55 protein-coding genes and 2 tRNA genes (2 of these 57 only partly in view) are annotated in these 55,761 nt (G+C 70.8%); 30 read left to right on the forward strand and 27 right to left on the reverse strand.

What is annotated here, in order from left to right:
• The 3 genes in view from ACIBI5_RS07795 to ACIBI5_RS07805 are tightly spaced (at most 1 nt apart) and all read left to right on the forward strand, a layout consistent with a single transcriptional unit that may run on beyond the window.
• Positions 1–469 carry the 3' portion of an ABC transporter ATP-binding protein gene (locus ACIBI5_RS07795; RefSeq protein WP_397244325.1) on the forward strand. Its footprint begins 224 nt before the window's first position, so 469 of the gene's 693 nt are visible here — the last part of the coding sequence; its start codon lies off the left edge, out of view; the stop codon is at positions 467–469.
• A gap of 1 nt (position 470) precedes the next feature.
• On the forward strand, positions 471–1,451 hold the full coding sequence (locus ACIBI5_RS07800; protein ID WP_397244327.1) for an ABC transporter permease: 981 nt from the start codon (positions 471–473) through the stop codon (positions 1,449–1,451).
• Positions 1,448–2,512 carry an ABC transporter permease gene (locus ACIBI5_RS07805; RefSeq protein WP_397244329.1) on the forward strand — a complete coding sequence of 355 codons (1,065 nt, stop codon included), beginning with the start codon at positions 1,448–1,450 and terminating at the stop codon, positions 2,510–2,512. Before ACIBI5_RS07800 ends, ACIBI5_RS07805 begins: the two co-directional genes overlap by 4 nt.
• Here the strand turns inward: ACIBI5_RS07805 and ACIBI5_RS07810 are convergent.
• Positions 2,502–3,128, reverse strand: coding sequence for a hypothetical protein (locus ACIBI5_RS07810; protein WP_379610463.1), 627 nt, complete (start codon positions 3,126–3,128; stop codon positions 2,502–2,504). The genes ACIBI5_RS07805 and ACIBI5_RS07810 overlap by 11 nt on opposite strands.
• Before the next feature lie 20 nt (positions 3,129–3,148).
• Between ACIBI5_RS07810 and ACIBI5_RS07815 the strand changes: the two genes are divergently transcribed.
• Entirely contained in the window at positions 3,149–3,322 is a 174-nt protein-coding gene (locus tag ACIBI5_RS07815) for a hypothetical protein (protein WP_184959985.1), read from the forward strand.
• On the opposite strand, the gene ACIBI5_RS07820 is transcribed toward ACIBI5_RS07815, so the two are convergent.
• The gene (locus ACIBI5_RS07820; RefSeq protein ID WP_397244331.1) at positions 3,298–4,851 is read right to left on the reverse strand and encodes an ABC transporter substrate-binding protein; all 1,554 of its coding nucleotides are present in this window, start codon (positions 4,849–4,851) and stop codon (positions 3,298–3,300) included. The genes ACIBI5_RS07815 and ACIBI5_RS07820 overlap by 25 nt on opposite strands.
• 162 nt (positions 4,852–5,013) lie before the next feature.
• On the opposite strand from ACIBI5_RS07820, the gene ACIBI5_RS07825 reads away from it, so the two are divergent.
• Together ACIBI5_RS07825 and ACIBI5_RS07830 are read left to right on the forward strand one after the other, a co-directional pair.
• Positions 5,014–6,903 carry a nitrate- and nitrite sensing domain-containing protein gene (locus ACIBI5_RS07825; RefSeq protein ID WP_397244333.1) on the forward strand — a complete coding sequence of 630 codons (1,890 nt, stop codon included), beginning with the start codon at positions 5,014–5,016 and terminating at the stop codon, positions 6,901–6,903.
• Positions 6,896–7,252: a DUF742 domain-containing protein gene (locus tag ACIBI5_RS07830; protein ID WP_184959987.1), complete on the forward strand. Its 357-nt coding sequence runs from the start codon at positions 6,896–6,898 to the stop codon at positions 7,250–7,252. Before ACIBI5_RS07825 ends, ACIBI5_RS07830 begins: the two co-directional genes overlap by 8 nt.
• 26 nt (positions 7,253–7,278) lie before the next feature.
• On the opposite strand, the gene ACIBI5_RS07835 is transcribed toward ACIBI5_RS07830, so the two are convergent.
• The 7 genes from ACIBI5_RS07835 to ACIBI5_RS07865 form a co-directional block, all read right to left on the reverse strand.
• Positions 7,279–8,127, reverse strand: a complete 849-nt coding sequence (locus ACIBI5_RS07835; protein ID WP_397244335.1) for an ABC transporter ATP-binding protein — start codon at positions 8,125–8,127, stop codon at positions 7,279–7,281.
• A 41-nt stretch (positions 8,128–8,168) separates the two neighbouring features.
• Positions 8,169–8,897, reverse strand: a complete 729-nt coding sequence (locus tag ACIBI5_RS07840) for an ATP-binding cassette domain-containing protein (protein ID WP_397244337.1) — start codon at positions 8,895–8,897, stop codon at positions 8,169–8,171.
• Complete coding sequence (locus ACIBI5_RS07845) at positions 8,894–9,739, reverse strand: ABC transporter permease (protein ID WP_397244339.1); 846 nt, start codon at positions 9,737–9,739, stop codon at positions 8,894–8,896. Before ACIBI5_RS07845 ends, ACIBI5_RS07840 begins: the two co-directional genes overlap by 4 nt.
• Positions 9,736–10,752: an ABC transporter permease gene (locus ACIBI5_RS07850; protein ID WP_397244341.1), complete on the reverse strand. Its 1,017-nt coding sequence runs from the start codon at positions 10,750–10,752 to the stop codon at positions 9,736–9,738. Before ACIBI5_RS07850 ends, ACIBI5_RS07845 begins: the two co-directional genes overlap by 4 nt.
• Complete coding sequence (locus tag ACIBI5_RS07855) at positions 10,752–12,359, reverse strand: ABC transporter substrate-binding protein (protein ID WP_397244343.1); 1,608 nt, start codon at positions 12,357–12,359, stop codon at positions 10,752–10,754. Before ACIBI5_RS07855 ends, ACIBI5_RS07850 begins: the two co-directional genes overlap by 1 nt.
• Positions 12,360–12,436: 77 nt before the next feature.
• Positions 12,437–13,984, reverse strand: coding sequence for a hydantoinase/oxoprolinase N-terminal domain-containing protein (locus ACIBI5_RS07860; protein ID WP_397244345.1), 1,548 nt, complete (start codon positions 13,982–13,984; stop codon positions 12,437–12,439).
• Positions 13,981–15,042 (reverse strand): DUF917 domain-containing protein, encoded by a 1,062-nt coding sequence (locus ACIBI5_RS07865; RefSeq protein WP_397244347.1) that lies wholly within the window; start codon positions 15,040–15,042, stop codon positions 13,981–13,983. Before ACIBI5_RS07865 ends, ACIBI5_RS07860 begins: the two co-directional genes overlap by 4 nt.
• A 264-nt stretch (positions 15,043–15,306) precedes the next feature.
• Between ACIBI5_RS07865 and ACIBI5_RS07870 the strand changes: the two genes are divergently transcribed.
• The 7 genes from ACIBI5_RS07870 to ACIBI5_RS07900 all read left to right on the forward strand — a co-directional run bounded on the left by ACIBI5_RS07870 (position 15,307) and on the right by ACIBI5_RS07900 (position 21,853).
• Positions 15,307–15,379: transfer RNA gene (locus ACIBI5_RS07870), tRNA-Met, on the forward strand.
• Position 15,380: 1 nt separating this feature from the next.
• A tRNA-Arg gene (locus tag ACIBI5_RS07875) sits at positions 15,381–15,453 on the forward strand.
• Between the two features lie 15 nt (positions 15,454–15,468).
• Complete coding sequence (locus ACIBI5_RS07880) at positions 15,469–15,906, forward strand: RpiB/LacA/LacB family sugar-phosphate isomerase (RefSeq protein ID WP_397244349.1); 438 nt, start codon at positions 15,469–15,471, stop codon at positions 15,904–15,906.
• Positions 15,903–16,397 (forward strand): hypothetical protein, encoded by a 495-nt coding sequence (locus tag ACIBI5_RS07885; protein ID WP_397244351.1) that lies wholly within the window; start codon positions 15,903–15,905, stop codon positions 16,395–16,397. Before ACIBI5_RS07880 ends, ACIBI5_RS07885 begins: the two co-directional genes overlap by 4 nt.
• Before the next feature lie 32 nt (positions 16,398–16,429).
• Positions 16,430–17,593, forward strand: a complete 1,164-nt coding sequence (locus ACIBI5_RS07890) for an amidohydrolase (protein ID WP_397244353.1) — start codon at positions 16,430–16,432, stop codon at positions 17,591–17,593.
• Between the two features lie 28 nt (positions 17,594–17,621).
• Positions 17,622–20,264 carry a Tex family protein gene (locus ACIBI5_RS07895; RefSeq protein ID WP_397244355.1) on the forward strand — a complete coding sequence of 881 codons (2,643 nt, stop codon included), beginning with the start codon at positions 17,622–17,624 and terminating at the stop codon, positions 20,262–20,264.
• A gap of 311 nt (positions 20,265–20,575) precedes the next feature.
• Positions 20,576–21,853: a hypothetical protein gene (locus tag ACIBI5_RS07900; protein WP_397244357.1), complete on the forward strand. Its 1,278-nt coding sequence runs from the start codon at positions 20,576–20,578 to the stop codon at positions 21,851–21,853.
• 273 nt (positions 21,854–22,126) lie between these two features.
• On the opposite strand, the gene ACIBI5_RS07905 is transcribed toward ACIBI5_RS07900, so the two are convergent.
• From ACIBI5_RS07905 to ACIBI5_RS07930, 6 genes are all read right to left on the reverse strand, one after another.
• A complete protein-coding gene (locus tag ACIBI5_RS07905) occupies positions 22,127–22,558 on the reverse strand; it encodes a hypothetical protein (protein ID WP_397244359.1) in 432 nt (143 codons plus the stop codon).
• A 110-nt stretch (positions 22,559–22,668) separates the two neighbouring features.
• Positions 22,669–23,562, reverse strand: coding sequence for an RNA polymerase sigma factor RpoD/SigA (locus tag ACIBI5_RS07910; RefSeq protein WP_397244361.1), 894 nt, complete (start codon positions 23,560–23,562; stop codon positions 22,669–22,671).
• Between the two features lie 10 nt (positions 23,563–23,572).
• Positions 23,573–23,959 carry an STAS domain-containing protein gene (locus ACIBI5_RS07915; RefSeq protein WP_379610321.1) on the reverse strand — a complete coding sequence of 129 codons (387 nt, stop codon included), beginning with the start codon at positions 23,957–23,959 and terminating at the stop codon, positions 23,573–23,575.
• Positions 23,960–24,000: 41 nt separating this feature from the next.
• Positions 24,001–24,978 (reverse strand): phosphotriesterase, encoded by a 978-nt coding sequence (locus ACIBI5_RS07920; protein ID WP_397244363.1) that lies wholly within the window; start codon positions 24,976–24,978, stop codon positions 24,001–24,003.
• A gap of 59 nt (positions 24,979–25,037) precedes the next feature.
• Positions 25,038–26,393 (reverse strand): APC family permease, encoded by a 1,356-nt coding sequence (locus ACIBI5_RS07925; protein ID WP_397244365.1) that lies wholly within the window; start codon positions 26,391–26,393, stop codon positions 25,038–25,040.
• 81 nt (positions 26,394–26,474) lie between these two features.
• Positions 26,475–26,933, reverse strand: coding sequence for a universal stress protein (locus ACIBI5_RS07930; protein ID WP_397244367.1), 459 nt, complete (start codon positions 26,931–26,933; stop codon positions 26,475–26,477).
• Positions 26,934–27,033: 100 nt separating this feature from the next.
• On the opposite strand from ACIBI5_RS07930, the gene ACIBI5_RS07935 reads away from it, so the two are divergent.
• Positions 27,034–27,183 (forward strand): hypothetical protein, encoded by a 150-nt coding sequence (locus ACIBI5_RS07935; protein WP_397244369.1) that lies wholly within the window; start codon positions 27,034–27,036, stop codon positions 27,181–27,183.
• On the opposite strand, the gene ACIBI5_RS07940 is transcribed toward ACIBI5_RS07935, so the two are convergent.
• The 3 genes from ACIBI5_RS07940 to ACIBI5_RS07950 form a co-directional block, all read right to left on the reverse strand.
• Positions 27,144–27,779 (reverse strand): DUF998 domain-containing protein, encoded by a 636-nt coding sequence (locus ACIBI5_RS07940; protein ID WP_397244371.1) that lies wholly within the window; start codon positions 27,777–27,779, stop codon positions 27,144–27,146. The genes ACIBI5_RS07935 and ACIBI5_RS07940 overlap by 40 nt on opposite strands.
• A gap of 147 nt (positions 27,780–27,926) precedes the next feature.
• Positions 27,927–29,078 carry a low temperature requirement protein A gene (locus ACIBI5_RS07945; protein ID WP_397244373.1) on the reverse strand — a complete coding sequence of 384 codons (1,152 nt, stop codon included), beginning with the start codon at positions 29,076–29,078 and terminating at the stop codon, positions 27,927–27,929.
• 29 nt (positions 29,079–29,107) lie between these two features.
• Positions 29,108–30,028: an anti-sigma factor RsbA family regulatory protein gene (locus ACIBI5_RS07950; RefSeq protein WP_397244375.1), complete on the reverse strand. Its 921-nt coding sequence runs from the start codon at positions 30,026–30,028 to the stop codon at positions 29,108–29,110.
• 180 nt (positions 30,029–30,208) lie between these two features.
• On the opposite strand from ACIBI5_RS07950, the gene ACIBI5_RS07955 reads away from it, so the two are divergent.
• Positions 30,209–30,757, forward strand: a complete 549-nt coding sequence (locus ACIBI5_RS07955; RefSeq protein ID WP_397244377.1) for a DUF1707 domain-containing protein — start codon at positions 30,209–30,211, stop codon at positions 30,755–30,757.
• Here ACIBI5_RS07955 and ACIBI5_RS07960 read toward each other — a convergent pair.
• The 4 genes from ACIBI5_RS07960 to ACIBI5_RS07975 all read right to left on the reverse strand — a co-directional run bounded on the left by ACIBI5_RS07960 (position 30,727) and on the right by ACIBI5_RS07975 (position 34,269).
• Positions 30,727–31,830 carry an aromatic ring-hydroxylating dioxygenase subunit alpha gene (locus tag ACIBI5_RS07960; RefSeq protein ID WP_397244379.1) on the reverse strand — a complete coding sequence of 368 codons (1,104 nt, stop codon included), beginning with the start codon at positions 31,828–31,830 and terminating at the stop codon, positions 30,727–30,729. The genes ACIBI5_RS07955 and ACIBI5_RS07960 overlap by 31 nt on opposite strands.
• Before the next feature lie 74 nt (positions 31,831–31,904).
• Positions 31,905–32,315, reverse strand: a complete 411-nt coding sequence (locus ACIBI5_RS07965) for a hypothetical protein (RefSeq protein WP_397244381.1) — start codon at positions 32,313–32,315, stop codon at positions 31,905–31,907.
• A complete protein-coding gene (locus ACIBI5_RS07970) occupies positions 32,312–32,860 on the reverse strand; it encodes a hypothetical protein (RefSeq protein ID WP_397244383.1) in 549 nt (182 codons plus the stop codon). The genes ACIBI5_RS07965 and ACIBI5_RS07970 overlap by 4 nt, the downstream gene beginning before the upstream one ends.
• A 56-nt stretch (positions 32,861–32,916) precedes the next feature.
• Positions 32,917–34,269 (reverse strand): APC family permease, encoded by a 1,353-nt coding sequence (locus tag ACIBI5_RS07975; protein ID WP_397244385.1) that lies wholly within the window; start codon positions 34,267–34,269, stop codon positions 32,917–32,919.
• 109 nt (positions 34,270–34,378) lie between these two features.
• Between ACIBI5_RS07975 and ACIBI5_RS07980 the strand changes: the two genes are divergently transcribed.
• From ACIBI5_RS07980 to ACIBI5_RS07990, 3 genes are all read left to right on the forward strand, one after another.
• Positions 34,379–34,759, forward strand: a complete 381-nt coding sequence (locus ACIBI5_RS07980) for a hypothetical protein (protein WP_397244387.1) — start codon at positions 34,379–34,381, stop codon at positions 34,757–34,759.
• Positions 34,760–34,843: 84 nt separating this feature from the next.
• Positions 34,844–36,292 (forward strand): DUF2079 domain-containing protein, encoded by a 1,449-nt coding sequence (locus ACIBI5_RS07985; RefSeq protein ID WP_397244389.1) that lies wholly within the window; start codon positions 34,844–34,846, stop codon positions 36,290–36,292.
• Positions 36,293–36,532: 240 nt separating this feature from the next.
• Positions 36,533–37,321, forward strand: coding sequence for an NAD-dependent epimerase/dehydratase family protein (locus ACIBI5_RS07990; protein ID WP_397244391.1), 789 nt, complete (start codon positions 36,533–36,535; stop codon positions 37,319–37,321).
• A gap of 10 nt (positions 37,322–37,331) precedes the next feature.
• Here ACIBI5_RS07990 and ACIBI5_RS07995 read toward each other — a convergent pair whose 3' ends face one another.
• Positions 37,332–38,417 (reverse strand): glycosyltransferase family 4 protein, encoded by a 1,086-nt coding sequence (locus tag ACIBI5_RS07995; protein ID WP_397244393.1) that lies wholly within the window; start codon positions 38,415–38,417, stop codon positions 37,332–37,334.
• 39 nt (positions 38,418–38,456) lie between these two features.
• Between ACIBI5_RS07995 and ACIBI5_RS08000 the strand changes: the two genes are divergently transcribed.
• The 3 genes from ACIBI5_RS08000 to ACIBI5_RS08010 all read left to right on the forward strand — a co-directional run bounded on the left by ACIBI5_RS08000 (position 38,457) and on the right by ACIBI5_RS08010 (position 43,759).
• Complete coding sequence (locus ACIBI5_RS08000; protein WP_397244395.1) at positions 38,457–39,275, forward strand: PIG-L deacetylase family protein; 819 nt, start codon at positions 38,457–38,459, stop codon at positions 39,273–39,275.
• Positions 39,275–40,327: a YbhN family protein gene (locus ACIBI5_RS08005; protein WP_397244397.1), complete on the forward strand. Its 1,053-nt coding sequence runs from the start codon at positions 39,275–39,277 to the stop codon at positions 40,325–40,327. The genes ACIBI5_RS08000 and ACIBI5_RS08005 overlap by 1 nt, the downstream gene beginning before the upstream one ends.
• Before the next feature lie 63 nt (positions 40,328–40,390).
• Entirely contained in the window at positions 40,391–43,759 is a 3,369-nt protein-coding gene (locus ACIBI5_RS08010) for a BTAD domain-containing putative transcriptional regulator (protein ID WP_397244399.1), read from the forward strand.
• Here the strand turns inward: ACIBI5_RS08010 and ACIBI5_RS08015 are convergent.
• Positions 43,728–44,231 carry a hypothetical protein gene (locus ACIBI5_RS08015; RefSeq protein ID WP_397244401.1) on the reverse strand — a complete coding sequence of 168 codons (504 nt, stop codon included), beginning with the start codon at positions 44,229–44,231 and terminating at the stop codon, positions 43,728–43,730. The two genes, ACIBI5_RS08010 and ACIBI5_RS08015, sit on opposite strands and share 32 nt — an antisense overlap.
• A 161-nt stretch (positions 44,232–44,392) precedes the next feature.
• Between ACIBI5_RS08015 and ACIBI5_RS08020 the strand changes: the two genes are divergently transcribed.
• Positions 44,393–44,908 carry a DedA family protein gene (locus ACIBI5_RS08020; protein WP_397244403.1) on the forward strand — a complete coding sequence of 172 codons (516 nt, stop codon included), beginning with the start codon at positions 44,393–44,395 and terminating at the stop codon, positions 44,906–44,908.
• A 72-nt stretch (positions 44,909–44,980) separates the two neighbouring features.
• Here ACIBI5_RS08020 and ACIBI5_RS08025 read toward each other — a convergent pair whose 3' ends face one another.
• Positions 44,981–45,172 (reverse strand): YegP family protein, encoded by a 192-nt coding sequence (locus tag ACIBI5_RS08025; RefSeq protein ID WP_397244405.1) that lies wholly within the window; start codon positions 45,170–45,172, stop codon positions 44,981–44,983.
• A gap of 117 nt (positions 45,173–45,289) precedes the next feature.
• Here ACIBI5_RS08025 and ACIBI5_RS08030 point away from each other — a divergent pair, with 117 nt between their 5' ends.
• Entirely contained in the window at positions 45,290–46,135 is an 846-nt protein-coding gene (locus ACIBI5_RS08030) for a D-alanyl-D-alanine carboxypeptidase family protein (protein ID WP_397244407.1), read from the forward strand.
• Here the strand turns inward: ACIBI5_RS08030 and ACIBI5_RS08035 are convergent.
• Positions 46,132–46,947 (reverse strand): TrmH family RNA methyltransferase, encoded by an 816-nt coding sequence (locus tag ACIBI5_RS08035; RefSeq protein WP_397245288.1) that lies wholly within the window; start codon positions 46,945–46,947, stop codon positions 46,132–46,134. The genes ACIBI5_RS08030 and ACIBI5_RS08035 overlap by 4 nt on opposite strands.
• Positions 46,944–47,705: a DUF4184 family protein gene (locus tag ACIBI5_RS08040; protein WP_397244409.1), complete on the reverse strand. Its 762-nt coding sequence runs from the start codon at positions 47,703–47,705 to the stop codon at positions 46,944–46,946. The genes ACIBI5_RS08035 and ACIBI5_RS08040 overlap by 4 nt, the downstream gene beginning before the upstream one ends.
• Before the next feature lie 120 nt (positions 47,706–47,825).
• Here ACIBI5_RS08040 and ACIBI5_RS08045 point away from each other — a divergent pair, with 120 nt between their 5' ends.
• From ACIBI5_RS08045 to ACIBI5_RS08075, 7 genes are all read left to right on the forward strand, one after another.
• Positions 47,826–48,461, forward strand: a complete 636-nt coding sequence (locus tag ACIBI5_RS08045; protein WP_397244411.1) for a cation transporter — start codon at positions 47,826–47,828, stop codon at positions 48,459–48,461.
• A 252-nt stretch (positions 48,462–48,713) separates the two neighbouring features.
• Positions 48,714–50,372 (forward strand): substrate-binding and VWA domain-containing protein, encoded by a 1,659-nt coding sequence (locus ACIBI5_RS08050; protein WP_397244413.1) that lies wholly within the window; start codon positions 48,714–48,716, stop codon positions 50,370–50,372.
• 108 nt (positions 50,373–50,480) lie between these two features.
• Positions 50,481–52,022, forward strand: a complete 1,542-nt coding sequence (locus tag ACIBI5_RS08055) for an RNA polymerase sigma factor (protein ID WP_397244415.1) — start codon at positions 50,481–50,483, stop codon at positions 52,020–52,022.
• Positions 52,023–52,437: 415 nt separating this feature from the next.
• Positions 52,438–53,556 carry a GNAT family N-acetyltransferase gene (locus tag ACIBI5_RS08060; protein WP_397244417.1) on the forward strand — a complete coding sequence of 373 codons (1,119 nt, stop codon included), beginning with the start codon at positions 52,438–52,440 and terminating at the stop codon, positions 53,554–53,556.
• Positions 53,557–53,708: 152 nt separating this feature from the next.
• On the forward strand, positions 53,709–54,542 hold the full coding sequence (locus ACIBI5_RS08065; protein WP_397244419.1) for a glycosyltransferase family 2 protein: 834 nt from the start codon (positions 53,709–53,711) through the stop codon (positions 54,540–54,542).
• A 16-nt stretch (positions 54,543–54,558) separates the two neighbouring features.
• Entirely contained in the window at positions 54,559–55,488 is a 930-nt protein-coding gene (locus ACIBI5_RS08070) for a glycosyltransferase family 2 protein (protein WP_397244421.1), read from the forward strand.
• Positions 55,485–55,761 carry the 5' end (the start) of a polysaccharide deacetylase family protein gene (locus ACIBI5_RS08075; protein WP_397244423.1) on the forward strand. 518 nt of this gene lie beyond the right edge of the window, so the window shows 277 of its 795 coding nt (coding positions 1–277); its start codon is at positions 55,485–55,487; its stop codon lies beyond the right edge, outside the window. Before ACIBI5_RS08070 ends, ACIBI5_RS08075 begins: the two co-directional genes overlap by 4 nt.

The following is a 55,761-nucleotide window of genomic DNA, read 5'->3' on the forward strand; positions in this document are numbered from 1 at the left end:
GGCCGTCTATCCGGACCTGACCGCGCGGGAGAACCTCCGCTTCTTCAGCGGCATGTACGGCATGCGCCGCGCCGAAGCCAAGTCCAGAACCGCCGAGATCCTGCGGCTGGTCGGCCTGTCCGACCGGGCGGACGAGGCGGTCGCCAAGTACTCGGGCGGCATGCAGCGCCGCCTCAACATCGCCGTCGGCCTGCTCAACCGCCCCAGCCTGCTCGTCCTCGACGAGCCCACGGCCGGCGTCGACCCGCAGAGCCGCAACGCCATCCTCGACAGCGTCCAGCGGATGACCGGCGAGGGCCTCGCGGTCCTGTACACCACGCACTACATGGAGGAGGCCCAGCGCCTCTGCGACCGCGTCGGCATCATCGACCACGGCCGCCTGCTGGCCGAGGGCACCCCCGCCGAGCTGGGCGAACCCGACCTGGAAGCGGCCTTCCTGCGCCTGACCGGCCGCGAGCTGAGGGACTGACATGCTGCGTATCCTGCTCAAGGACCTGCGCCGCCGCTCGCGCGACAGCATGCTGCTGGTCTTCGGGGTGGTGCTCCCGCTGGGCATGGCGTTCGTGTTCGGCGTGGCCCTGTCCGGCGGCTCCCAGCCCTCCGGCCGGTACGGCGTGGCGGGCCCGTCGGCCGCCGAGTTCACCCAGCGCACCGGCCTGCCGGACCTCGAACCGGTCGCCGGCGTCGCGCAGGCCAGACAGCTGGCCGAGTCGAACGAGCTCGACGCCGTCTTCGTGGTCTCCCCCGCCGGGATCGAGGTCGTCGGCAGCGTGGACGCGCCGCTGGCCGTGCAGGTGGCCAGGGAGGTGGCCGAGTCGTACGCGCTGCCGGGCGGCCAGAACGTCCAGGTGACGCAGGACGCGACGCTCGGCACCCGCGAGCTCGACACCCGCACCTACCACGCGGCGGGCGCGGCGATGTTCTTCGCGTTCTTCGCGGTGATGCTCAGCGTCACCGGCCTGTTCGAGGAGCGCCGCAACGGCACGCTGGCGCGCCTGCTGTCGATGCCGGTGCCGCGCGCCTCGATCCTGACGGCCAAGCTGCTGGTCGGCGTCATCGTCGGCCTGGCCGGAATGGCGCTGCTGGTCGCCGCGACGACCCTGCTGCTCGGCGTGCGCTGGGGACCGCCCGCCGGGGTCGCCGCGCTGATCGCGGCGGGGGTGCTGGCCGCGACCGGCCTGATGACCGCCCTGGCCTCCTTCGCCCGTACGGCCGAGCAGGCCGCAAACTGGCAGTCCGCGACGGCCACGGTGCTCGGGCTGCTCGGTGGCTCGTTCTTCCCCGTGGCGCCGGAGCTGAGCATGTTCACCCCCCACCACTGGTTCCTGGAAGGGCTGGCCGAGCTGCGGGGCGGCGCCTCGATCCTGCCCGCGCTGGCCGTTCTGCTCGCCGTGGCCGCGCTCAGCTTCCCCGTGGCGGCCGTCCGTGTCGGAAGGATGGTGGCGCCGTGAAGGTCGTGTTGATGGCCGGGCTCAACCTGCGCCGGATGTTCAAGGACCGCACCAACATCTTCTTCGTGCTCGTCGCCCCCTTCCTGCTCATCCTGGTGCTCGGCCAGCTCTACGGCGGCGGCCAGCAGCTCAAGCTCGGCGTCGTGGCCGGGCCGGGAGCCCCGTCGGAGCGGCTGGCGAGCGCCTTGGCCTCGGGCAGCCGGGTCACGGTCGAGCGGCTGGGCGACGAGGGCACGCTGCGCGAGGCGGTCGAACGCGGGCGGCTGCACGCCGGCCTGGTCATCCCCGCCTCCTACGACGACGGCGGCGGGGCGGTTCACCACCTGGTCCGGGCGACCGACATCAAGAGCCACGACACCGGCACCTGGATCCGCTCGATCGTCCGCCAGGAGGCCGCGCGCGGCCAGCCGTCGCTGCCGGTCCGGGTCACGACGGCAGGCACGACGCCGTTCCCCGAAGGGCTGAACGCCTACGCCATCGCGGCGCCCGGCCTGCTGCTCATGTTCACGTTCCTGACCTCGCTGACCGCGGCGCTGGGGCTGGTGGAGTCGCGGGCGATCGGGGTGACCGCGAGGCTGTCGGCCGGGCCCACGCGGCTGCGCACGATCATCGCCGGCGAGGCGGCGGGGCGGATCGCGATCGCGCTGTTCCAGGCAGTACTGATCATGCTGGGGTCGATGGCGCTGTTCGGGGTCTCGTGGGGCGACCCGGCGGGGGCGCTGGCGGTGCTGCTGGTCTTCTCGCTGGTCGGCGGCGGGGCGGGCATGCTGCTGGGCGCAGCGTTCCGCACACCGGGGCCGCCGATCTCGCTGGCCATGGTGTTCGGGCTCGGGCTGCCGACGCTGGGCGGCGCGACGATCCCGCTGGAGTCGTTCTCCGAGCCGATGCGGACGCTCGCCTACCTCACCCCGCACGCGTGGGGCTATGACGCCTTCGCCCGCCTCGTCCGGCACGGCGACGGTCTCACGGGCGTGCTGCCGCAGCTCGCCGTGCTCGGCGCCCTTGCCGTCGTCCTGTTCGTCCTGGGCACGTGGCGGCTGCGCCGGGCGCTCAGCGGGTGAGCTCGACGCCGACGGTGATCTCGTTGCCGAGTTTGTGCCCGAGCATGAGGTCGAGCTCGTCGCCGCTCCAGAAGCGGCCCGGGTCGTACCAGTTGGGCCGCTTGCCGCCCGGCAGCAGGCCCATCTCCTCGTAGGTCACCGCCACCACCTCGGCGCAGTAGGCGCTTTCGAGCGTGCGGTCCTTGACCCGGCCGCGCAACTGGGGGACGCGGCCACGGGCCCAGCGTCCGGCCAGGCGGGCGGTGGAGGGGAACGGCGTGCCGTCCAGCCTGGCCACCGCGCGCAGGGCGGCGTCCTCCATCTCGGGCGTGGCCTGCGGTTCCAGCTGGCGCAGCCAGGCCCGCTGGCCGTAGCGGTCGGCCCAGACCGTCACCGCGTCACGCAGGTCGTGCAGCTGCACGCCGCGGTGATGGGTGCCCGACCACAGGTCGAGCAGCGACTTGCCCAGCTCCGCGTGCCACATCATCGGCGGCATGTCCTCGGCCACGATCGCCATCCCGACATGGTTGACCGGGCTGTTGGTCATCGTCTGGATGGCGCGGTCGGGGACCGAGCGCCCGCGGAAGATCCACAGATCTCCCGTCCTGGTGACGTTCACAGCCTCATCGAGAGTCAGCACCTTGTTAGCCTAAGCACATGCGCTGGTGGAAATGGCTCGGACTTGCCGGAATCGCGGGAGTCGCGGCGACCGGAGTGGTGATCGCGCGGGACGAGCGGCGCCGCCGCGCCTACACGCCCGACGAGATCAGGACGCGCCTGCGCGAGCGCGTGGAGACCGAGTCCGCTCAGGCCGACGGCCGCAGGTCGTAGACGAAGACCACGTCCGGATAGGCCGGGTTGTCGTCGTACCCGGCGACGGCGCCCAGGTAGGCCCGCTGGTAGTTGACCACCCAGGGGAAGGCCGCCACCGCCCGCTCGTCCAGCAGCCTGCCGGTGAGCTGCCTGAAGCTCTTCTGGGCGGCCGGCCGGTCGCTCACGTTGAGCACCGGCAACATGTCGATCATGCTGTCGGCCACGGGGTCCTTGAGGTAGGTCAGGTTGAAGACCGGCGGAGTGCCGCTGCGGAAGACGTTGCCGAACCACGAGTAGCCGTCGGCGTAGTCGGGCCACCAGTACATGACGAAGATGTCCTGGCCCCGCTTCTTGCCCCGGTCCCACTGGGCGATCCAGGGCATCGGCCGGGCGTCGAGCGTGACGTTGAGCGTGCGCAGCGTCTCGGTCAGCCGCCGCGCGAGCGTGGCCTGGTCGGCGTCGCCCTCGGCGTAGGTGAGCGTGAGCTTGAGCGGCCTGCCTCCCGGGCCGTGGCCGGCCCGCTGCAGCAACTGCGCGCTCATGGCGAGGTCCTGACGGGATATCCGCCCGCGCTGGTGTCCCGGCAGCCCTTCCGGCACGATCCCGCTCGCCGGTACGGCGGAGCCGTCCAGCGCCCTGATCAGCCCCCGGTAGTCGACCGCCTTCTGCACCGCCTTGCGGAGCCGGACGTCGCGCAGCGGCCCGTGGGCGGTGTTGAACAGCAGCATCGCGGTCTGCAGTGACGGCATGGACGCGGTCCGCACGCCGGGTGTCCTGGTGGCCCGCGCATACAGCCGGGGGCTGAGCCGGTTGACGAAGCTGACCTCGCCGCTCTGGAGCAGCTCCCAGCGGCGGCGCGGGTCGGGCACGACGCGGTACTTGACGGTCCGGTAGTGCGGGCGGTCCCATCCGCCCCAGTAGCCGGCGAAGGCCTTGAGCGTGAGCTCGTTCTCCTCGCCCTTGCGCCAGCTCGCGATCGTGTAGGGGCCGGAGCCGGCGTCGGTCTTGCCGTCCTTCACCTGCTCGACGACGGCGGTGTCGTAGATGTAGGCGGCGTAGGCGGCCGAGGCGGTCAGGTCCAGCGGGGCGGCGTACTTGAGCTGGAAGGTCACGGTCAGCGGGCCGGGGGCCTGGATCGACTCGACCGCGTCCCAGATGTAGGAGGCGCCGGCGCCGGATTTCATCGTCCGCTCGACGGCGGCCTTGACCGCGGCGGCGTCGAGGGGCCTGCCGCTGTGGAACTTCACGCCGGGGCGCAGGGTGAACGTCCAGGTCTTGCCGTCGGAGCTGGCGTTCCAGGCGGTGGCCAGTCGGGGGCCGGCCTTCTTGGTGACCGGGTTCCAGACGGTCAGGGTCTCGTAGATGTTCTGCAGGGCGATGATCTCGTTGGAGTACGAGGTCGCCGGGTCCCAGTCGGTGACGACGTCCAGGTTCTGGGCGTAGACGAAGGCGGCTTCGCCGGGGGGCGCCTGCCGTACCGGAGGAGGGGGCGCCGAGCACGCCGCGATGGTGAATGCCAGCGCGGCCGCTGCGAGACGACGGCGCATGCATCTCCCCTGTGACCGATGTTGCGCCTGAAACTACTGCAAGATGACGCCACAGATGCCCGAAAGTCCTGAAAAATAGGGAATTCTGGTGATCGGATTGCTATCCTCAAGGCTTGTCCCGTCCGGGGTTTCCAGTTGGGGACCGGCCGGAGTGAGGTGTCAATGACCCGCAGCAGAACGATCCGCATGAAGATCGTCGGTCTGCTGCTGGTTCCGCTCATGTCGATGGTGGTGTTGTGGGGCGTGATCGCCGCGGTGACCGCGGGCGAGAGCCTGGAGCTCAGGGAGTACACCACGCTGTGGTCCAACCTGCGCCATCCCGCCTATCGCCTGATCAGTGAGATCCAGCGCGAACGGCTGGCTTCGACGCGCCTGCTGCGCTCCGGCGGCAGCATGGAGCGTTCGTCGGCCAACGCCCAGCGCGCCCGCACCGACCAGGCGGCCGAGGAGTTCAAGGTCCAGACCGCCAAGTCGAAGGACGCCTCCCCCTCGATCAGCTCCCAGGTCGACCAGGTCCTCATCCAGCTCGGCCGGATCGACGCGCTCAGGGGCGAGATCGACGCCGGTCTCACCGCGCGCGTGCACGCCATCGAGACCTACAGCGCCATGATCGACTCGCTGTTCGGCCTGCACCGGCGGGTCGCCTTCGTCGACGACATCCCGATCTACGAGCAGTCGCGCATCGTGATCGACCTCGGCTACGCCAAGGAACTGCTCACCAGGGAGCAGGCCGTCGCCTCCGGCCCGACCACCGCGCAGGAGCGCCGGATCTTCACCCAGCTCGTCGGCAACCGGCGCTTCCTCGTCGACCAGTCCGTCGCCGAGCTCGACCCGGCCATGCGCGACGCGCAGGTGGCCCTGCTCACCTCGCCGCTCTACCAGCGCATGCGGGTGATGGAGGACCAGATCATCGCCGGGCGCACCCCGGAGGGCTGGGTCACCACCACCGAATCGCTGTCGAAGTCCTTCCAGGACTTCCAGATGACCGCCTCGCAGATGCTCACCGCGCGCGCCGCCCCCGTGGCCGACTCGGTGCTGCTGCGCGCGGTCATCCTGGGCGGCACCGGCCTCGCGCTCGTGATCGTGTCCATCGTGATCTCGATGCGCGCGGGAAACCGGCTGTCCAAGGAACTGGTCACGCTCCGGCTGGCCGCGCTGGAAGTGGCGCAGGACCGGCTGCCCCAGGTCGTCGAGAAGCTGCGCAAGGGCGAGCAGATCGACGTGCCCGAGGTGAAGGTCGCCAGCACCACGACCGAGATCGACGACGTCGGCCAGGCCTTCTCCACCGTGCAGAGCACCGCCGTCGAGGCCGCCGTCGGCCAGGCGCAGCTGCGCGAGGGCGTCGGCCACGTCTTCCGCAACCTGGCCAGGCGCAGCCAGACGCTCCTGCACCGCCAGCGCATCCAGCTGGAGGGCATGCAGCACAAGGCCACCGAGCCGGACGCGCTGGACGACCTGTTCCGCCTCGACCACCTCACCACCCGGATGCGCCGCCACGCGGAGGGCCTGATCATCCTGTCCGGCGCGACGCCCGGCCGAGGCTGGAGCAAGCCGGTGCCGCTGCACGACGTGGCGCGCGGCGCCACCGCCGAGGTGGAGGACTACCAGCGGGTGGCGGTCGAGCCGATGCCCAGCCACGCGCTGGCCGGGCCGCTCGTCGGCGACGTCATCCACCTGATCGCCGAGCTCATCGAGAACGCCACGGTGTACTCGCCCGCGCACACCCCGGTCATGGTGCGCGGCGAGGCCGCCGCCCGGGGCTTCGCCATCGAGGTGGAGGACCGGGGGCTCGGCATGAGCCCCGAGGAGCTGGCCGACCTGAACACGCGCCTGGCCAGCCCGCCCGAATTCGACCTTGCCGACAGCGACAGGCTCGGCCTGTTCGTCGTCGCCCGCCTGGCCGCCAGGCATGACATCCGCGTGACGTTGCGCGGTTCACCATATGGAGGGACCACCGCCATCGTGCTGATCCCGGCAGAGCATGTGACGCAGCAGAGCGAGACGCCGGCCGAGCCCACCGCCCGCCCCATCAAGGTGGTGCGCGGTGAGTGACGAGCGCTGGCTCGACGAGGACGCCGGGCCGATCGTGCCCGCGTACCTCCTCACCCGCGGGCGTACCGTCCCCGCGAGCGAGGCCATCGACCTGATCGCGGTGATCATCACCGCCGGAGGCCTCACCCCGCCGATGGGCCTCGGCCCCGAGCACCTGATCATCATGCAGAAGTGCACCAAGCCCACCCGGCTCGTCGACGTGGCCGCCGAGCTGAACCTGCCCATCGGCGTCGTCCGCGTCCTGGTCGGCGACCTGCACGCCCAGCAGCTCGTCCAGGTCGAGCACCCGCCGCCCGCGCCCGACAAGCGGGTCCTGCTGGAGGTGATCAGCGGCCTCAAGGCCCTGTAAGCGGCATAAGGGCCCGGTGAGCGGCTTTATGGCCCGGTGAGCACGTCCTCCGCGCGGTGGCAGGCCACCGTGCGCCCCTCACCCACCTCGCGCGTCTCCGGCGCGCGCTCACACTCGGGTACGGCCAGCGGGCAGCGCGACCGGAACGGGCACCCCGTCTCGGCAGGCGGCGCGCTGGTGCCCGCCTGCGGCGGCTGCCCGCCCAGCGTGGGCACGGCGTCCCTGAGCGCCCTGGTGTAGGGGTGGGCAGGCGCGGCCAGCAGCTCGGCTGTCGGTCCCGACTCGACCACCCGCCCGGCGAACAGCACGTGACTGGTCGCGCACAGCCTGCCCACGACGGCGAGGTTGTGGGTGATCAGCAGGCGCTCGGTGTCCAGCCCGGCCAGCAGGTCGAGCACCTTGGCCTGCACGGTGACGTCCAGGGCGCTGGTCGGCTCGTCGAGGATCAGCAGCTTCGGGCCGACGGCCAGGGCGCGGGCGATGACGACGCGCTGGCGCTGGCCGCCGGACAGCTCGTGGGGGCGGCGGACGGCCAGGGCGGGGTCGAGGCCGACCTGCTCCATGAGCTCGCCGACGCGGTCGCGGTCGGGCAGGCCCTCGGCGATCGAGGCGCCCACGCGCCTGCGGGGGTTGAGCGACTCGGCCTGGAAGACCGGCTGGACGTCACGCCGGAAGGCCCGCATGTCAGCCTTTCTCAGGTCCTGCCCGCCGTACCAGATGGTGCCCTTCTGGGGCTTCAGGAGGCCGAGGAAGGCGCGGGCGAGCGTGGTCTTGCCGGAGCCGCTCTCGCCGATCAGGCCGACGCCACCCGTCGTCACGTCCAGGCTCACGTCGTGGACGACGGACTGCTCGCCATATCGTCGCGAGCTCCTCACCTTCGTATACCCGAGAGTGAGGTCTTGCGCGCGCAGGATCGTCACGGCGTGGCCTCCAGCAGGTCGCGGGTGTAGGGGTGGGACGGGTCGGCCAGGACGCGCGCGGCCGGGCCCGACTCCACGACCTCGCCGTCCTTCATGACCAGCACCCGGTCGGCGATGGTGCTGACCAGGGCCAGGTCGTGAGAGACGAGCAGAATGGCCAGGTCGCGCTCGCGCTGCAGGCGGCGCAGAACCGTGATCACCTCGGCCTGGACCGTGACGTCCAGGGCGCTGGTGGGCTCGTCCGCCAGGACGACCTCCGCGCCCAGGGCGATGGCCAGCGCGATCGCGAAGCGCTGGGCCTGGCCGCCGGAGATCTCGTGCGGGTAGCGGCGCAGGATCGCCGGGTCCAGCATGACCGCCTTCACCGCGGCCACCGGGTCGGCGGTGACGCCGTGGAGCTTCAGCGCGCGGCGCATCAGCGTGCCCAGGCGGGTGGTCGGGCTGAGCGCGGCCTGCGGCGACTGCATGACCAGGGCCGCGCGGGCGCCTCTGATCGCGCGCAGCTCGCGGGGCGAGGCCGCGCGCACGTCCAGGCCGCAGACCTTGATGCTGCCCGTGACGTCGGCGTTCTCGGTGAGGCCCAGCAGCGACATCAGCGTCGTCGACTTGCCCGAGCCGCTCTCCCCCACGATCGCCACGCACTCACCGGCGGCCACGTCGAGTTCGGGGACGCGGGCGACGGTCCGCGCGCCGTAGCGGACCTCCAGGTCACGTACCTCGATCATCGCACCACCCTTCTCGGATCCAGCGCGTTGCGCAGGCCCTCGCCCAGCACGTTGAAGGCGAAGGCGGTCAGGACGATCGCCAGGCCGGGGAAGGTGACCACCCACCAGTTCGTGGTGAACAGGGTCTGGCCCTGCTCGACCATCAGGCCCCACTCCGCGGTCGGCTCGTGGGCGCCGAGTCCCAGGTAGGACAGGGCGGCGGCGGTCAGGATCACGCCACCGGCGTCGAGCGAGACCTGGACGAGCACGGGGGTCAGCGAGTTCGGCAGCACATGGCGCGCCACGATCAGCGGCGCGGGCACGCCGAGGCACCGGGCGGCGTCCACGTACGGGCGGCTGGCCACGGAGGCGGCGACCGAGGCGGCCAGCCGCGCGTACCAGGGCCACCAGGTGACCGCGATCGCCACGATCACCGTGGTGACGCTCGGCTGGAGCACCACGGCCAGCGCCAGCGACAGCAGCAGCGCGGGGAAGGCCAGGAAGATGTCGGTGATCCGCATGATCACGTCGCGCAGCCAGCCGCCCGCGTATCCCGCGATCATGCCCAGGCTCACGCCGACCAGCGCGGAGGAGGCCAGCACCGCCACGGCGATGCCCAGCGAGGTGCGCCCGCCGTACAGCACGCGGGTGAACACGTCGCGGCCCACCTGGTCGGTGCCGAACCAGTGCTCGCCGCTCGGCGGCAGCAGCGCCTCCAGCGGTTTGGGCTCGTCCACCGGGTACGGCGCCAGCCACGGCGCGAAGAGCGCGGCCAGCACGACCAGGACGATGAGCACGGCCCCCGCGGCGGCGAACCGGTCGGGCATCCGGGGCAGCGTCCTGCGCGGTTCCGGTGCCTTCATCGGGCCCTCGCCCTCGGGTCCACGACGCCCTGCAGGAGGTCGACGGCCAGGTTGCTCAGCACGTACACGATCGCGATCAGCAGGGTGATCCCGGCGATGGCGGGGGTGTCCAGCGAGCGGATCGAGTCGACCGCGTAGCGGCCGAGGCCGGGCCAGTTGAAGACCGCCTCGACCAGGAAGCCGTTGACCATGGCGTAGGCGAAGACCAGCGCGATCAGCGACAGCACCGGGTTGAGCGCGGCCCGCAGCGCGAACCTGGTGAGGATCTTGGACTCGGAGAAGCCCAGGGCGCGCTCCAGCCTGGCGTGGTCCTGGCCCGCCTCCTCGATCAGGGCCGCGCGGGTGAGCTGGGCGATCACGCCGGCCGGGTAGGCCGCCACCACGAGGGCGGGCAGGACGAGGTGCTGCAGCGTGCTGGTGAAGATGGGCCAGTTGCCGGTGATGAGCGCGTCCACGATCGTGATGTTGGTCCAGAGGGTGAGCGGGCTCGTGCTGTCCAGGCTCCCGTCGTACTCACCGGCCACCGGGAACCAGCCGAGGTTGCTGGCGAAGACCGTCTGTACGGCCAGGGCCAGCCAGAAGACGGGGATGGAGACGGCCAGCATGGAGCCGACGCGTACCCCCAGATCCGGAAATCCCGTCTTGTAGCGGGCGGCGAGCACGCCGATCGGGATGCCCAGCGCGATGGCCAGGATCAGCGCCGCCCCCACCAGCTCCAGCGAGGCGGGGAAGGCCGTCATCAGATCTTCGCGGACCGGGCGCCGGGTGTGCAGGCTGGTGCCCCAGTCGCCGGTCACCAGGTCGCGTACGTAGTTCCACAGCTGGACCGGCACCGGGTCGTCCAGCCCGAAGCGCGCCCGCGCCGCCGCCAGTTCCTCCGGCGAGGCCTTCGGCCCCGCGAAGGCCACCGCCGGATCGCCCGGCACCAGCCGCATGATCACGAAGGTGAGCGTGACCACGCCGGCCACGACCAGGAGTGCCTGGCCGAGCCGGCGGAGCAGGTAACGCCACATCAGCGTGACAGGTTGTAGAAGAACACCACGTTCGGGTAGGCCGGGTTGTCGACGTAGCCCTTCACGTCGGCGGTGAGCGCGCGCTGGTAGGTCTGCACGTACGGCACCGCCACCGCCGCCTTCTCCTGAATGATCTTCTTCTGCAGCTCGGAGTAGACCTGGTCGGCCTTGAGCTGGTCGGTGGCGGTCAGCTCGGGCAGCGAGTCGATCGCCTTGTCGATCTCGGCGTCCTTCAGGTATGACAGGTTGAACTCAGGCGGCTCCTTGCTGCGGAAGACGTTGAGGAACCAGCTGTAGGCGTCGGCGTAGTCCGGGTACCAGTACATGACGAAGATGTCCTGGCCCTTCTTCTTGCCCAGGTCCCACTGCGCCTCCCAGGCCATCGGCTTGGCCTCGACGGCGACGTTGACGTTCTTCAGCGCCGAGCTCAGCAGCGTGACCAGGAGCTTCTGGTCGTCGTCGCCCTGGGCGTAGGTCAGCTTGAGCTTCAGCTCCTCGTTGTCGGGCCCGTAACCGGCCGACTGCAGCAGCTCCTGCGCCTTGGCCAGGTCCTGCTTGGGCTCCATGCCGGAGACGTGGCCGAGCAGTCCCTGCGGGACCAGGCCGCTGCTCTTGGTGCCCGCGCCCTTGAGCGCCGCGGCCAGGCCGTCGTAGTCGATGGCCAGCTGCAGGGCCTGCCGTACCTCGGCGGACTTGGTGGGGCCCGACTCGGTGTTGAACAACACCAGCAGGTTCTGGAACGACGGCGTCTGCTTCACCTGGACGCCCTCCGTCATCCCGGCCTGCTCGAACAGCTGCGGGTTGAGGCGCTGCACGTAGTTGACCTCGCCGCGCTGCAGCAGCTGCCAGGCGGTGGTGAGCTGCGGGGTGACCCGGAAGGCGACCTTCTTGTACTGGTCGGGCTTCCATCCGCCCCAGTAGCCCTCGTACGCCTTCAGCGTGAGCTCGGTCTCCTTGCCCTTCTGCCACTGGTCGATCGTGTACGGGCCGGTGCCGCCGTCCTTCTTGCCGTCCTTGTCCACGCCGTCCACGTCGTAGATGTAGGCGGCGTACCCGGCGGAGGAGACGAGGTCGAGCGGGGTGGCGTACTTGAGCGTGAACTTCAACGTGGCCGGGTCGACGGCCTCGATGGTGTCGACGGCGCTCCAGATGTAGGCGGGGCCGCCGTTCATCTTGATCGTGCGCTCGATGGCCTTCTTGGCCGCCTCGGCGTCCATGGGCTTGCCGGTGTGGAACTTCACGCCCTGGCGAAGCTTGAAGGTCCACTCCTTGCCGTCCTTGGCCGACGACCACTCGGTCGCGAGGCGCGGCTCCGGCTTCTTCGTCTCGGCGTTGTACCTGGTCAGGCCCTCGTAGATGTTGGACATGGCGACGATCTCGTTGGAGTACGAGGTGGCCGGGTCCCAGTCGGTGACCACGCCCAGGTTGGGCGAGTAGACGAAGGTGGCGTCGTTCTGCTTGGGCGCGGCCCCGCCGGTGGCGGCGGCCGACTCGCTGGGCCCCGGCGTCCCGCCGGCTCCGCGCACCTGTCCGCCGGCGCAGGCGGAGGCGGTCAGAGCGACGGCGCCGGCGACCCCGGCGACGGCCAGTCGCTTGTGCCAGTGCATATATGGGGTCCTTTCAATGGGTTTTGTCCGGCTTCAGCCGCGGCAAGATCGTAGCGACGAACGTCCGCCGTTGGGCGTCAATTCGATAGCGGACCTGCGGCCTTTACATGAAGGCGCACCGCCGGCTCCGCCAGATAGCTCAACGGAACCTCGTGCACATCCACCAGTTCAACACGAGCGGGATCCGCCCCCGCCTGCACGGCTTTCGCCGCCGCCTCCTCCTTGGCCCGCTCGATGGCCCGCGCGCGACCGGCGCCCGCCGGCACGATCGTGTCCACCCGGCCGCTGGCCAGCGCGATCGCGGCGCCGACGGCGTTGGCCACCTCGGCGTGCTCGGGCCTGATCACCTGGCTGACGCCGGGGATCCGCCCGGCCAGCAGGAACGCGCCGCCGCCCACCGCGACCAGCGGGCGGTCGGCCCGGCCCAGTGACATGCGGTCCACGGCGTCGGCCACCATCTCGTCGGCTATGACCAGGCTATCCGCCAGCATGACCGCCGCACCCACGTGCTCGTCCAGCGCCGAGCGCCACTCGCGCGGCGCGCCGGGCATGCGCCCGGCCCGTACGCCCGCATCGGTCATGGTGGGCACCGTACCGCCGAAGACCAGCGCGGACTCCGCCAGCCGGTACCCCACCGAGTCCGGGCCGATCGCACCGGGGCGCAACCGGGTCCCGCCGCCCATCGCGATGGCCAGGATGTCGGGCATGCGGAAGTTGGTGAGCACGCCGCCGATCTCCACCGCCGCGGCCGACTCCCGGGGAAATCCGCCCATGAGCACGCCCAGGTCGGTGGAGGTGCCGCCGACGTCGGCCACGATCGCGTCCTTCACCCCCGACAGGAACGCCGCGCCGCGCAGCGAGTTGGCCGGTCCCGAGCCGATCGTGGAGACGGGCAGGCGGGCGGCGTACTCCACCGTCATCAGCGTGCCGTCGTTCTGCGCCAGGTACGGCCGCGCCGTCAGACCCCTCTCGGCCAGGGCCTCCACCAGCGCCCCGGTGACCGCGGCGGCCACGCCGTACAGGGCGGCGTTGAGCACGGTCGCGTTCTCGCGCTCCAGCAGCCCGAGCGAGCCGATCTCGTGGCTGAGGCTGACCGGCAGGCCGTACTCGCGCTCGACGAGTTCGCCGACGAGGCGCTCGTGCTCGGCGTCCGCCGGGCTGAACACACCCGACACCGCCACCGCGTCGGCCTTGACGCCGTCCAGGAAACGGCGGACGGCGTCCAGGTCGAGGGGGCTGATCGGGCGGCCGTCCACGTAGTGGCCGCCGGGCAGGATCGCCTCACCGGCCGAGACCGCGGCGCGCAGGTCGGCGGGCCAGTCCGACAGCGGCGGCACGGACGTGGTCGCGGGCGCGCCCAGCCGCACGACCGCGACCCGGCCGAGGTTGCGGCGCTCCAGGATCGCGTTGGTGGCGTGGGTGGTGCCCAGCATGACCCTGCCGACCCGGTCCGCCGGGCCGGTGCGGGCCAGTTCGGTCAGGACGGCGTCCAGGGCGGCGCGCAGGCCGCCGGTGACGTCGGCCGTGGTGGCGCGCTTGGCCTTGGCCACCACCCGGTCGGCCGCGTCGAGCACCACCGCGTCCGTGTTGGTGCCGCCGACGTCGATTCCGATGCGCAACGTCATGCGAGCTCCTCCACGGGCACGTAGTCCAGGTCGTAGCCGAACGCGGCCGGGCCGGCCGTCTCCAGGCCCTTCTCGGTCCGCCAGAGCGGGTCGCAGGCCCAGGCGAGCACGGTGACGCGCTGACCGTAACGCAGCGACTCGGTCTGGACGGCGATCGCGGTCTCGGTGTCCACGACCGTGATCAGGTCGGGGACGATCGCGCGAACCCGGCCGTCCTCCAGCGCGACCAGGTTCTCGTTCTGGAGTTCCAGGGTGAGCGTGCGGCCGCGGTCGGCGCCCGTGCCCTCGATCACGGCCGAGCCTCTGACGAAGCCGCCCGAGGTGCGGCGTTCGACGTCGGTGAGCTTGCCGGTGATCAGGCGGCGGGCGCCCAGTTCGTCCTGAAGGGCGCGGAGCGGGTCGGCGGTGTGCTCGGTGGCCCTGCCCACGGCTATCGCGCGGGTGACCGTACCCTCGATGACCGCGCCGCGCGCCTGCCCGGCGGTCAGCACGTAGTCGGCCATCAGCGCGCTCGATCCGGCGGCCACGCAGACGGCGCGGGCCAGCCGTTCCGACCACAAGCCGTCCACGGGCCTGATGGTCACGACGTTTCCCGCCACGTCCGACATGATCACCAGGTCGGCGGGGAGCCCTGCCACGTACATGGAGACCATCTGGACCTCGGGAAACGCCCGGCCCATGCCGTCGGCGTCGAGCAGGGGCAGCCCGAGCTGGGCCGCCCAGGCGACCGGCGCCACCCCGTTGCCGCCGCCGATCTCCGAGGACATCACCGCGGCCGGAGCACGGCCGAAGATGCGCTCCACCTCCTCGGCGATCCGCTTCGGCTCGTCCACGCTGTGGATCATCTCGTGGCTGACCGTCGGCGCGCCGATCCCGGACAGCGGGAGGATCAGGGCGTCCTCCGGCAGATCGGCGAGCTCGATGAGCGGAACCCCGCCGTACGCCTGGATCGCCCGCCGCGCAGCTAACGAACCGGTGCGTACGTCGCCGCCGCCTCCGGTGCCCAGCACCGCGCAGCCCCTCGCGAGAGCAGGGATGTCATCCTCTTTGATCAGCACACAAGCCACCGTAGTGGTCGTTTATCACTTACCCCCGCGAACTCCCGTTCGTGCCCACATGAGCAATCCCGGCTGCGAACCTGGTGGAGACCGGCCTTAATCCCGTTGCATCGCACGCCCCCTTCACGACATCCTCGTCACATCGCCCGAAAGGACCAGTCATGAACACCCTCCGAATGCGTGACCGCCGTAGCGGCATGTCCTGGGCCTAGGAACGTACGACTCGTGCCCCGGGACATGGTTCCCGGGGCATTCGCATGTCCGGACGGGTGGGGGCGCTGGTGTGCCCGGCGGTTTCATAAGCCGCTCCAGGCGGGTTCGATCCCCGCACCCGTCACGCCTTCGTGGCGCAGTGGAGAGCGCGCCTGCTTGCGGAGCAGGAGGTCGCTGGTTCGATTCCAGCCGAAGGCACGAGAACATCGGAGCATGCGCATTTCAGTGGCGGCCGACAGCCTCGACGGGGTGGCCGGGACGGTGGTGGCCGAGCTGCGCGCTCGCGGCCACGAAGTGATCACCCATGGCGCCCTCGACGACGCCGAGCGCGACGACTGGGCGTGGGCGTCGGAGGCGGCCGCCCGCGACGTGGCGGAGGGACGTGCCGAGCAGGCCGTCGTCTCCTGCTGGACCGGCACGGGCGCCGCCATCGCGGCCAACAAGGTCCCCGGCGTGCGCGCGGCCCTGTGCGCCGACGCCTACACCGCCGACGGCGCGCGTACCTGGAACGACGCCAACGTGCTCGCCCTGAGCATCCGGCTGACGTCGCCGGCGCTGCTCACCGAGATCCTGGACGCGTGGTTCGCGGGCACGCCGAGCACCGACGCGGACGACGTGGCCAACGTGGCGCGGCTGGGCGAGATCAGGTGACGTTCGAGGAACTGGCGGGGGAGGTCCACGCGGCCGTCTCGGCCGGTGAGCTCTCCGGCGATCGGGTCGTGGAGCTGGCCGTGGCGCTGGAGGGGCTTGGCGTGGCCGTACCGGCCGACCTGGACCTTCGTACTCTCCTCACCGGCTTCGCGCGCCTGGACCTGGCCGTGCGGACGGTGCAGCGCGACCTCGACGCGACCGCGGTCCCCGGGCGGCTGCGCGTGTGCGCGCCCGCGTGGGGGGACGGGTGGCTGCGGGTGGAGTACGGCGGGCAGGCCTCGTCCACCGGCTTCGACCCGCGCCAGAGCGCCGACCCGCTGGCGGAGGTGGCCGACCTCGCCCAGGAGATCATCGTCGAGGTGCTCTGGACGAGCTGGCCGCTCTGCCCCGTTCACGGCTTCGGACTGCACGTGAACAACACCCCCGAATGGGTCTGTACAGGGGCGAAACGCCACGTGGTCGCCCCCGTGGGAAGGCTCGGCGAGGGCTGAGTTTCGTCGGTCCCCGGGTCTATGGTTCTGCCATGACCGCGACACTCCTGCGCGGCGGCCACCCCTGGGGGCAGGGGGCGCCGGCCGACATCCTGGTGGGCGACGGCCTGATCCAGCAGGTCGGCGCCGCGCTCGACGTCCCCGCCGCCCACGTCGTCGACGTCACCGGCCAGCTCGTGCTGCCCGGCCTCGTCGAGTCACACTGCCACCTCGACAAGACGCTCTACGGCGGGCCGTGGGTGCCCCACTCCGCCGACGACACCCTCGCCGGACGGATCGGCAACGACCTGGCCAGACGGGCCGAGCTGGGCGTGCCCAGCGTGGAGCGGATCGAGCGGCTGCTGCGGCGGATGAGCGCCTGCGGCACCACCCACTCGCGCACCCACACCGACATCGACCCCGAGGCCGGTCTGCGCGGCGTCGAGGCGGTGCGCGAGGCGGCCGGCCGCGTCCCGGTCACCGTGCAGCAGGTCGCCTTCCCCCAGCACGGCGTGCTCACCAACCCCGGCACCGCCGCACTGCTCGAAGCGGCGCTGAAGAGCGGCGTGGAGGCCGTCGGCGGGCTCGACCCCGCGGGCATCGACCGCGACCCGGTGCGCCACCTCGACCTGATCTTCGGTCTGGCCGAGCGCTATGGCGCCCACCTCGACATCCACCTCCACGACGGCGGCACGCTCGGCGCCTGGGAGCTGGAGCTCATCACCGAGCGCACCAGGGCGCTGGGGCTGGGCGGCCGGGTCACGGTCAGCCACGCCTACGCGCTGGGCCAGATCGACGAGGCCCACCAGGGCCGCCTGGCCGAGGGCTTCGCCGACGCGGGCGTGGCGCTGGCCACCGGCGCCGTCTACAACTTCCCGGTGCCACCGGTGAAGAAGATGCGCGCGGCCGGGGTGGTCGTCGCCTGCGGCCACGACGGCATCCGCGACCTGTGGGGGCCCTACGGCTCCGGCGACATGCTGGAGCGGGCGATGCACCTGGCCTACCGCAGCACCTTCCGCTCCGATCCCGACATCGAGCTCGCGCTGGAGGCGGCGACCTACGGCGGCGCGCGGGCGCTCGGCCTCACCGGCTACGGCCTGTCCGCGGGCGACCGGGCCGACCTCGTCGTGGTGCCGGCAGGCGGCGCGGCCGAGGCAGTGGTGACCCATCCGCCCCGCTCTCTGGTCATGAAAGACGGCGCGGTCCTGCACAATTGACCGGCGGGGACCATCGAAAGGCAGGCAAGTGCTCTCTATTCACCAGCGGATCGCGGAAGAACTCGGGGTGCGCGAAGGGCAGGTTCAGGCGGCCGTCGACTTGCTCGACGGCGGCGCCACCGTGCCGTTCATCGCCCGCTACCGCAAGGAGGTCACGGGCACCCTCGACGACGCGCAACTGCGCACGCTCGAGGAACGGCTGCGCTACCTGCGCGAGCTGGAAGAGCGGCGGGCGGCCATCCTGGAGTCGATCGAGTCGCAGGGCAAGCTCGACGACGAGCTCAGGGCGCAGATCATGGCGGCCGACACCAAGGCCCGCCTGGAGGACATCTACCTGCCCTACAAGCCCAAGCGGCGCACCAAGGCGCAGATCGCCCGCGAGCTGGGGCTGGAGCCGCTGGCCGACCAGCTGCTCGCCGACCCCTCGCTGAGCCCGCTGGCCGTGGCCGAGGGCTTCCTCACCGAGGGCGTGGCCGACGCCGCCGCCGCGCTCGAAGGCGCGCGCGCCATCCTCATCGAGCGCTTCGCCGAGGACGCCGACCTCATCGGCGAGTTGCGCGAGCAGCTGTGGAGCCGCGGGCAGCTCTCGGCCAAGGTACGCGAGGGCAAGGAGGAGGCGGGGGCCAAGTTCTCCGACTACTTCGACTTCGCCGAGCCGTTCACCAAGCTGCCCTCCCACCGGATCCTGGCGATGTTCCGCGGGGAGAAGGAGGAGATCCTCTCCCTCACGCTGGAACCCGACGAGGGCACCGACTACGAGCCGCGCATCGCCGCCCGCTTCGGCATCGCCGACCAGGGGCGGCCCGCCGACCAGTGGCTGGGCGAGACCGTGCGCTGGGCCTGGCGCACCCGCATCCTCGTCCACCTGGGCCTCGACCTGCGCATGCGCATGTGGCAGGAGGCCGAGGAGGAGGCGGTGCGCGTCTTCGCCACCAACCTGCGCGACCTGCTGCTCGCCGCGCCCGCCGGCACCCGCGCCACCATGGGCCTCGACCCCGGCCTGCGCACCGGTGTGAAGGTCGCCGTCGTCGACGCCACCGGCAAGGTCGTCGAGACCGCCACCATCTATCCCCACGAGCCCAAGCGGCAGTGGGACCAGTCGCTGGCCGCCCTCGGCGCGCTGGCCCAGCGCCACAACGTCGAGCTGATCGCCATCGGCAACGGCACCGCCTCCCGCGAGACCGACAAGCTCGCCGGGGAGCTGGTCAAGCACATGCCCGGCATCACCAAGATCGTGGTCTCGGAGGCGGGGGCTTCGGTCTACTCGGCGTCGCCGTACGCGTCGCAGGAGCTTCCCGAACTGGACGTCTCGCTGCGCGGCGCGGTCTCGATCGCCCGCCGGCTCCAGGACCCGCTGGCCGAGCTGGTCAAGATCGACCCCAAGTCCATCGGTGTCGGCCAGTACCAGCACGACCTGTCGGAGACCAAGCTCTCCCGCTCGCTCGACGCGGTCGTCGAGGACTGTGTCAACGCGGTGGGCGTCGACGTCAACACCGCCTCGGCGCCCCTGCTGACCCGCGTGTCCGGCATCGGCTCCACCCTGGCCGACAACATCGTCCAGCACCGCGACACCAACGGCCCGTTCCGCACCCGCACCGCGTTGAAGGACGTGGCGCGGCTGGGCCCGAAGGCCTTCGAACAGTGCGCCGGCTTCCTGCGCATCGCCGGCGGTGAGGACCCGCTCGACTCCTCCAGCGTGCACCCCGAGTCCTACCCGGTGGTGCGCCGCATGCTCGGCGCGATCGAGGGCGACCTGAAGACGCTGATCGGCAACACCGCGACCCTGCGCTCCCTGAAGCCGCACGACTACGTCGACGACACCTTCGGCCTGCCGACCGTCACCGACATCCTGCGCGAACTGGAGAAGCCCGGCCGCGACCCGCGCCCCGCCTTCAAGACGGCGACGTTCAAGGAGGGCGTGGAGAAGCTGTCCGACCTGACGCCGGGCATGATCCTGGAGGGCGTCGTCACCAACGTGGCCGCCTTCGGCGCCTTCGTCGACGTCGGCGTCCACCAGGACGGGCTCGTACACGTCTCGGCCATGTCCCGCACCTTCGTCAAGGACCCGCGCGACGTGGCCAAGCCGGGCGACATCGTCCGCGTCAAGGTCCTCGACGTGGACATCCCCCGCAAGCGCATCTCCCTGACCTTGCGCCTGGAAGACGACACCGAGACCGACTCCCGCCCCCGAGGCCCCCGAACCGACCGCCCCCGAGGCGGCCAGGCCGGCGGCCCCGGCCAGGGCGGTTCGGGCCAGGGCGATCCCAGCCAGAGCGGCCCCGGTCGTGGCGGTCCCGGCCAGGGCGGTTCCGGTCGTGGCGCCTCCGGTCGTGGCGGTTCGGGCCAGGGCGCTTCCGGCAGGGGCGGCCGTGGTGACGCCAGGACCGGCGACGCCCGCGGCGGCGGAACCCGTGGCGACGGCAAGCCCGGTTCCGGCCGGAGCGACGGCCAGGGCGGCACCGGCGGGGGCGGCGACAATCGCGGTGGCGACGGCCGCGGCGGTGACGGCCGCGGCGGTCGCGACAGCGCGCGCGGCCAGGGCGGTAACCGCGACGGCCAGCGTGGCGGCAGCCAGCGTGGCGGTCGCGACGGCGGCCGCCGCCCGGCCCCGTCGGGCGCGATGGCCGAAGCCCTCCGCAAGGCGGGCCTGACCGGCGACGACCCCCGCTGACCCAACCCCGCCTGCAGCCAGACACCTCATGCCGCCCGGACCCACACGTCCAGGCGGCATGAGCCGTCTCCGGCACCCTTTCGGGCAGCACCCGCCCCCTTGCCGCCGTGAGACCAGGCAACACAAGCCCGTGCGCCTCGTCCAGTCGGTCCTGCTTACAGAGCCGGTGGTCAGGCACGCTGGCCCCCGCACAGCCGGGCACTGCGGTAGAGACGGTGCGCAGCGCCACCCCACACAGCGCCACCCCGCGTAGGGCCGGGGGGTTGTCGTGTGGGTGCGTGGGGTTGGTGGGCAGGCGATACGGTCGAGGGATGACGACGAGTGACCGGTATGGGGTGGCCATCGCGCAGGCGGGCGATCTGCTGAGGTGGCGGTCGCCGCTGCGGGCTGAGCTGTGGGCCAGCCGGTTGGTCGCCGAGTTCGATGAGGACGGCGGTGACGAGGAGGCGTTCGGCGGGCTGCTGGAGGGTGCTTCCGGGGCGGAGGCGGCTCTTGTGGCCGCTGCGCTCACCTCGGTGGGTACACCTGTGCGGGCTGCGGGCCCGGGGCCGGAGTGGCTTGGGCGGATGGGTGAGGTCACGTGCGAGTCCGCCTGGTACGGCAAGGCCGACCCCTACGGTGAGCAGGTCCTGGCGGCGCTCACCTTCCGGTACCGGAACGGCAAGGAACCCCACACCGTCGTGGTGGCCATCGACCAGGTCAACGGCGGCATCGCGGTGGACGCCGCGGTCGAGGAGCCCAAGTTCCTGGACGACCTGGGCCTGAGCCCGGCCGACCCGGCGCTGGTCGCCGGACGCGTCCTGGAGGCCTTCTCGCTGCTGGACATGCTGCTCGGCGCCCCCGTGGCCGGCACCCTCCCCCCGCTACGCGCCTTCACCCTCGCCCGCACCCGCTCCATCCCGGCCCACCCCACCAAAACCGACCCAGCCCACACCCACATCGGGCCAACCCAAGACCCGACCCACCTGGCCCAGACCAGGCCAGCCCAAGACCCGACCCAACCGGCCCAGACCCGGCCGACCGACAAACCAGCACAGCCAGACCACGCCCGGCCCCGGCCGGCCGACGATCCGGCCCAAGCGGCCGACGCCCTGACCCAGTCGGCCGCTGACCCGGCGCACACCTGGCCGGCCGAAGCCCAAGCGCCGCCGGCCGAAGAACCGGCGCGACCGGACCACGCGCAGCCCCGGCCGGCAAACCCGCCACCGCCCGCCGGGCCGACGGCAGGCCCGGTGAGCGGCCTCCACGTGCCGGATCTGGCGGAGTTCTCCGAGCTGGCCGGCGTGCCCGGGGTGGTGGAGGCGTATCGGGTGTTGGTGGAGTTCGTGGGGGATCGGGGGTTGTGGTGGAGTCCGGCGCGGGTGTCGGCCTTCCTGACGGTGTGGCTGCCCAGGGAGGCGACGCTCAGCCGGGAGGCGGCGGACGCGATGCCCGCGGTGGTACGGGCATGGACGCGACGCGTCGCCGACGAGCCGGCGATCCATGCCCAGATCGACGCGGACGCCCCCGGGCTCCCCGCGCGGATGGCCGACGAGAAGCTGGCCGGCCTGCGCAAGACGCTGGCACAGCGGCGGCAGCCGGAGGAGTGACCTCTCGCACAAGGTCGTGTGGACGGAGTTCTCATGTCGTACGGCTATGCTGCACGTTGACGTTTCCGCGGCCCGGATGCGGGCGACCAGAGGGAGATCTACACGATGTACAAGGAGTTCGCTGCTGAGGCCGTGGTCTGGGTCGTCCCGATCGTCGTGCTGATCGGTCTCGCTCTGATGATCACCGCCTAGGTCCACGAACCACGGTGAGGGGTCGAACCGGGTTCGACCCCTTTTTCGCGTGCTGATGGCACGGTCCAGCGCTGGGGCAGGTCAGCCGTACCACTCGTAGTGGACGACGGTGTTGACGCGGGTGTCCCAGCGGATCCGGCCGTCCAGGTACCGGTCCCACATGCGGTTGAGCTTCGCGCCGCGGACCGTGCAGGACGCCCAGCGGACGCCGCGTGGCCGGATCTGGCCCACGTGGTCACGGCACAGGCCCATGTAGCGGCCGTTCACGCGCAGTTTGGCGCGCAGGTTCACGTCGTAGAGGCGCTTGGAGGAGATGTTCTTGATGCGCACCCGGACCCGGCAGGTGTCCTTGCACCGTCCCCAGTAGATCTTGGTGCGGATGAGCTGTCTCTTGGCGGATTCCATGGTGGCGATGGTGGTGGTGGACGAGGCGTTCGCGGCGGAGGGTGCGGCGATCACCAAGGTCGTGGCGGCCGTGGTGATCGCTAAGGCTCCGGCGAGACGTCTGAGCATTCTGCCCCCAGAACTAGCTGGATGGCCGCTTCCCCCTGTTTGAAGCGGCCTCAGTTACCTTGATTAACCATCAGGCGTTCTGGACAGTCAATCCACCTTTAGTGGGCGCGTTATGAAGCCCACGCGAGTAACGGCTCGCACTGGCGGAGGCGTTTCAGGGCTTGTTTCTCCAGTTGCCGAATGCGCTCCCTGGTCAGCCCGAGCCGGGATCCTATTTCGGTGTAAGTCTGTTTACGGGTGCCGGCCAGGCCGTACCGGAATCTCAGGATGAACGCCTCGCGCGGCGGGAGAGTCGTGAACACGACCTCCAGTTCCTCGCTCAACGCCCGCCACTCCATGGACTCCGCCGCGCTGAACCCGTCCTCGTCGAGGATGAGGTCGCCCATGCTCGTGTCGCCGCCCTCCCCCACGGGCAGGTCGAGGCTGACCGTTTCCCGGGCGAGCCGGCGCAGTCCGGTGATCTCGTCGAGTGAGCGCCCCGACGCCTCCACCAGTTCCGTGTCGTACGGCGGGCGGCCCAGGTCGATCGCCAACCGCCGCTCTATCCGGAAAAATCGGGAAACGTTCTCGGCCACGTGGATCGGCAACCGGACGGTACGGCTCTTGTCGTGAATGCCGCGCTCGATCGCCTGCCGGATCCACCACATCCCATAGGTCGAGAATTTGTACCCGCGCCGGTAGTCGAACTTCTCCACCGCCCGGATCAGCCCGAGGCTGCCCTCCTGGATGACGTCGAGCAGCGGCAGCCCGCGGTGCGCGTACTTCTTGGCCGTCGACACCACCAGCCGCAGGTTCGCCCGGATCAGCCGGTCCTTGGCGTCCTCGCCGTCCACGCGGAGCTGGCGCAGGTCAGCGCAGTCCGCGCCGCCCGCGAGCAGATGGCCGGCGTAGAGGCCGGCTTCGATGCGTTTGGCCAGATCGACCTCGTCCGCGGCCGACAGCAGCGGCGTCCTGCCGATCTGGCGCAGGTACATGCCCAGCAGGTCGGGCTCTTCCGATGACATGCACCGGCGACTACCCGGTAAACGGCGGCGAATTCCCGTCGTCGCTGAGTTCGGCGATGGCCAGCTCCGCCGTGGTACGGATGTCGAAGAACTTGTCGAGCGCGGTGATCGCGAACAGGTGCTTGCAGCGGCCGTTGAGCCCGGCCAGCAGCAGCCGCCCGCCGGAGGCCGTGACGGCCTTGTGCAGGTAGACCAGGACGGACAGACCTGAGGAGTCGCAGACGCTCACCGCCTGCATGTCGATGACGAGCATGGGTGGCTGGGTGAGGTCGAGGGCCTTGGTGACGCGGTCGCGCACTTCGGCCGCGGAGCCGAAGTCGAAGTCCCCCGTGAGCCTTGCGATGACACAGGGCCCCTGAAGGCCCAGGCTGATCGACAGGGCTTGCTCCGAAGTCACCCAGTTCCACCTACCTGCGTCGGTCTTCCGATCCCACCACTTTACGAGAAGTGGCGTCTCGGGTTGGACACCAGCATCTGCTCAATCTGCTCATCGGTCACACCCGAGGCGCGCAGGGCGGGCAGCACGTCGTCGTGGATGTGATCGTAGCGCCACTTGGGCGCCGCCGTCGCGAGGGCCTCGTCCCACATCCCCCCGAAATAGTCCATGAAGCAGGCCGCGTCATGGCTGAGCACCATCCGATCGGAGTAGCCCCTCTCGCACAGCGTCGCGATCGTGGCTACCCGCTGGGCCGTGGGGTTGTAGAGCTCGAGGCCGAACCGGTCCATCCCGAGCGTCGCCCCCGTGTCGGCCAGCCTCATCAGGTAGTCGAGATCATTGGTGTCCCCGGCGTGTCCCACGACCACCTTGGTCAGGTCCACGCCCTCCTTGGCGAACATGTCGAGCGCCACCGGCCCGGACTGCGTGAACGAGTTCGTGTGCACGGTGATCGGCGCCCCGGTCAGCGTGTGCGCCCGCGCGACCGCCCGGCAGATCCGCTCGACGCCGGGCGTGAGCCCGTCCTGCTCGACCACGCACTTGAGGAACGCCGCCTTGACTCCGGTGTCGGAGATGCCCACGGTCAGGTCGCGCACGAAGTCGTCGATCATCGGGTCCGGCATGTCGAGCACCAGCCCGGGACCGCGGTGCTCGTACTGGTGCGGCAGCTCATGGTAGCTGTAGATCCCGGTCGCGGCGATGATGTTCAGCTCCGGTACGGCCGCCGCGATCCGCTGGATGCGCGGGATGTAGCGGCCGAGCCCCCACACCGTGGGATCGACGATGGTCCGGACCCCTTTGGCGGCCATCGCGCCGAGCTTCCGCACCGCGTCCTCGACCCGGAACTCCTCGTCCCACCAGCCACCCTTGCCGTAGTTCTCCAGGTGTTCCGTGGAGACGACGAAGACGTGCTCGTGCATGAGCGTCTGGCCGAGTTCCTCGACGTCGACGGGACCGCGGACGGTGCTGACGGTGGGCATCCCGAACCTCCATACCGGCTGGTCTGATCGCGCAACCGTAAGTCGCCCGCGTGGCGCGGTCAACGCCCCGCGGCCGAGCGGTGCCGCAGGAACCACAGCACGGCGCCGAAGGCGAACACGGCCAGACCGGTGACCACGGCCGCCCAGGGCAGCGTGAACGCCAGGAGCAGGCAGAGCCCGAGGCCCACGACCGGGATGACCCGGCGCGGGGCGCCCTCGTCTCTGGTGAGGGTCAGGGCGGCGGCGTTGGCGATCGCGTAGTAGACCAGGACGCCGAAGGAGGAGAACGCGATGGCGCCGCGCAGATCCGCCAGCAACAGCAGGATGATCACCGTCACGCCCACGGCCAGTTCGGCGCGGTGGGGCACCTGCCGGGCCGGATGGATCGCGTCGAGGAACGCCGGCAGGTCGCGGTTGCGTGCCATCGCGAGGACGGTGCGCGAGACGCCCAGCACCAGCGCCAGCAGGGCGCCCAGCGCGGCCACGGCGGCGGCGGCCGAGACGACGGGGACCAGCCAGGCGACGTCCGCGGTCCTGGCCACGTCGGCGAGCGGCGCCCGTGACAGCCCGAGGCGCTCAGGGCCGAGCGCGTGGAGGGCGGCCAGCGCCACCAGCGTGTAGACGACGAGCGTGACGGCCAGGGCGATGCCGACGGCGCGGGGGATCGTGCGGGACGGGTCGCGCACCTCCTCCCCCAGCGTGGCGATGCGCGCGTAGCCGGCGAAGGCGAAGAAGAGCAGCCCGGCCCCCTGCAGCACGCCCGGGGGGCTCCAGGAGCCTCCGCCGGCGACCGCCACCGCGGTCATGCTGAGCCCCCGATCCGGCTCCGGCTCGGGCTGGAGCCCGAGCCAGCCGGGGGTCGCGAGCGGATCCGGCATGCCGTACGCGGTCGGGTCCATCAGCGAGAACGGCGGCGCCGGACCGGACAGCAGCCCGGCGGCGACGACCATGGCCAGCACCGCCAGCACGAAGGCGATCATGACGCGGGCAGCACCCGCCGAGCGCTGTACACCGAGCAGGTTGAGCGCGGTCACGCCCACGACCGCGCCGATCGCCAGCGGCTGGGCCAGGGCCGGGGCCACGTAGGCGCCGAACGTCAGCGCCATCGCGGCGCAGGAGGCGGTCTTGCCGACGGTGAAGCCCCAGCCGGCCAGGTAGCCCCAGAAGGGGCTCAGCCGGCGCCTGCCGTAGACGTAGGTGCCGCCGGACTCGGGGTAGAGGGCGGCCAGCCGCGCCGAGGAGGTCGCGTTGCAGTAGGCGACGACCGCGGCGATCGCCAGGGCCGGGAACAGCCACGAGCCGGCCGCCTGGACCGCGGGCGCGAACGCCACGAACACGCCCGCGCCGATCATCGCGCTCAGCCCGATCACCACCGCGTCGGTGGTGCCGAGCCTGCGCGCGAGCCGTTCGGCCACCAGTCCCCCTAGATCCGTCCTGGAAGGAGACTCTGCACCATCGGACCGACACTTCGGTGAACGGACGGTGAACCGGCCGGGCTACTCCTCCCGCTCCGGCGCCGGCACGACCAGCACGGGCCGGCTCGCGTGGTGCAGCACCCGGTCGGAGGTGCTCCCGAGCAGGAGGGACTTCACCCCGCCGAGCCCCCGGGTGCCGGTGACGATGAGGGCGGCGTCGAGCTCGTCGGCCACGTCCACGATCGTCGACCACACCGCCACGCCGTCCAGCTCGCACCTGGCCGTGGCCTCGAAGCCGGCCTTCCTGGCCAGCTCGGCCCCCTGCTCGGACAGCTTCCGCATGGCGTCACCGACCGCCTGGTCCTCAGCGGCGGAGAACTCGGGGGCCATGACCATGCCCACGGAGGCGCGGGCGGCGCTCATGGCGAGGCGTTCCCAGACGGTGAGCACGACGGCGTTCTCACTCTTGAGCGACCGGCCGGCGAAGGAGATCGCCGCCTTGGCGTCGTCCGAACCGTCGTACGCGATCAGAATCGTCATTTCGGCCATCCCAAAGTAGGAGTCACTGATCTCCTCCTGCCCCGATTCATACCCGGGAATCAGGTAGCCGGTCCGATATGACAGTGACAGGCTCCAGGTCGTGCCCCCGGCCGACAAGCGCGACGACGCCGGCGAGTCCGGCGCGTACATGCTGCCGATCGCCGACGTCGTCAACGGTGAGCTGAAGGTGGTGCCGCGGGCGGTGATGTCCTACGCCAAGATGGACGAGCGCGCGCCCTGGGAGCGCTGACGGCGGCGTCCCTTGGCCAGCATCGAGAACCCGATCAGGGCCAGCACCGCCAGCTCCGACACCACGACCACCCGCTGGGTGAGCCCGGCGGGGATGTCCGCGTTGTCCAGCGGGATGCCGAACATGCGCACCACGTAGGGCACGACCACCAGAAGCAGGGCGCCCAGTGCGACGCCGCACAGGACCTTCATGGCCGGGGCGTACCGCATGCGCGCCCTGACCAGCAGCATGCCCGCGAGCGGCATGGCCAGGAAGGCGGCGAAGGCGGCGTACCTGTGAATGCCGCCCGACAGCGACAGCGGGACCCCGGGACGGTCGGTCGGGAAGGCGCCGATGAGGAACATGCAGGTCCCCCAGGCCACCAGCAGCCAGACGACCCGGCGGTCGGTGCCCGAACGGCGCAGCGCCTCGGCGATGAGCGCCGAGCCGAGCGCGAACAGGGTCAGCGAGGCGGGCAGCATCCAGCCGCCCGATGCCCACGCGTATTCGCTGATCACGCTGTGGAACGGGTCGAGCCCTGCCTCGGCGTGCAAGGTGAGCATGGCGCCGCTTCCGGTGCCGATGGCCGCGAATCCGCTGACGAGCAATCCCTTCATGCCTCAAAGGTCGTGGAATGCGGCTTTCGCGAGTATCCGAGATCGACCCTAAGCAGCCCTGATCGGCCCCCTACTACCTTGGTCGGGGCTCCCCCCGAAAGACGCCTCTGACCTGCGGGGAGACAGACCCTGGTAGGGCCTGCCTCCTCAGGGTCGGGCCCGCCCGCGCCACCGGCCGGCCTCGGTGAGGACCACCAGCGCCGCGCACACCACGGCCATCACCGGCACCGGCTGCGGGGTCAGCGGCGCCAGCAGGACCAGCGCGGTCGCGGCCAGGAAGGCGGCCGTGTCGGCTCCGCCGTAACGGTGCGGGCGCAGGTGCAGCAGCCAGACCATGAACAGGAACAGGGCCACCGGCACCGCGACCGCGTATCCGGCGGCGACGGCCGGGATGTGGGCCTTGCCGGTCAGATGGTCCAGGCTGACCTCGATGCCCGAGCTCAGCGCGCCGATGCCGGCGAAGATCAGGTAGTGGCCGTAGCCCCACGGGATGGCGCGCCGGTTGGAGGTGAGCAGGTCGGCGGTCGGCGGGGCGAAGTAGATCCACCACAGCGCGAAGACGATCACCAGCGCGGAGACCGCCAGCACGATCAGCCCGGACTGGATCCCGTGCTCGCGGCCGGCCTCCTGCACCGCGATGGTCGCGGCGAGCACGTTCTCGCCCATCATGATCAGCGTGAAGAGCCCGTAGCGCTCGGCGATGTGGTGCGGGTGCCACGGTGTACGGCCGGCCGTCTCGGCCCACACCGGCACCGCCAGCTCGGCCAGGGCGCACACCACGAACCCGGCCAGGCGCCACTCCTGCGGCACGAACAGCAGCACGATCCACGTCAGCTGCACCGCGCAGATCCCGGCCGCGTACCGCAGCGCGGTGCGCCGCCCCTCCGGGTGCCCGGCCGCGGCGCGCAGCCACTGCGAGGCCATGGCGAGCCGCATGATCACGTATCCGAGCACGAACAGGCTGATGTCGCCGTCCTGGAAGGCCCTCGGCACGCCCGCGGCCAGTACCAGCACGCCCGACATCTGCACGAGCGTGGTGATCCGGTACCACCAGTCGTCCACGTCGTACGCGGAGGCGAACCAGGTGTAGTTCATCCACGCCCACCAGACGGCGAAGAAGCACGTCAGGTAGCCGCTCAGCCCCTGAGCCAGGTGCCCTTCGGAGAGCGCGTGGTGCAGTTGGCTCCCGGCGAAGGAGACGGCGACCACGAAGCACAGGTCGAAGAAGAGCTCCAGCGGGGTCGCCACGCGGTGCGACTCGGCGGTGTCGCGCGGGCGCATCGGGCGCAGGCCGTTCATGAGTCGGGTCTACCCCCGCCAGGACACGATCAGGTCATGGCGAAGTATGTGCGCACCACAGTGCCGCCCGCCCACGTGTGGACCCTGACCAGGTCGCTGAGCAGGTTGACGATGAGCAGCCCGCGTGAGCCCGCCATGCGCGGGTCGACCGGGCGGCGGCCGGCCAGCGGGTCGGTGATGTGGCCGGCGTCGGTGACCTCGCACACCAGGTGGCCGTTCTCGGTCCAGATGCGGACCAGGCCGGAGCCGCCGCCGTGGTCGAGGCTGTTGGCGCCGAGCTCGGCGATCACCAGCCGCACGTCGTCGAGGCGGGTGCCGGTGAAGCCGGCCAGCGCGGCCTGGGAGGCGGCCAGCGCGCGGGCGGCGCCGAGGTTGGTGCTGTCGAAGCGGAGCGAGATCGGCTCGATCGGCTCGGGGAAGGGCCGGTTGTGCCAGGTGATGACCAGCTCGGGCGCGTAGGCGTCGCTGTGGCGCTCGCCGCCGGTCTCGCGCACCACCGGGTGGGTGCGCTCGGCCTCGCTCAGCACGCCGGGCGCCAGCCGTTCCGCGTCGTAGGGGCACAGGATCGTGGCCTGGCGGCCGACGAAGGCGTAGTTGATCAGCGCCTCGTGCTGGGCGCAGGCGGGGTACTCGACGGAGGAGCGGCCCGGCCAGACGGGCTCGCCGACGATCCGCACCCGCTCGCCGTCGTGGCGGTCGGCGAAGTCGATCAGCACCGCCGGGATGATCCGGCCGGGGTTGCGCCCGGCGTCGGCCATGTCCACGAGCATGATCCGCTCGGCGTCCGCGGCCAGGGCGGGGACGAGGACGGCCAGCCGTTCCGCGGGGACGGCGACCGCGACCGGCTCCATGCTCGCCAGCCCTTCGCGCACGAACGAGGTGATGGCAGCGACGTACTCCCGGTCGCCCCGATAGAAGAGGGCCGGGTGCGCGAACGGGTCCGCCAGCATCAAGCCACACGTTACTCCGCGCGGATGACTTCAAGGCTTCCTGATGGGTATCTCTCCGGTGTGAAGAGAATCCAGGTCGTGCGGCGCCCCCACCTCCCGCGCCGGCCGCTTCCCCTCGATCTGCGTACGCCCTCGGGAAGGAAACTCCCGTTCTGAGGACTGCGAACCTATGCTCGAACCATGTCGGAATTGCACGTGCGCGTCGCCGACGAGGATCGGGATCGCACCGCCCAGCAGTTGCAACACGCCTTCGCCGAGGGCCGCCTCACCCCCGCCGAACTGGACGAACGCCTGAGCCTCGTCTTCTCCGGCCGGACCTACGGCGACCTGCTCGCGGTCGTCTCGGATCTGCCCGCGCCGCACATCGCCGAAGAGACCGTCCACCTGGAGACGAAGAACGGCCACGTGAAGCGCTCCGGTGACTGGGACGTGCCGCGCCACCTGCGCGTCACGTCCAAGTACGGCAGCGTCGACCTCGACTTCTCCGAGGCGGTCGTGTCCCATCCCGTAGTGGACATCGTCTTCGATCTCACGTACGGCTCCGCCAGCGTCGTGTTGCCGCCCGGCGCCTCGGCCAACGTGGACGGCTTCGCCAACCAGTGGGGCTCGACCTCCTCCGACGTCCCCAGCCGGCCGCGTCCCGGCGTACCGCACCTCAGGATCAGCGGCGAGAGCAAGTACGGCGCGCTGCGCGTGCGTTATCCGCGCAAGCGATGGTTCACCCACTGATGGAAGGCGGAGATGTGGTGCTCGCTGGGCACCAGCACGCCGCCCGCGCGGTAGGCGCGTGAGGACATGCCGGGCTGGGTCCGTTCGCAGGCGTCGAAGTCCTGCTCGTTGACCCGGTGGAAGAGCTCGACGGAGTGCGTGAGGTCGGCGCCAGCGGCCACCACGTCGGGATGGTAGAGCCAGTCGCACTCCACGACCGTGCGGTCGGCGGCCAGCGGGAACATCCTGTGCATGATCACGTGGTCCGGCACGAGGTTGATGAAGACCTGCGGCTTGACGGTGATCGCGTAGTAGCGCCGGTCCTGCTCGTCGGAGACGCCGGGCAGCTTGCCGAAGCCCGCCCTGCCGTCGACGGTGAACCCCTCGACGCGCTCGGCGAACTCCGCGCCGTGGCCGACGTAGTACTGGGCCGCGTAGCCCCCGGCGAACTCGGGCAGCACCGCGGTCAGCTCCGGGTGGATGGTGGCGCAGTGGTAGCACTCCATGAAGTTCTCGACGATGAGCTTCCAGTTCGCCTGTACGTCGTAGACGATGCGGCGGCCGAGTGCCAGCTTGTCGACGTGGTAGTGCTCGATCGCGGCGGGGTCACCGAGCCGTTCCGTGGCGGCGCCGGTGACCGTCTCCTCGAAGGAGGGCGGGTCGGCGGCCAGGCACAGCCAGGCGTAGCCGAGCCATTCGCGCAGGTGGACGGGGATCAGGCCGTACTCGACCCGGTCGATGTCCGGCATCTTGACGAGGTTGGGCGCGGCCACGAGTTTGCCGTCGAGGTCGTAGGACCAGGCGTGGTAGACGCAGCGGATGGTCCGCTTGACCTCGCCTTCCGGCTCGGCGCACAGTTGCGCGCCCCGGTGCCGGCAGACGTTGAGGAAGGCGCGTAAGACGCCGTCGCGGCCGCGCACGACGATCACGCTCTCCCTGCCGATCCTGACGGTCCTGAAGGCGCCGGGTCGCGGGAGTTCGTCGGTCCTGACCGCGCAGAACCAGAGGTCTTCGAAGATCTTCTCCTGTTCCTCGCGGAAGATCTCGGGGTCGGTGTAGGAGCGGCCGGGAAGGGTGGAGACCAGACTCGACATGTTCACCCGCTTGTTGCGTATTACGCGACGAGTTGCTCTATATGCGACATCGTCGGGTCGGGTTCGCGAGCCTGTCAATAGGTGATCCGCCGGCGCAGGCGGGAGAGCAGCGGATAGAGCAGGCCGAGGCCGATCAGGACCAGCGCGAAGGTCAGGATCCACTCGTTGGAGCCGCCCTCGGTGTAGACCTGCGCGGGGCGGCCCACGTCGACGGCTCTGAGGGCCTGGCCCGGGGCCATGGTGTCGCGGGCGCTGCCGTACAGGGAGACCTCGCGCGCGCCCGCGGCGGTGGCGAACCGCCCGTACCACGCGCAGGCCTCGTGACCGCCCGGATGCGTCACGCACGACAGGCGGCTCGCCGTGAACGTGCCCCAGGTTCCCTCGGCCCGCGCGGCGCGCACGACGGGCCCGAGGTTGGGGACGGCGAGCGCCAGGAGCAGCGCGGCGGTCACCGTCGCCACGACGACGGTGAAACGGCTGTTCACGCCCGCGCGCACGAGCAGGACATGCGCGCCCGCTCCTCCTTGTTCGGCCGGGCGTGCAGGATCATGGCGATCACCATCGGGGCGAAGACCACCGTGTTGTAGAACAGGTGCAGCTCCACACGGGGGAAGAGCAGCTGCGCCACGCTCGTCTGCACCGGCCGGCCCGCCAGGAACCAGCCCGACTGCACCTGGATGAGCAGCAGCAGGTGCTCGACGTGGTGCCAGATCTGGATGCCGAGGGCGATGTTCCACCACAGCCGGGCGCGCCCGGTGAAGCCCTTGCGGAGCACCCAGAGCGCCACGAGCATGATCAGCGCGTAGCCGTAGTGCAGCGCCTCCGAGGTGACCAGCCAGGGGAAGAACTGCCCCAGCACTCCCCTGGCCTCGGGCACCGGCCAGCCCAGCACCCAGATCTGCACGGCCTGCACGATGTGCTCGGCCCAGTGCGCGAGCACGACGAGCAGGAACACGTTCAGCGCGGTCCGGTGACGGGGACCGTTGAGCGTCCCGGTCAGGCCCGTGGACATCGGTATGGCGGTCATCATCCCTCCAACGCGTGGACAGCCGCACCTGTTGTACGGCCCGCCCACGCGTCAGGGATTCAGTCGCTCGGGGTGATCTTCGTCGGATCCACCTTGGTGACCCGGCCCACGAAGATCCAGTTGATGCCCCAGAGGATGACGCCCAGCACGATGAGGGCCGCCGCGCGCAGATAGATGTCGGCCGACCTGCCGGTCAGCGGCAGCGCCAGGAACAGGCAGACCACGGCCCCGAGCACCGGCGCCCAGGTCGGGGCCCGATAGTGGTCGTGGCCGACGTCCTCCTTGCGCAGGATCAGCACGCAGATGTTGACCAGCGCGAACACCAGCAGCAACAACAGCACGGTGGTGTCGGCCAGCGGCGCCACGTCGCCCGTCGAGACCAGGATCGCGGCGATGGCGATCGTGAACACGATGGCGATCCACGGTGTCGACCGGGTCGGATGAACCGTGCCGAAGAACGGGGGGATGATGCGCTGGCGGGCCATGCCGTACACGAGCCTGGAGGCCATCAGCATGTTGATCAGCGCGGTGTTGCCGACGGCGAGCAGCGCGATCAGCGCGAAGAGCTTGGGCGGGAAGGCCAGCCCCGCGACCTTGACCACCTCCAGCAGCGGGCCGGAGGAGTCCATCAGCGTCTTGGTGTCGACGAGCATGGTCGCCGTGAACGCCACCGCCATGTAGATCACCGCGGCCACGATCAGGCCGCCGAACAGGGCGCGGGGGAAGTCCTTCTGCGGGTTCTTGGCCTCCTCGGCCAGGTTGACCGAGTCCTCGAAACCGAGCAGGGCGTAGAAGGCCAGCGCGGTGCCGCCGAGGATGCCGAGGAACGCGCCGTTGGCCGGGTGGAACTCGATCGCCCTGGCCGGCTCGCCGTCCCCGGTGAAGAGCGCGAAGATGCCGATGGCCACGATCACCAGCAGGCCGAACGCCTCGATGATGGTCAGGGCCACGTTCACCTTGACGGACTCCGAAATTCCGGCGAAGTTCACCAGAGCCACCAGGCCCAGGAAGATGAACGCGCCGACCAGCACCGGCAGCGTCACGAACTCGGCCAGGTAGCGACCGCCGAAGGCCCTGGCCGCCGCGCTCGCCGAGGTGATGCCGCTCATCATGACGGTGAACGCCACGATGAAGGTGACGAACGGGATGCCGAACGCCTTATTGACATACAGCGCCGCTCCGGCCGCCTGCGGGTACTTGCCGACCAGTTCGGCGTAGGCGGTCGCGGTCAGCGCGGCGAGGACGAACGCCACCAGGAACGGCAGCCACAGCGCCCCTCCGACATGCCCGGCGACCTTCCCGACCAGCGCATATATGCCCGCGCCGAGAATGTCGCCGACGACGAACAGCAGCAGGACCCGGCGGCCGATGACCCGCTTCAGTGAGTGTTGTTCTACCTGACCAGTGCTCATGACCTTGGACTACCCAGGTCTGTCACCACTGATGTTGGCAATGTGCAAGCGAGATTCAAGGAATGGTCCATAATGTCCCTTCGTCTCTACACCTACGAAGGGCACAACCATGACTTCCTCCCGCCGTCGCATCGCCATCACGATCGCGACGCTGACTCTTGCCGGACTGACCACCGCCTGTGGTGGCCTGGGCAACGCGGTCGACTGCGCCAGCATGAGCGCCGACCTCAACAAGATCACCCAGGAGTTCACCACCTCGATGACCAGCGCGGGCACGGACATCAAGGCGATCGAGACCGCGAGCACCGACGCGGCCGGCAAGATCAAGACCCTGGCCGGCAAGCACGACGGCGACCTCGCCAGCGCGCTGAACGACCTGGCCGCCGTCTTCGAGGGCATCAAGGTCGACGAGAAGAACCCGGCCTCCGCCACCGAGGCCCTGGGCAAGATCCCCGACATTCAGGCGAAGGTCCAGAAGGCCTGCGGCTGACCTTTGAGCCCACGGCCGCCGCTCCGCCTGTGGGGGGCAGCGCGGCGCGGCGGCCGTGACGCACAAGCACTACTCTTGCTGTCCGTGACGGCGGAGACCATGGCGGCGGAAACCGTGACGACACCCGGCCGCCGCCTTCCGCGGCACCGCTACCGCGTCGGGCTGCTCGCCCTGGTGGCCGCGGCGGCGTACTCCGTGATCGGGCTGGTGAAGCTGATCACGTTCAGGGCGAGTACCTACGATCTGGTCATCGTCGACCAGGCGGTGCGCAACTACTCGCGCTTCCGCCCGCCGTACATCCCCGTCGTGGGCGGCTGGCACGACCGGGGCATGGACTACCTCCAGATCGTCGACCACTTCTCGCCGATCTACGCGCTGCTGGCGCCGTTCTACTGGATCCACGACGGGCCCGGCTCGCTGATCGTCGCGCAGGCGCTGCTGTTCGCCGCGGCGATCCCGTTCCTGTGGCTGTTCACCCGGCGCGTGCTGGGGATCGGGCCCGCGTACCTGGTCTCCGTCGCCTACGCGCTGTCGTGGCCCGTGGCGCAGGCGATCGCGTTCGACGCGCACGAGGTCATGTTCGTGCCGGTGCTGACCGCCATCATGATCGAGCGCTACCAGGCCGGACGGTTTCTGCCCGCTTTCCTGGCGATGTTCGGGCTCCTCCTGGTCAAGGAGGACATGGGGCTGATGGTGATGGGGTTCGGCCTCTACCTTCTCGTCACCGGCGACCGCTTCCGCGGCATCTGCTGCACGGTGATCGGCGCGGCCGGGGTCATGCTCACCCGCGGCGCGATCATCCCCATGCTCGGCGGCGACACCTCCGACTTCTGGGCCTACAACCACCTCGGGCCCGACCTGCCCGGAGCGCTGCTCGGCATCCTGCGCGACCCGCTCGGGACGCTGCTGCTGCCCTTCAGCGCCGAGGCCAAGGTCGACACGTTGTTCCTGCTGGTGTGGCCGACGCTGCTGCTGTGCCTGCTGTCGCCGTTGTCGCTGATCGCGCTGCCGCACGTGCTGGAGCGCATGCTGTCGGACCGGGAGCTGTGGTGGCAGGCCGACTTCCAGTACAGCGCGTTCACGGTGATCATCCTGTTCTGCGCGGGGGTGGACGGTCTGGCCCGGCTGCAGCGGTGGCTGGGGCGCAAGGACCTCGCGGTGGTGTGGTCGGCGGCGGTGCTGGTGGTCGCGGTCACCCTCGTGCCCCGCTTCGCCCTCGACCAGCTCTACCACCCTGACTTCTACAAGGGCGACCAGGCCAAGATCGTGGCGGCTCGGGAGGCGGTGGCGAAGGTCCCGGACGGGGTGGTGGTCGAGGCGGCCAACAGCTTCGGGCCGGCGTTGACGGGGCGTACGACGGTGCTGTTGTGGACGGCCGAATCGCACAACGCGCCCTGGGTGGTCGCGGACACGACCCGCTGGGAGTTCCCCTTCGGCTCGGCCGACGACCAGCGCGCCCAGGTCGACGCCCTCCTCTCCCAGGGCTACACCCGCGTCTTCGACCGCGACGGCATTGTCGTTCTCCGCCGCTGATCTTCTGGCGTGCGGCGGGGTGTGCGGCCTCTCGACGTGCGGCTCCCTTTGCAGTTACGGCAAGCCGCCCCCACGCCACCCGCCGACGACGGCGGGCGCCGATCGTGGGGGTCGCTTCTCACGTCGGACGTGGTCCCCGCCGTCACGGCGATTGTGGGGCGAGCCATCACGGCGACCGTGCGGGAACCGTCACAGCGCCCGTGCGGGAAACTGTCGGTGGTGTCCGGCACACTCCTGCCCATGAGGCTGGGAAAAATCGTGCTGACCGGTGCCGCCGGACGGGTGGGGGCGGCGATCCGGGATGCCCTGCGGGCGCGGGCCGGGCAGCTGGTGCTGGTCGACCGGGTGCCCCTGGACGCGCGGGCGGGCAACGAGGAGGTCGTCACCACCGAGCTCGACGGCCTCGGCGCGGTCCTGGAGGTGGTCCGCGGCGCCGACGTGGTCGTCCACCTGTCCGGCATCCCCGACGAGGCGCCCCTGCCGGACCTGCTCCAAGCCAACGTGCTCGGCACCCACCACATCTTCGAAGCCGCCCGGCTGACCGGGGTGCCGCGGGTCGTGCTGGCCGGCAGCAACCGCCTGACCGGCCACTATCCCGCCGCGCGGACGCTCACCCCCGATCTCGCGCCGCGCCCCGACGGCCTCTACGGCGTCTCCAAGGCCGCCGTAGAGGCCCTGGCCCACCTCTACGCGGACAAGTTCGGCCTCCAGATCGTCAGCCTGCGGATCGGCAGCCTCGAACCCGAACCAGAGGACGCCCGCCATCTGGCCACCTGGCTCAGCCCCCGCGACTGCGCCGGCTACTTCGCCGCCGCCCTCACCGCCCCGGTCACCGGCTTCGTGGCCGGCTACGCGGTCTCGGCCAACGCCCGCCGCTTCTGGGAACTGCCCGACCTCGGCTACACCCCGCTGGACAACGCGGAAGCCTTCGCCGCCCGCATCCCCGGCGCCGACGATTTCTTCGTGGACGGCATGCCCCAGGGCGGTTCGTTCGCCGAGCCCGCCTACACCCTCCCGCACCTGCAATAAGCCCGAGCGGTCAGCCGATGGCCTGCCGGTACGCCCGGTCGAAGCCCTCCAGGACCGACTTCCAGGAACCGGCCGCCGGCTCGGTCGCGCGGTTGTGGGCGGCGATCGACTCGCGGAGCGTCGTGTCGGTGGTCAGGCGGGCGACGCAGCGGGCCAGGTCCGGTTCGTTGCGGGCCAGCAGTCCCTCCTCGCCGTGCCGGACGAAGTCGGCGACCCCGCTGCGTTCGCGGGCGACCACCGGCAGCCCCGCCGCCCTCGCCTCCAGGGCGGCGATGCCGAAGGACTCCAAGGGCGCGGGCGCCACGAACATGTCGGCCGAGGCCAGCAGCCTGGCGATCTCCTCACGGCTCTGGCGGCCGGGGAGCGTCACCCAGCTCGTCATGCCGTGCTGGGTCAGGTAGCGGTCCATGGAGCCTCTCGCCGGGCCGTCGCCGACGATCGTCGCGCGCATCGGGACGCCGGACGGAACCCGGGCACGGGCCGTGTTCAGGGCCTTCAGAAGCCGCACCGGGTGTTTGCGCGGAGCCAGCCGGCCCACCGCCACGATGTGGACCCCGTCCTTGCCCCCCTCGGCGGAGGGCAGGTCCGACGGCCGCCAGCCGGTCAGGTCAAGGCCGTTGGAGACCACGTGGACCGGTACCCCCCGGCCCGCGACCCGGCGGATCGGGACGGCGGCCGCGCTGCTCACGGTGGTGGCGACCACGCCCCAGCGGTGCCATTCGTACACGAGGCGGAGCAGGCGGTAGACGGCGCGGGTGCCCGGGTCCCACATGCTGTGGACGGTCACCACCACGGGCAGTCCGGCCCGCACGGCCGCGCGTACCCCCATCCAGGCGAACGGCGAGACCGCTCCCGTGTGCACGTGCACGACGTCGGGACGGGAGGAGGTGAGCAGGCGGGTGACATGTCCCACACCACGCGGGTGTACGGGCAGGTCGAAGGGCATTCTGGCGACGATCCTGCGCACGCCGTCGAGGGGTTCGCCGCGGGTGGCGGTGGCCACCTCGACCTCGTGGCCCGCCTCCCGCTGCTGGCGTACGAGGTCGGCCACCTGGACCTCGATCCCTCCGAGCCGCGGCAGGTAACAGTCACTCACGTGAAAGATCCGCACCTCTCCCAGACTAATCTGGGCCCTGTGCCAACAAAGCCACGCACAGCTGTGTTCTTCCACGCCCACCCCGATGACGAGGCCCTGCTGACGGCGGGCACCATGGCGATGCTCGCGGCCGAGGGGCACCGGGTGGTGCTGGTGGTGGCCACGGCGGGCGAGCGCGGGCTGGCGGAGATGGATCCGGGCGACGAGCTGGGCCAGACGCGGCTCAGGGAGCTCTACACCTCGGCCGCGCTGCTGGGCTGCGCCCGGGTGGAGTGCCTGGGCTACGGCGACTCGGGGCTGAGCCCCAAGGGCGGCGTCGCCGAGGAACGGCCGGACAACGCCTTCATCGACGCCGACTCCGACAAGGCGGCCAGGCAGCTGGCCGAGATCCTCAAGGACGAGGCGGCCGACCTGCTGGCGATCTACGATCCGGCCGGCGGGTACGGGCATCCGGACCACGTCCAGGTGCACCGGGTGGGCAGGCGCGCGGCGGAGATGGCGGGGACGGAGATCGTCCTGGAGGCGACGGTGAACCGCGATCCGTTGCTGAAGGCGCTCAAGCTGGCGGGGAAGGTATACCGGTTTCCGCCGGAGTTCGATCCCCGGACGTTCGAGAGCGCCTACACTGCGGGCGATCAGATCACCCATCGGGTGAACGTCAGGAAGTACACGAAGCAGAAGCGGGCGTCGATGGAGGCGCACGTCTCCCAGGCCAGCGGCGGCGACAGCGACCGTACTCTGGCCGTGATGCTGAAGATCCCCGGCCCTCTCTACCGCCTGGTGTTCGGAACCGAGTGGTTCGTCCGCAGGGACGTCCCCCCGGGCACCCGGCTCACCCACCCCTTCGAGCAGGTGTGATGAAGAACAAGTGGCTGCAGGTCACTCTGTCCGTGCTGTCCCTTGCTCTGGCGGTCACGCTGGTGGTCTACCTGCCGCAGATCGTGCAGACGCTGACCGGCAAGCCCGTCTCGTGGCGGGAGATCGGCGCGGAGTTCGGGCAGCTCGGCGCCGGCACCATCGCGCTGATGGCCGGGCTGTGGCTGCTGAGCCTGCTGGCCTACACGTTTGTGCTGACCAACTCGCAGCCCGGCCTCAGCAACCTGCAGGGCCTCACGCTCAACGCCGCGGGCAGCGCGGTCAGCAACCTGCTGCCGTTCGGCGGCGCCGCGGGCGTGGCGCTGACGTTCGCCATGTGCAAGGGCTGGGGGTTCGGCTACCGGTCGATCGTGGTGATGACGCTGGTCAGCGGCGTGTGGAACACGCTGTTCCGGTTCATCCTGCCCGCGGTCGGGATCATCGCGCTGCTGATGGCGGGCGAGGTGGTCAACACGACCGTGGAGCGGGCGGGCTGGGCGGGCGCGATCTCGATCCTGGTGCTCGTGGTCGTCGTGGCGGCGGCGCTGTACTGGGACCGCGCGGCGGTGCTCCTGGGCAAGGTGCTCGACGGGCTGGGCCGGCCGTTCAAGAAGGAGATCGCGCCGTCGTTCCACAAGCTGCGCGCCGACACCGCGGGGATCGTCAGGACGCGCTGGCCGGGGCTGTCGCTGGCGATGATCGCGTTCCTGGTGCTGCAGTGGGGGATCATGGTGGTCTGCATGCAGGCCACCGGCGCGTACCCCGGGCTGGCGCAGTCGATCGCGGTCTTCGCGCTGTCGCGGGTGCTCACCGCGGCGCTGATCACGCCGAGCGGCGCCGGGATCATGGAGGGCGGGGTGGTGCTCCTGCTCGTCTCCTTCGGCATCTCCACGGCTCCCGCGACCGCGACCGCACTGTTGTTCGGCTTCTGGACTTACACTATCGAGATCCCGTTCGGCGGCCTGGCCCTGGGCGCGTGGGCGCTCCTGCGCAGGCGCGACAGCCGCAACGGTGCCGCGAAATCCCCGTCCGAGAGCATGAAGGCCCCGCAGTGACCCTTCCAAACCCCTCAAAGACCTTGTGCGTGATTCGGAAGCGCGCATAGCGTGGCGGCTGACATGGTGGCGTTTCGAGTTCTGGGGCCAGTCGAGGCGTACGAAAACGACGAACTCGACCTCGGCGGGTTGCGGCAGCGAGCCGTCCTCGCCCGCTTGCTCGTGGCCAGGGGTCAGGTCGTTCCGGTCGACACCCTGCTCTACGACCTGTGGGCGGACGACACCGCCAAGGGCGCCCAGTCGGGCCTGCAGGTCTACATCTCCCGCCTGCGCCGCGTGCTGGAGCCCGGCCGTCCGCGCGGGGGTCCCAACCGGCTGCTGGTGACGGTCGCCTCCGGGTACGCGCTGCGCGTCGCGCCCGACCAGGTCGACGCGCTCCGCTTCGAGCAGCTGGTACGCAGCGCCGGAGAGCGGCTGGAGGGCGATGACCCCCAGTCGGCCAGGACGTTCCTGGAGAAGGCGCTCGGGCTGTGGCGCGGCACGCCGTACTCCGACTTCGCCGACCAGACGTGGGCGGAGGCCGAGGTGAACCGGCTGACCGAGCTGCGGCTGGTGGCGCGCGAGCGCCACGCCGACACCGGGCTGCGCCTCGGGCTCAACGCCGAGACCGTGCCCGACCTGGAGGCGATGACCACCGAGCATCCGCTGCGCGAGGAGGGGTGGCGGCTGCTGTCGCTGGGCCTGTACCGCAGCGGCCGGCAGGGCGACGCGCTGGCCGCGCTGCGCAGGGCCCGCGGCATCCTGGCCGACGAGCTCGGCATCGACCCCGGTCCCGCGCTGCGCAAGCTGGAGTCCGACATCCTCGCCCAGGCGCCCGGCCTGGAGCTGGTCCCGTCGGCCCGCCCGTCCCGCCCGGCGCAGCCGGTCAACGACACCTGGCCACCGCGCCCCGCCGCGCCCGTGGAGCCGCCGCCGCTGGAGCCGGAGCCGTTCGTCGGCCGCGACGCCGAGCTGACGAGGCTGACGCAGGCCGCCGCCCGCACGGGCCGCTTCCAGGTGGCGATCGTCACCGGCGTGGCGGGGGCGGGAAAGACCACGCTGCTGAGCCAGCTGGAGAGCAAGCTCGCCACCGACGGCTGGATCACCTCCTCCGGCGCCTGCCCCGACTCCACCGCCACCCCGCCCGGCTGGGCCTGGGTGGAGATCCTGCGCACGCTGGTCGGCGTGACCGGCGCCGGCGAGTACGCGCAACTGCTCGCGCCCCTGCTCGAAGACGCCGACCCCGATCCCGACGACGACGAGCTGTCCGGCGGCTTCCGCCTGCACCGCGCGGTCGGCGGCTACCTGGCCGGAGTGGCCCGCCGCTCCCCCGTGCTGCTCACCCTGGAAGACCTCCACTGGGCCGACGACCAGACGCTGGCGCTGCTGCGCGCGCTGCCGAGCCTGCTGGCCACCAGCCGGGTCATGCTCGTGGTCACCTGCAGGGAGAGCGAGCTGGACGACGGGCAGTCCGACGTGCTGGCCGCGCTGGCCAGGCTCGGCCCGGTCCGGGTGGGGCTGTCAGGGCTCGACCCGAAGGCGGTGGCCGAGCTGGTGCGGGCCACCTGCGTACGCGAGATCGACGAGGACGCGGTCGAGTCGATCGTCGAACGCACCGGCGGCAACCCGTTCTTCGTCCGCGAGACCGTGCGCCTGCTCGACTCCGAGGCCGCGGCGGCCGGTGAGACGACGACCACCGCGGTGCTGTCGCGGGTGCCGTCCGGCGTGCGGGACGTGCTGCGGCGGCGCATCTCGCGGCTGCCCGCCGAGGCGCAGCAGATCCTGCTGCAGGCGGCGGTGATCGGCCGCGACGTGGACATCGACGTGCTCATCGGGGTGGCCGGCGCGGAGGAGCCGGTGGTCGAGGCGGTCGAGGCGGCGCTGCTGGCCGGGCTCGTCACCGAACCGGGCCCCGGCATGCTGCGCTTCGACCACGACCTGGTGCGCGACACGATCTACTCCGACGCCTCACGGCTGCGCCGTACCCGGTTGCACGCGGCCGTCGCGAAGGAGATCGAGGAGCGCAGCCCCGCGGACGTGGCGGCGCTGGCCCACCACTACTTCCTCGCCGACGCCGCGGAGAAGGCGGTCCACTACGCCGGGCTGGCCGCCGAGCAGGCCGAGCGGCGCTTCGCGCACCGCGAGGCGGCGCGGCTGTGGGAGCAGGCGATCGCGGCCTTCGAACGCACCGGCGGCGACACCAAGGAACGTCTGCGGCTGATGCTGCGCCAGATCAAGGCCCTCGCGGTCTGCGGCGACATGACCGCGGCCAGGCTGCTGCGCCGCCAGGCGATGGACCTGGCGCTGCCGCTGCAGGACCTGGAGATCACCGCGCGGGTGGCGGCGTCGCTGGCGGTGCCGCACAAGGGAATGGCGCGCGACTTCACCCGCACCGCGTGGGAGATCGTCGACGTCACCGAGAAGGCGCTCATGGAGCTGCCCGAGGGTGAGCAGACGCTGCGCGCGAGCCTGCTGACCACGCTGGCGCTGGAGCTGGAGGGCTCCTCCTCTCCCGAGCGGGGCCGTCAGGCGTCGCTGGAGGCGCTGGAGCTGGCCCGGCAGAGCGGCGACCCGGCTCTGATCGCGGCGGCGCTGAGCGGGAGGCTGCGCCAGTCCTACGACATCCCCGCCGTCGACACGCGCGAGAGCATCGGACGCGAGCTGCTGGAGGTGGCGCAGCGCTCCGGCCAGATGGCCACGCAGGCGCTGGCCCACCTGGTGCTGCTGGAGTGCGCGGCGGCGCGCGGCGAGTTCGCGGCGGCCGACCAGCACGCGGCGGCGGCCGAGCGGCTGTCGAAGCAGTACGACCTGTCGGCCCCCGCCGCGGTCTGCGCCTGGTACTCCGGGCAACGGCTGATGATCTCCGGCGACTACGCGGGCGCCGAGCGCGCCTACCGCGACGCGGCGAGGATGACCGCCCGGGTCGGCATGCTCGAAGGCCGCCAGGACCTCCCGCTGATCACCACGTTCTGCCTGCGCCTGGTCGACGGGCGGGCGGCCGAGACGGTCGAGCTGCTGAGCGAGAAGCACCTGGGCGGCTCCAAGTGGACGCTCGACCCCTACGCGCTCGCGCTGGCCTCGGCCGGGCACATCTCCGACGCCAAGGCGGTGGCGGCCACGCGCCCGCCGGTGCGGCCCGACTTCCTGTACGAGCTGGCGATGACCTGGCGGGCCCTGGCCGGGATGCTGCTCGACGACCGTGCGCGGATGGTCGACTGCTACGACAAGCTCAAGCCGTTCGCCGACCGCGTCGCCGGCGCGGGCACGGGCGTCGTGGCGCTCTGGCCCGTGGCGCTGACGCTGGGAGATCTCGCGGTACGGCTCGGCCAGCCCGACGCCGCCCTCGACCACTACCGCAAGGCGCTGGAGGTGGCCGAGCGGGTCGGCGTGGCCCGCTGGGTGGAGGCGGCGCGGCGTTCGGTCAGCAACTCACTTGGAAACGGTCGCTCTTGATCGTCTTCTGACCCTGGACGGCGAACTCGACCCGGTACCAGCCGGGGTTGTCGGCGACCCTGGCCTGCCAGGAGATCGTACGCCGGGCGGCGCCGAACCCGGCGTGGTCGACCAGGTAGACGCTCCACCGCTTGGTGTACGGGCTCCAGCGCGACAGCTGCCAGCGGTAGAGCACGGTCTGCGCGGGATCGGGGTTGACCACGACGGTCCTGGCCAGGTAGACGCGGTCGCAGCCCTGCCCGCCGGACCTGGCGGTGACGGAGATGGCGCCGGGCGCGACGGCGGCGGTCTGTGAGGTGATCGGGACCTCGCGGGCCTGCAGCGTGATCGCCTGCTGGGGCCGCGGGGCGGACCTGGCCGCGTCGTAGGCGGTGACGCCCGCGTACGCGCCCGTGGCGGCCAAGGCGGCGACGAACAGCTTGACGGCGTTGGCCGATCCGGCGGTGAGCGCCGCTGTGGTTGCCTTGCTCATGGTCACCACTCCTTCGTTCTCACCCTCAGGTGTACGCGCGGGGGGTTGAGGGTTGCTTGTCGCGCACTTGCAATCGGGGAAGACTGGCGAGGTGACACGGGCTCGGGGGATCAAATAAGGTAAGCCTGGCCTTATATTCGCTTGGTGGGGTGATGTCTGGAATGCGGTACCTTGCGGGCATCCCTGATCCGACGAGAGCGTCGTTCTTCGGCCTGCCGTACTGGGTCATCGTGCTGGTGGGGGCGATCGCGCTCTTCGGCGCCTTCCAGGCCTACTACTGGATCGGGCACAAGCTCGGTGAGAAGCTCTACGACTCCCGGATCGGCCGGCGGCTGCCACGCGCGCAGATCGCCCGGGTCGAGAAGGTCGTGGAGAAGTGGGGGGCGCTGGCCGTCTACGGGTGCTTCTGGGTGCCCGTGCTGCGCCACACGCTGCCGTGGGTCGCGGGCGTGCTGCGCATCTCCTACCCCTGGTACGTCGTGGCCAGCGCGCTGGGATGCCTCACGTGGGTGCCGGTGACGTCGTTCGCGCTGTACGGGGTGATCTGGGGCTGGTTGCAGCTCGCCACCCACTCCCCCGTCACGGCGGTGGTCGTGGCGGTGGCGGCGGTGGCGGTGATCGTGTTCCTGGTCGTCAGGCGCAGGCGGCGCAAGGCGGACAAGGCCCTGGCCGCCTGACGGCCCGGCTGTTCGGACGGCGGCTGTTCAGACCACGGCTTTTCACACCGCGGCTGATCTGACCGCGGCTGTTCAGACCGCGGCGAGCGACTGGTCGTCGATCTCGGCCGCGGCCGCGTTCCTGCGTACGGACTCGATGCCGTTCACGCAGGCCGCCTTGGTCGTGTAGCCCTCGCTGACGGCGATCGTCTGGCCGTTGCCGGCGACCAGCTTGAAGCGGTATTCGTCCCGCTTGTCCTTGGAAATAACGAATTTCCCAGCCATGATGAACCCCCCGGATTGCCCGATGTAACGATCATTTACCCCCATCTAGCTGTTGTTTTCCCGCCATGGAGTCAAGTTCGGCAAACGGACCTTAGATCACCTGTCACCATGGCTGACATGCATATTGGGGGAATCTTCGCCTCTGCCGCGGTAGCCGTACTCGTGGGTCTCACGTCGAGTTCCGCGCCCGCGCACGCGACCGCGAAGCCCGACGTCGGCGCCAAGCAGGCCTACGTCGTCGACTCGGCCGGAACGATCCACTACGGCAAGCGCCAGACCAAGCGGGTCCCGGTGGCCAGCCTGGTCAAGGTGATGACCGCCCATGTGGTGCTGCGCGAGGCCAAGCTGACCGACACCGTCACGATCACCGCCGCCGACGTACGGCACGCCGCCGTGAACGGCGCCACCACGGCCGCCCTGCGCAAGGGCGAGCGGCTGACGGTCCGCGACCTGCTCTACGGCCTCATGCTGCCCTCCGGCGCCGACGCGTCCAATGTGCTGGCCAGGGTCTACGGACCGGGCAAGAAGGCCTTCATCGCCAAGATGAACGCCACCGCGCGCGATCTGGGCCTGGCCGACACCCGCTACACCAACGCCGACGGCCTGCCGACTCCGGCGAACGGCGGCTACTCGACCGCCGTCGACCAGGTCAAGCTCGCCCAGATCGCGCTGAAGAACCCCGTCTTCACCCAGGTCGCCTCCGCCAAGGTGCACAAGGTCGCCAAGTCCGGCGCGCACCGAGCCCACACCTGGCGCAACACCAACAAGCTGCTGGGACGCACCGACGGCGTGCTCGGCATCAAGACCGGCTACACCCGCGCGGCCGGGTTCTGCCTGGTGTTCGCCGCGGAGCGCCACGGCAGGCAGGTGGTCGGCGTGCTGCTCGGCGACACGAACGAGCGCCGGTTCACGCAGGCGGAGGAACTGCTCGACTACGCCGGGGAGCAGATCAGCGCGGGTTAGACGTCCCTGCGCATCAGTCCATGGCAGGCGATGGCCGCCGCCGCGACCACGTTCAGCGAGTCGACCCCGGCGGCCATCGCCTGCGCGCTCATCGGGATGCAGACCGCCTCGTCGGCCTCGCGCAGCCAGCGCGAGGACAGGCCGTCGCCCTCCGAGCCGAGCAGCAGCGCCACCCGATCGCCCATCTTCGCCGCGTCCAGCGGGACCGCCGACTGGTCGGGCGTCAGCGCCAGCGACCGGAACCCCAGCTCACGGAGCCTGGCCAGCCCGTCGAACCAGTTGCCCATCCGTGCGTACGGGATCGAGAACACCGACCCCATCGAGACCTTGACCGAGCGCCGGTAGAGCGGGTCGGCGCACCGGGGCGACAGCACGATCGCGTCCACCCCGAGCGCCGCCGCGCACCGGAAGATCGCGCCGATGTTGGAGTGGTCGACCAGGTCCTCCAGCACCACGACGCGCGAGGCGCCGGCGAGCACCTCCTCCACCGGCGGCAGCGGCAGGCGTTCCATGGAGGCCAGCGCGCCCCGGTGCACGGGGAAGCCGGCGACACCCGTCATGATCTCGTCGCTCACCACGTAGACCAGCGCGTCGCCGAGCACGTCGGCCAGCGACGGCAGCCACCGCTCGGTGGTCAGCGCCGACCGCACCGGATATCCGGCGCCGACCGCCCGCCTGATCACCTTCTCGCCCTCGGCCAGGAACAACCCGCGCTCGGCCTCCAGGCTCTTGCGCAGCCCGACATCCCGCAGACCGGTGTAGTCGGCCAGCCGGGGGTCGGCCGCGTCGCTCACGTACTCAAGCACCTTCAGATGGTACGCACCCCGCGCCGCCTGACCTGCCAGACGATCGAGTAGCCGGTGAGCACGAGACCGAGCCCGATCAGGGTACCCGCGCCGATCCTGGTGAACAGGCTGGCCAGGCTGCCGTGGTCGGGGTGGTCGAGGAACGGCCAGAGCGCCCCGCCCGCCACGACGCCCGCGGCGCAGGCCCACAGGACGGCCCGCCGTACCGGCTGGGGGGTGTGCAGATGGTCCGGTACGGCGACCGCCGCCATCCTGGACAGCCCGCGCACCGCCCACCACGCGACGATCGCCAGCCCCACGGCCGAGGACAGGTACTGCAGCACGCGGAAGACGGTGGTCACGCCGAGCACCCGCGCGTCGAAGAAGCTCCAGCCCCACACGTCGACGCTGTAGGAGTGGGTGAAGGAGTCCCAGAACACGTGCGTGGCCGCGCCCAGGAGCGCTCCAAGGACGATGGGCAGCAGGCGGTAGGACGGCTTGAGCGTCGCGGCCCGTCCGCTCAGCGCCGGGGGGAGCAGCGCGATCAGCGGCTCCCTGAACACCCGGTGGAAGACGAACACGAGCACGACCACGGAGAGCAGGTCGAGGGTGAGGATGCCCTGCCAGGAGTGCCAGTCGGCGTAGTCCGGCAGAAAGGGCAGGAAGATCGGCAGGTCGGGCACCATCGCCCCGATGGCCAGCGCCCACGGGTCCAGCCAGGCGCGCAGCCGGGCGGCCGAGATCAGGGGCAGCACGGCGGCCACGTGAGCGGGGGTGAACGGCACCGGGACACCCTACCCGGCGAATCTTGACCCTTCTTTGCGCAAACCCCCTAAGGTGACCTTGAGTAGTGGGTATGTTACGGATCGCTGTCGGCGGCCGGACGTGGGATCTCGGGGGTTAAGGTGCCTGACCAGCTGGTTCATGCGCATCCGGCCGCGTCAGTCGACTGGCTGCGCGACGCGCGCAGAGCCCGCCTGCTCAGCCTGGTCACGCTGGCGTGGCTGGCGGCGGAGAGCTCGCTCGGACTGGCGGCGGGGTTCTCCGCGCACTCGGTGGCGCTGATCGGCTGGGGGCTGTCGGCCCTGGTCGAGGCGGGCGCCAGCCTGATCGTGCTGTGGCGCTTCACCGGCTCGCGCACGCTGTCGCCCTCGGCCGAGCACACCGCGCGCCGGGCGGTCGCGGTGAGCTTCTGGGTGCTGGCCCCCTACCTCGTGGTGCACGTGGCCCACGACCTCGACGCCGGCCACCGGGCCGCGCCCAGCGTCCTCGGCATCGCGGTGACGGCGGTGAGCCTGGTCACGATGCCGGTTCTGGCGGCGCTCAAGCGGCGCCTGGCCCGGCGGCTGGGCTCCGGCGCGACCGCGGGCGAGGCGGCGCAGAACCTCATCTGCGCGGTGATGGCCGCGGGGGTTCTGCTCGGGCTGTGGGCCGGCACGCTGGGGTGGTGGTGGGTGGATCCGGCCGTCGCACTGGTGCTGGCGGCGGTCGCCGTACGCGAAGGAGTGCGCGCGTGGCGCGGTCACGCATGCTGCCACTGACGCACACGCAGGGTCATCATCACACCAAAAGACCTGTTTTGTTGCGCCAAGCCCACCGAGTATCGTTCCCGGAGTATTAAAGGAGCATCTACCGCCAGGATCTCCGAAAGGTCTCGACACACCGAAGAGGACATCGTGGGGCGACATCGCACAGACGAACTCGATGACGGGTATCGAGGCCAGGATCCGGGCCCGCGCCGGCGCAGCCGTGGCAGCGGGCGTGGCAAGGTTCTGGTCCCGCTGGCAGGTGCGGTGGCACTCGCGGTGCTCCTGGGCGTGGCCGCGTTCGTCATCTTCAACCGCGACCACGACTGCTCCGGCGGCAAGCTGCCGCTGAACGTGGTGGCAGCCCCCGACATCCAGCCCGCGCTGCAGAAGATCGCCGGCGACTACAACAAGTCGCTGCAGTCGATCGACAGCAAGTGCGTCGAGGTGAAGGTCACCAAGGAGAACCCGTTCAAGGCGGCCAACAACATGGCCTCCGGCAAGCTCACCCCCGACGTGTGGATCGCCGACTCCAGCCTCATGGTCTCCGAGGTACGCGCCACCACGGCGGGCGCGGCGATGCCCGAGCCGTCGGGTTCCGTGGCCAGGACGCCGATCGTGCTGGCGGCGGCCAAGTCGATGGCCGGCAAGCTCTCCGGCAGCCTGCAGCCGAGCTGGGCCGGAATGATCTCGGCCGCGAACGTGGCCAATCCCGACGGCCCCGGCCGCAAGGTCCGCGTGCTGGCCCTGGACCCGAAGAAGAACTCCGCCGGGCTGGGCGCGCTGCTGGCCGCCTCGGGCGCCGCCAAGGAGGCCGATCTCGACGACAAGGCCATGGTCGGCGCGCTCAAGGAACTGTCGGACCAGGTGGTCCCCAGCCCCGACGCGCTGCTGGCCAGCCTCGCGGTGAAGTCGGGCAGCAAGGTGCCGGTCGGCGTCGCCCCCGAGCAGGCCATCTACGCCCACAACCAGAAGAAGCCGGACTCGCTCATCGTCCCGCTCTATCCGGAAGAGGGCACGCTCAGCCTCGACTACCCGATCGTGATCACCACCAAGAGCCCGGACACCCGTAAGGCCGCCGACGCCTTCAAGGCCGAGCTGGCCGGGCAGTCGGCCCAGAAGACCCTGCGCGAGAACGGCTTCCGCAGCCCCGACGGCAAGGCCGGCGACGTCCTGACCAAGGACAAGGGCTTCGACCCCAAGACCCCCGCGGCGCTCAAGCCCCCGGACGCCAAGACCATCGCCGCCATGGCGCAGTCGTGGTCCCGGCTCAGCCTCGGCACCCGGATGCTGGCCCTGCTGGACGTCTCCGGCACCATGGCCTACCCGGTGGCCGGCGCCGGCATGACCCGCATGCAGGCCATCACCAAGATCGCCAGTGAGGGCCTCGGCCTGTTCGAGGCCGACTCGGAGATCGGCGTGTGGGCCTTCTCCACACATCTGCAGGGCACGCAGGACTGGCGCGAGCTGATCTCGGTCGGCCCGCTGAGCGAGTCGGTCAACGGCGTGCTGCGCAAGGACGCCTTCTCCACCCAGCTCGGCAGCATCCAGGCCAAGCCGACGGGCAACACCGGCCTGAACGACACCCTGAAGGCCGCCTACGCCCAGATGACCAAGGAATACGCCGACGACAAGATCAACACCGTCCTGATCCTCACGGACGGAGCCGGCAACGACGACCCCGAGGGCGGCATCAGCAACGCCGAGATCCTGAGCTACCTGAAGAAGACCTACAACCCCAAGCGCCCGGTGAGCATCCTGCTGATCGCCTTCGGCCCCGACGCCCCCAAGGGCAGGGCCGAGATGGACACGCTCGCCAAGGCCACCGGTGGCGAGGCGTACATCGCCAAGAACATCCTCCAGGTGCGCGACTTCTTCGCCCAGGGGATGGCCCGGCGCCTGTGCGCGCCGCGCTGCGACGGCTGACCTCGCCCGTCACACCTTTCCCACCTCATGCCGGATCGGCATGAGGTGGCAACCCCTGCCTGAAAGGCGGCGTCCTCCACCCGGGACTTGCACCTGCGGGGAGGGTTTGTGGCTGGATGGCCTAATGTCGATCGCGCCGACGACCATGAGCTGGCGCAGGGGCTGCGTCGCGGCGACACCGACGCTCCCGCGAAGCTCTACGACGCCTACGCCGAACGGCTGCACGACTACGCCTGCTCGCTGACCGGCGACCGCGACAGCGCGGCGGACTCGGTGCACGACGCGCTGGTCACCGCTCAGGGCGGCGCGGCACGGCTGCAGGAGGCGGCCAAGCTGCGCGCCTGGCTCTACGCGCTGACCCGCTTCCAGGCGGCGGCCAGGATGGCGCGCAAGGACGGCGCGCCCGCGGGCCCGCCGCCGCCGGTGCTCGAAGAGCCGGAGGATCCCGAACTGGCGGCGCTGGTGTACGAGGTGCTGGGCGAGCTCAGCAAGAACGAGCGGGAGGTTCTAGAGCTGTCGTTGCGGCACGGGCTGACGCCCGCGGAGGTCGGCTCGGTGCTGGGGCTGACCTCGCGGCAGTCGGCGACGCGGCTGGGGCGGGCGCGCGACCATCTGGAGAACGCGGCTGCCGCCGTCCTGCTGGCCAGGACGGGCCGGGCCCACTGCCCGGACCTGTCGGCGATGGTGGACTCGTGGGAGGGTCCGCTCACGCTCATGCTGCGCCGGAGGCTGTCGGGGCACATCGGCGGCTGCGAGGTCTGCACCGAGGGGCGCCACCGGCAGGTGGCCGCGGCGAAGCTGCTTGACCTGGTGCCGGTCGCCTACCCGCCGATCTCGCTGCGCCGCCGGGTCGTCGACACCTGCGTCAACCCCGAGCTCGACCACGCGCGCACGCTGATCATGGAGCGGGGCGACAGCTTCGACCGCACCGGGTTCCCGGTCGAGCAGCGCGGCGGGCGCGGTTCGCGGCGGCGGCGCCCGCGCAGGCTCGCCCCGGTGGTGCTGGCCGGGGTCGCGGTGCTGGCGGGCACGGGCGCGATGGCGCTGATGAACGGCGAGAGCGGCGCCCCCGCCGCGGCCATGCCGACGTCCTCCCCCTCGGAGTCGCGGGCGCCGATGTCGGTGCCGACCGACGAGCCGGTGGACGAGGAGCTGACCGAGGAGCCGGCTCCGGACCCGACCACGCCGGACCCGGAGCCCACGCGCTCCGGCCCGGCGCCCCGGGTGACGCCCAGCGACCGGCCGGACCCGCCGGCCACCAAGCCCGCGAGCGACCCGACCAGGACGCGCAGGCCCGCCCCCGGCGCCCGGCTGACGGTGGGCTGCCCCAGTTCGATCAGCGGCGCCGCGAAGGTCGGGCTGACCGCGCGGAACGCGAGCGTGTCCTGGACGTCCGGGCCGTCGGAGGGATTGGGCGTCTTCCCCGCGAGCGGGACGATCAAGGCGGGAGCGTCGGCGTCCATCTGGGTGACGGTGGACGACCCCGAGGCCGCCGGTTCGGGCACGGTCACCTTCAGCTCGAACGGCGGCGCCGCCACCTGCGCCCTTTCCTGGCGAGGACGGCAGGCGCCCACCCAGGAGCCCTCCCCCTCCGAGGAGCCGACTCCGACCGGCGAACCCACCGAAACACCAGGAGAAGCCCCAGAGTGACACTTAGGTGATATTAGGGGATACATCAGGCTCTAGGTCGAACTTCCCCTCCGTGATAGGGCATCCTGGGGGGCTTGGGGCGCGTATCGGGACTCAGGCTCACCTTTCTCGCACTCGCAGGTCATGTGCGAGAAACCTGGTGACCCGGGTAAACCGGCACGCGCCGCCAGGCGTCGCCATTGACGCGCCCACAGCACGATTGGTCCCATGAATGGGCGATCAATCGTGCCATCACCGTTTTTAGAGCCAGGAGAGACGAGCCAAATGCCCGATCACGCCTCTGGGACGCGGCTGACAAGCCATCCCGTTGCGGCTACCGTCGGTCTGTTGCGTGATCGTGATCTGTTCGCCGCTCAATCAGGAGGAGCCGGGGCAACTGTCGGGGGAAGACCGTGCTGACCGAAGTGGGGGCCAGGTGAACATCACCGTCGTTCGCCCGGGAGACCTCGGCGAGACCGAAAGGTCGCGCTGGCGGGAGTTGCAGAAGGCCGACCCGAGCCTGGACAACCCCTTCCTCTCGGTGGAGTTCGCCCTGGCGATGGACCGTCTGCGTGACTATGTCAGGACGGCGGTCGTGGAGGACGCCGGCGAGATCATCGGATTCTTCCCCTACGAACGCCATCACTTCGGCATCGGCAAGCCTCTCGGCGGCTTTCTCACCACCTGCCACGGTCTCATCGGCGTGCCGGAGGTCAAGGTCGAGGCCAAGGCGCTGCTGCGCGCGTGCGGGCTCAACGTCTTCGCCTTCGACCACATGGTCGCCGGCCAGCCGACGTTCGCCCCGTACGAGAGCGACGTGCGCCCGGCCGCGGTCATGGACTTCACCGCCGGCTACGAGGCCTGGCTCGCCCAGGTGAAGGAGAACTCCGCCAAGAACCTGAAGACCTGGCGCTACAAGGAACGCAAGCTCGCCAGGGAACACGGCGAGCTCCGCCTGTCCTGGGCGTCCACCGACCACGGCGAGCTGCGCCAGCTGCTCGCCTGGAAATCCGACCAGTACCGCAGGACGGGCCGGGTCGACCGGTTCGCGCAGCCGTGGATCGTCGAGCTGACCGAGCAGATGCACGCCGAGCGCTCCCCCGGCTTCGCCGGAGTGCTCACCATGCTCTACGCCGGCGACGTCCCCGTGGCCGGGCACTTCGGCCTGCGCACCGCCACGACCCTGGTGGGCTGGTTCCCCGCCTACGACTCCGAATTCGGGAAGTACTCGCCCGGCATCGTCCACCATCTCCGCATGGCGGAGGCGGCCGCCGGCGCGGGACTGCACACGGTCGACATGGGCAAGGGTGGCAAGGATTACAAGCATTGGCTGAAGAGCGGCACGCTCCACGTCTCGGAGGGCCGCATCTCGCGGCCGTCCGCGGCGGCCGCCGCGCACTGGATCGGCAGAGTTCCCTTCAACAAGGCGCGAACAATTGTCACCGATTCGCCGTCTCTCTATAGAGCGGCGGATCGTGTGTTGAAGGGCTTTGGGCGTATGCGTAGTACTCGAGGCCAAGAGTCAGACGTCAAAGAACCATCGGGAGCGCTCTAAGCAGCGCTCCCACCCCCTCGGCAGCACAACACCAGCACCCTCACTCCCACTGGACCGGCAATGCATCGTTTACCGCTTTCGGCACCCCCACAGCACCCGGGTGTGGCCGAGCGTGGCCTGCGGCGGGTGGTCCCGGAAGGATTGTTCCCGAAATGAGTCCCGAGAACATCAGGCACAACGGCAAGGCGCAGGTGACCTCACTGCGGTCCATGCCGCCGCTTGAGCGTTTCACCCCTGTGACACCCCACCTGGCGATATCGCCCAGAGTCAGCGTGGTGGTGCCGGCGATGAACGAGGCGGAGAACCTGCCGCATCTGTTCGCCACCTTGCCCCAATGGATCGACGAGGTCGTGCTCGTCGACGGCAACTCCGTTGACGACACCGTCGCCGTGGCCAGACGCCTGCGCCCCAACCTGAGGATCATCACGCAGACCGGCAAGGGCAAGGGCAACGCCCTGGCCGCCGGATTCGCCGCCTGCACGGGCGACATCATCGTGATGATCGACGCCGACGGCTCCATGGACGGGAGAGAGATCATCACGTTCGTGGGCGCGCTGGTGACCGGCGCCGACTTCGTCAAGGGCTCGCGCTACGCCACCGGCGGCGGCAGCGACGACCTGACCTTCGGCCGCAGCGTCGGCAACAAGGCCCTGACCGCGCTGGTCAACCTCATGTACGGCACGCGCTACACCGACCTGTGCTATGGCTACAACGCCTTCTGGGCCCACCACCTCGACGTGCTCGACCTGGACTGCGACGGGTTCGAGGTGGAGACCCTGATGAACGTGCGCGCCGCCAAGGGCGGGCTGACGATCCACGAGGTGCCCAGCCACGAACGGCACCGCATCCACGGGCAGAGCAACCTGCGCACCTTCCGCGACGGGTTCCGGGTGCTCAGCACCATCCTGCGGGAATGGCGGCGGCCACCCGCTCTCCAGCTGCCCGAACCCACCGCCACACCCGCCGCCGACCGGGGCGTCGCTTAGCCACGAAGGCCCACCCGTGCTTACATCCGTCGTCATCTGCGTCTACACCGAGGAGCGCTGGGAGGACATCAGGCAGGCAGTGGAATCGATCGAGAACCAGCGCCGCAGGGCACATGAGCTGATCCTCGTCGTCGACCACAACCCCGGCCTGCACCTCAAGCTCACCCGGGCCTACCCGAAGGCCGTCGTCGTGGAGAACTCCCACGAGCAGGGCCTGTCGGGGGGCAAGAACACCGGTGCCGATGTGGCCGGCGGTGACATCGTCGCCTACCTCGACGACGACGCGGTGGCCGATCCCGGCTGGCTGGAGGCTTTGGAGGAGGGCTTCCAGGAACCAGGGGTGGTCGGCGTCGGCGGGCGTACGGATCCGCTGTGGGCGTCGGAGCGACGCCCGCGGTGGTTCCCGCACGAGTTCGACTGGACCGTCGGCTGCAGCTACCGGGGCATGCCGGCGGTCCGGGCTCCGGTCCGCAACGTCATGGGCGGCAACGCCGCCTTCCTGCGCGAGGCCGTCACCGGAGTCGGCGGCTTCCACAGCGGCATCGGCCGCAGCGTCCAGGGACGCAAGAGCCGGCCGCTGGGCTGCGAGGAGACCGAGTTCTGCATCCGGCTGACCCAGCGCAGGCCCGGGTCGGTCATGTTGTTCGAGCCGCGGGCGCTGATCGGGCACAAGGTGCCCAGGCAGCGCGAGACGTTCTCCTACTTCCGTTCCCGCTGCTACGCGGAAGGGCTGTCCAAGGCGCTGGTCACCCGCGAGGTGGGCACGCAGGACGGCCTGTCCAGCGAGCGCGCCCACGCGCTCAAGGCGCTGCCCAAGGGCGCCCTGCGCGGCCTGGGCGAGGCGCTGCGCGGCGACCCGGGCGGGCTCGGCCGGGCCGGGGCGATCGTGATCGGACTGGCCTGGACCGCGTGGGGCTACGCCGTCGGCTCCTGGAGGCTGCGATGATCCGGGTGCCGATCCTGATGTACCACTCCGTCACCGACCGGCCCAACGAGGCGACCAGGCCGCTGGCCGTACGACCCGGTGACTTCGCCGAGCAGGTGGCGTACCTGGCCGACGGCGGGTACACGCCGATGACCTTCGCCGACCTCGTCGCGGCGCTCAACCACAACCAGGTGCCCCAGAAGGCGGTCGTGATCACCTTCGACGACGGGTACGCCGACTTCCACTCCCACGCGCTGCCCGTCCTGGAACGGCTCCGGATGCCCGCCACGATCT

The sequence above is a fragment of the Nonomuraea sp. NPDC050540 genome (assembly GCF_044457485.1).
GTDB lineage: Bacteria > Actinomycetota > Actinomycetes > Streptosporangiales > Streptosporangiaceae > Nonomuraea.

Coding starts and splice junctions, on each gene's coding strand:
- ACIBI5_RS08010 (WP_397244399.1), top strand. CDS start 40,391: ATGGTGGCGTTTCGAGTTCTGGGGCCAGTCGAGGCGTACGAAAACGAC.
- ACIBI5_RS07825 (WP_397244333.1), top strand. CDS start 5,014: ATGACCCGCAGCAGAACGATCCGCATGAAGATCGTCGGTCTGCTGCTG.
- ACIBI5_RS07960 (WP_397244379.1), bottom strand. CDS start 31,830: ATGTCGAGTCTGGTCTCCACCCTTCCCGGCCGCTCCTACACCGACCCC.
- ACIBI5_RS07990 (WP_397244391.1), top strand. CDS start 36,533: ATGAGGCTGGGAAAAATCGTGCTGACCGGTGCCGCCGGACGGGTGGGG.
- ACIBI5_RS08020 (WP_397244403.1), top strand. CDS start 44,393: ATGCGGTACCTTGCGGGCATCCCTGATCCGACGAGAGCGTCGTTCTTC.
- ACIBI5_RS07945 (WP_397244373.1), bottom strand. CDS start 29,078: ATGAACGGCCTGCGCCCGATGCGCCCGCGCGACACCGCCGAGTCGCAC.
- ACIBI5_RS07900 (WP_397244357.1), top strand. CDS start 20,576: ATGACGACGAGTGACCGGTATGGGGTGGCCATCGCGCAGGCGGGCGAT.
- ACIBI5_RS08030 (WP_397244407.1), top strand. CDS start 45,290: ATGCATATTGGGGGAATCTTCGCCTCTGCCGCGGTAGCCGTACTCGTG.
- ACIBI5_RS08005 (WP_397244397.1), top strand. CDS start 39,275: ATGAAGAACAAGTGGCTGCAGGTCACTCTGTCCGTGCTGTCCCTTGCT.
- ACIBI5_RS07855 (WP_397244343.1), bottom strand. CDS start 12,359: ATGCACTGGCACAAGCGACTGGCCGTCGCCGGGGTCGCCGGCGCCGTC.
- ACIBI5_RS07845 (WP_397244339.1), bottom strand. CDS start 9,739: ATGAAGGCACCGGAACCGCGCAGGACGCTGCCCCGGATGCCCGACCGG.
- ACIBI5_RS07840 (WP_397244337.1), bottom strand. CDS start 8,897: ATGATCGAGGTACGTGACCTGGAGGTCCGCTACGGCGCGCGGACCGTC.
- ACIBI5_RS07920 (WP_397244363.1), bottom strand. CDS start 24,978: ATGCCCACCGTCAGCACCGTCCGCGGTCCCGTCGACGTCGAGGAACTC.
- ACIBI5_RS07950 (WP_397244375.1), bottom strand. CDS start 30,028: ATGCTGGCGGACCCGTTCGCGCACCCGGCCCTCTTCTATCGGGGCGAC.
- ACIBI5_RS08065 (WP_397244419.1), top strand. CDS start 53,709: ATGAGTCCCGAGAACATCAGGCACAACGGCAAGGCGCAGGTGACCTCA.
- ACIBI5_RS07905 (WP_397244359.1), bottom strand. CDS start 22,558: ATGCTCAGACGTCTCGCCGGAGCCTTAGCGATCACCACGGCCGCCACG.
- ACIBI5_RS07850 (WP_397244341.1), bottom strand. CDS start 10,752: ATGTGGCGTTACCTGCTCCGCCGGCTCGGCCAGGCACTCCTGGTCGTG.
- ACIBI5_RS07815 (WP_184959985.1), top strand. CDS start 3,149: ATGCGCTGGTGGAAATGGCTCGGACTTGCCGGAATCGCGGGAGTCGCG.
- ACIBI5_RS07820 (WP_397244331.1), bottom strand. CDS start 4,851: ATGCGCCGTCGTCTCGCAGCGGCCGCGCTGGCATTCACCATCGCGGCG.
- ACIBI5_RS07800 (WP_397244327.1), top strand. CDS start 471: ATGCTGCGTATCCTGCTCAAGGACCTGCGCCGCCGCTCGCGCGACAGC.
- ACIBI5_RS07970 (WP_397244383.1), bottom strand. CDS start 32,860: ATGATGACCGCCATACCGATGTCCACGGGCCTGACCGGGACGCTCAAC.
- ACIBI5_RS07955 (WP_397244377.1), top strand. CDS start 30,209: ATGTCGGAATTGCACGTGCGCGTCGCCGACGAGGATCGGGATCGCACC.
- ACIBI5_RS07910 (WP_397244361.1), bottom strand. CDS start 23,562: ATGTCATCGGAAGAGCCCGACCTGCTGGGCATGTACCTGCGCCAGATC.
- ACIBI5_RS08025 (WP_397244405.1), bottom strand. CDS start 45,172: ATGGCTGGGAAATTCGTTATTTCCAAGGACAAGCGGGACGAATACCGC.
- ACIBI5_RS07930 (WP_397244367.1), bottom strand. CDS start 26,933: ATGACGATTCTGATCGCGTACGACGGTTCGGACGACGCCAAGGCGGCG.
- ACIBI5_RS07890 (WP_397244353.1), top strand. CDS start 16,430: ATGACCGCGACACTCCTGCGCGGCGGCCACCCCTGGGGGCAGGGGGCG.
- ACIBI5_RS07940 (WP_397244371.1), bottom strand. CDS start 27,779: ATGAAGGGATTGCTCGTCAGCGGATTCGCGGCCATCGGCACCGGAAGC.
- ACIBI5_RS07860 (WP_397244345.1), bottom strand. CDS start 13,984: ATGACGTTGCGCATCGGAATCGACGTCGGCGGCACCAACACGGACGCG.
- ACIBI5_RS07980 (WP_397244387.1), top strand. CDS start 34,379: ATGACTTCCTCCCGCCGTCGCATCGCCATCACGATCGCGACGCTGACT.
- ACIBI5_RS07880 (WP_397244349.1), top strand. CDS start 15,469: ATGCGCATTTCAGTGGCGGCCGACAGCCTCGACGGGGTGGCCGGGACG.
- ACIBI5_RS07975 (WP_397244385.1), bottom strand. CDS start 34,269: ATGAGCACTGGTCAGGTAGAACAACACTCACTGAAGCGGGTCATCGGC.
- ACIBI5_RS08015 (WP_397244401.1), bottom strand. CDS start 44,231: ATGAGCAAGGCAACCACAGCGGCGCTCACCGCCGGATCGGCCAACGCC.